The sequence below is a fragment of the Pseudolysinimonas yzui genome, from assembly GCF_014653215.1.
Taxonomy (GTDB): Bacteria; Actinomycetota; Actinomycetes; order Actinomycetales; family Microbacteriaceae; genus Pseudolysinimonas_A; species Pseudolysinimonas_A yzui.
Map to the genome: position 1 here is coordinate 55,911 of NZ_BNAI01000006.1, position 43,889 is coordinate 99,799.

Genomic DNA, 43,889 nt, shown 5'->3' on the forward strand with positions numbered 1-43,889 from the left:
CGTGGTTGCGCCACGCCCTTGAGACCTTCGGCCCGGCCCGGTGCATGTTCGGAAGCGACTGGCCGGTGCTGAACCTGGGCGGAGGGTTCGAGCTCTGGAAAGGTATGATGTTTGACGTGCTCGATGGCTTCAGCGGGGATGAGGCGGCGCACGTGTGGAGCGGCACCGCGGAGGCGATCTACCTCTCGCGGACCCGACGGGATGCGCCGTGATCCTCGCCCAACTCGGTGAACCCGGCGCTCAGATCCCGGTCGTGCAGGTGGCGGGCACCAGCTTCGATCTGCGACCGATCGCCCCGGCCATCGATCGGTCCTTCTTCGCCGCCGACGGCATCCGCGCCGTGTCAGACGCGCTCGCCCAGGGCACTCTCATCGAGCTGCCGGGTGCCGCCAAGCTGCGGGTCGGCCCGCCGGTGCAACCCGGAAAGATCGTCTGCATCGGGCTGAACTACCGCGGCCACGTCGCCGAGACGGGCGCCGAGCTGCCGCCCGAGCCCGTCGTCTTCCTGAAGGACCCGACGACGGTGGTGGGCCCGTTCGACGACGTGCGCATTCCGCGCGGGTCGGTGAAGACCGACTGGGAGGTCGAGCTCGGCGTGGTGCTGGCGGGCGAGGCCCGCTACCTCGACTCCCCGGCGGAGGCCGAGGCCCTGGTCGCCGGCTACGTCGTCTCGCACGACGTGTCGGAGCGCGAGTTCCAGCTCGAACGCGGCGGCCAGTGGGACAAGGGCAAGAGCTGCGAGACCTTCAACCCGCTGGGCCCGCACCTGGTGACCGCCGACGAGGTGGCCGACCCGCGCGCCCTCGACCTGCGGCTGTGGGTCAACGGCGCGCAGATGCAGGCCGGCAACACTTCCGACATGATCTTCGACGTGCCGTACCTGGTCTGGTATCTGAGCCAGTTCATGGTGCTGCACCCGGGCGACCTCATCAACACCGGCACCCCGTCCGGGGTCGCGCTCGGCCGACCCGACCAGCCCTACCTGGTGGCGGGGGATGTCGTCGAGCTCGAGATCGACGGACTGGGCCGGGCCCGCCAGACCCTGGTGGCGGCATGAGCGAGCGGGACCTCGACGGGCTCGTCGCGGTCGTCACCGGGGGAGCCGCCGGGATCGGCCTGGAGACCGCCCGCACCCTCGCCGCCCGGGGGGCGACGGTGGGCGTCTTCGACCTGTCGGTCGAGGGGCTGCCGACCGAGTTGCACGGCTACACCGTCGACGTGCGCGACCGGGCATCCATCGCGGCGGCGGTCGATGCGCTGACGGCGGAATGCGGCGGCATCGACATCCTCGTCAACAACGCGGGCATCGCCGCGGTCGGCACGGTCGAAGAGAACGACGACGCCGACTGGGCGCGCGTGCTCGACGTCAACGTCACCGGAATCGCCCGGGTCACCACCGCCGCGCTGCCCTGGCTGCGCCGGTCGGCCCACGCCGCAGTGGTCAACGTCTGCTCCATCGCCGCTCTCAACGGCTTGCCGCGTCGGGCGCTGTACTCGGCATCCAAGGGCGCCGTGTTGTCGCTCACCTTCGCGATGGCTACCGACCACGTCGGCGAGGGCATCCGAGTGAACGCGGTGAGTCCCGGCACGGTGGCGACCGAGTTCGTCGACCGGCTGCTGCAGACCTTCGACGACCCCGTGGCCGAACGCGCCGCGATGGATGCCCGCCAGGCCATCGGGCGGATGGTCACCCCGCGTGAGGTGGCCGACGCGATCGCGTTCCTCGCGAGTCCGCGGTCGAGCGCGACCACCGGCACCGCGCTCGAAGTGGACGGCGGGGTGACGCACCTACGGGTGCGGAACTGAGGCATCGCGCCGATAATGGGGCATGGCGCTCGCCGAACATCCCCTCCTCGACCGCATCCGTGAGTCGGTGATCGGCGACGACCAGGTGATGCCCGGCCCGTTCGGCCCGCGCCGCATGACGTACGCCGACTACACGGCGAGCGGCCGGTCGCTGACGTTCATCGAAGACTTCATCCGCGACGAGGTGCTGCCGCGTTACGCGAACACCCACACCGAGTCCTCCGGCACGGGGTTGCAGACGACGCGACTGCGTGAGGATGCCCGCGCCGCCATCCGCCGCAGCGTGCACGGCACCGACGACACCGTCGTGATCTTCACCGGCAGCGGGTCGACGGCCGCGATCGACAAGCTGGTCGGCATCCTCGGGTTGCGCATCCCGGCCGACCTCGACCGCCGCTACGGGCTGAGCGCGACCATCCCGAAGGAGCAGCGGCCGGTCGTCTTCATCGGACCGTTCGAGCATCACAGCAACGAGCTGCCGTGGCGCGAGAGCATTGCCGACGTCGTCACCATCCCCGAAGACGGAGACGGGCACGTCGACATCCATGCCCTGGAAGAAGCCCTCGCGACGTACGCCGACCGCCCGCTGAAGATCGGCTCGTTCAGCGCCGCGAGCAACGTGACCGGCATCATCACCGACACGTCGCTCGTCACTCGCACCCTGCACGAGCACGGCGCCCTCGCCCTCTGGGACTTCGCGGCCGCCGCCCCGTACGTCGACATCGACGTCACGGCCGGCGACTTCGACGCCGTGTTCCTCTCGCCGCACAAGTTCATCGGCGGGCCGGGAACCCCGGGGGTGCTGATCGCGCACCGCCGTATCCTCACCAACTCGGTGCCCGACGTCGTCGGCGGCGGCACCGTCGCCTACGTGAACCCGCTCGAGCATCGCTACCTCACCGACCCCGCGCACCGCGAGGAGGGTGGCACGCCGGCGATCATCGAGTCGATCCGCGCGGGTCTGGTGTTCCAGCTGAAGGATGCCGTCGGCGTCGGCACCATCCGTGCGGTCGAAGACGAGTTCCTGACCCGCGCGGTGGAGTCGTGGCACCGCCACCCCAATATCCAGATCCTCGGCAACCCCGACGCCGAGCGACTCTCGATCATCTCGTTCGTCGTGAAACGTCCGGGCGGCAAGTACCTGCACCACAACGCGGTCGTCGCGATCCTCAACGACCTGTTCGGCATCCAGTCGCGGGGCGGATGCTCGTGCGCCGGCCCGTACGGGCACCGGCTGCTCGGCATCGACATCGAGCGTTCCCACGAGTACGAGCGCGAGATCGCCCGCGGCTGCGAAGGCATCAAGCCCGGCTGGGTGCGGGTGAACTTCAACTACTTCATCAGCGAAACCGTGTTCCGCTACATCGTGGAGGCCGTGGAACTCGTCGCCGACTACGGCTGGAAGCTCGTGCCGCACTACCGGTTCTCGCTCGAGTCGGGACTCTGGCGCCACGAGAACGGCCCGGTCGAGCCGCCGCTGCGGCTCACCGACGTGGGCTACGACGCCGACGGCCGGATGACCTACCCGCGGCACGACGACACGGCCCCGGAGTCGGTGCTCGCCGACTACCTCGACGAGGCGCGGGCGCTGTTCGCGTCACTGCCGGATGTCGACACGGTTCCGCAGGCGACGGATGCCGTGCTCGGCGACGATCTCGAACGGTTGCGGTGGTTCGACCTGCCGGCGGTGTCGCTGCCGTGAGCACTCCCCAGCTCACGCCGAAGGATTCGGTGCGCACCTGGTTGAAGCACCCCGTCGGCGGACCGCTGATCCGGGATGCCCTCGCCGAGGCGGGCGTCGACGAGAAGGTGCTCGCGCCGGTCGGGTTCTTCTCGCTGGAACGCGTCGTCGCGATGGCCGGTGACCGCATCCCGGAGGGCGTCATCGACGAACTCGTGCGACGCGCCAACGGCGACTGACGGCGATCTGCCGCCGCCGCCACCGCTTCGAGCAGCTCGAAGATCGCGTGCTGCTCGTCGCACGACGCAATCCGACGTTGCCTCGACTCCCGTCGAGTTAGTGCGGATTTTCGTTGTTTGCGCAACCCGGGCGATCGTTCTATCCGCAAGTTTCCGCAAGTGATGCGCATTAATTCCCTGATTTCTTGCGGCTGATTTCGAAGAAAACCTAAACTCCACGCAGCAGTACTCGTGACGATCACGAATACCTCACTACAACGAAGTCAGAGAGGACACAGCAATGAACCGACGAAAGACAGCGGCGATCGCCGGGGTCGCGGCCTTGGGCCTCGGCCTCGCGGCATGCGCGGGAGGAGGCTCGACGGGGTCGTCGGGCGGCGACGAGAACACCGTCACCTTCCGTTCCTGGAGCCCCATCGAGCAGACCACCCAGCAGATGGTCGACGCCTTCGAAACGGCCAACCCGGGAACCACGATCGAGGCCACGATCTTCAACTACCCGGAATACCTGGTCGACCTTCAGACCCGGGCGAGTTCCAACACGTTCCCCGACATCGTCGGCCTGCAGCCGGGTGCGCTCACCCAGCAGTACCGCTCCAACCTGATGCCGCTGCAGGACTGCGCCGCATCGGTCTGGGGAGAAGATTGGCAGAGCAAGTTCTATCCGATCGGGATCGAGCAGGCCCGCGCAGGCAACCCCGAGGGCGACGAGAACTTCTACTCGCTGCCGATCCTCGTGCAGACGGTCAACCTGTGGGCCAACACGGAACTGTTCGACGCGGCCGGGGCCACCATCCCGACCACCTGGGACGAGCTCAAGGCCACGGTCGGGCAGCTCTCGGGCGGCGACTACGCGCCGTTCATGCTTCCCGCCAAGGACGGCTGGCTGCGCAACGCGGTGTTCCTGCAGATCGTCAACAACGTGAACCCCGGCCTGGTCTACCAGGCGGAGAGCGGCGAAGACTCGTGGACGAACCCCGACATCGTCACCGCCCTTGAGTACTGGGGGAAGCTCTTCACCGACGGCATCGCTCAGGAGGGCGCCATCGGCTTGGATGCCTACCCGAGCGGTGCGAACCAGTTCGAGGCGGGCAACGCGGCGATGATCCCGCTGGGCGCGTGGTGGATTCAGCAGTCTGATCCCACCAAGGACCAGTCAGAGATCCCGCCGCTCTCGCAGGGCATGGCCGGCTTCGAGCCGTTCCTGTTCCCGACCATCCCCGGTGGGGCCGACGAGTCGCAGTTCGTCGGCGGCATCGACGTCGCGCTCGGCATCTCCAAGGACGCAGCCAACCCCGACCTCGCCTGCAAGGTGCTGACGGACTGGATCGCCGGTGAAGGCGGACAGAAGCTCGTCGACACCATGAACGACGTGCCCGCGGTGGCCGGCCTCGAGCCGTCGACCTTCACGAGCGACAAGCAGGAGGCGATCTGGAACACGTTCGTCAACGACTGGCTGCCGCAGGTGAAGTACTCGCGCTACTTCGACGACCCCAAGGTCGACCAGGCCGTAGCGGATGCCCTCGCGGCGGTCGCCACGGGAGCGCAGACCCCTGAAGAGGCCGCCGCGGCGATTCAAGCCGTCTCTGACGAGGTCAACGGATAACACAACCCTGCGAGGGGATGCCTCGGCCCGCTTACAGCCGAGGCATCCCGTCAGGTGGATTCCCATGAGAACCAAGCTCAGACAGAACACGACAGGACTCCTGTTCCTGCTCCCCGCCCTCACCCTCTTCGCGGTCTTCGTCGTCTACCCGATCGTCTACAACATCCAGGCGAGCACCCTCGAGTGGGACGGCGTGAACCCGGGAACGTTCATCGGCCTGGACAACTACGTTCGGCTGTTCCAGGACCCGACGTTCCTCATCACCCTCCGCAACTCGGCGTACTGGATCCCGCTCACCATCGTGCCGCAGGCGCTCATCGGCCTCCTGCTGGCCCTCGCCCTCAACCGCGGGATCTTCGCCAGCACCTTTTACCGCGCGCTGTTCTTCATCCCGGCGATCCTCTCGCCCGTCGTGGTGGGGATCGTCTGGCAGCGGGTCATGGATCCGTTCAACGGCGTCTTCGCCTCGGTGGGCAAGGCGACGGGGCTCGACTGGCTGGGAGGCAGCTTCCTGGCCGACCCCGACACCGCGATCTTCGCGGTCATCGTCGTCAACATCTGGATGTGGACCGGCTTCTCGATGCTGTTCTACCTGGCTGGTCTGCAACTCATCGATACCAGCGTGCTGGAGGCCGCCCGGATCGACGGTGCGAACTCCTTTCAGACCACCTGGCGCATCACCTTTCCCCTGCTCAAGTCGACCCACCTCTCGCTGCTCCTGCTGGGAATCATCGGCTCCCTGAAGACCTTCGAGCTCGTCTACGTGCTCACCCAAGGTGGACCGGCGCACGCCTCGGAGATGCTGCCGACGTACGCGTTCCAGCAGGCGTTCCAGTTGCAGAGCGTCGGGTACGCCTCCACGATTAGCGTCGTGCTCATCGTCATCGCGGTCGCCAGTTCGCTCTCGATGGTGCGGGTGTTCGGCGCGGGCTTCATCTCGGGAGACGAGAAATGACCACGTCGACCCGCCGCCGCTCCCGCACTCCGGGACGCTGGCTCCACGCGATCCTGATCCCGGTAGCCGCAGTGTGGATGATCCCCGTGGTGATGGTCGTCGGGCTCTCGCTGATGCCGCCGTCGAATCCCACGACGACCTTCTTCGGCATCCTGCCGGCGCAGCCGTCTTTCTCCAACTACCTGACGGTGTGGCAGCAGAACCCGATCCTCCAGCACCTGGGAAACAGCCTGCTCATCGCGGTGCCGTCGGTCGTGATCGTCATCGTCGTCGGTTCGATGGCGGCCTTCGCGCTCGCGCGGCTGCGGGTGCCGCTGCGTGGCCTGATCTTCGGCGCGCTCATCCTCGCCTTGGTGTTGCCGATGTCGGGAATCGTCGTCGCGACCTTCAAGATCCTGCAGGCGATCGGTCTCTATGACTCGCTGCTCGGGTTGGTGCTGGTCTACTCGGCGCTGGGCCTGCCGTTCGCGATCATCATCATCCGCACCTCGTTCCTGGCGATTCCCTACGAGACGTACGAGGCGGCCGTCACTGACGGCGCCAACGCCTGGCAGATCTTCTGGCAGGTCTACTTCCCTCTCGCACGTCCTGCGCTCGCGGTGGTCGTCATCTGGCAGGTCATGATGTCGTGGAACGACTTCCTCCTGCCGCTCGTGACACTCAGCAGCACCGAGCTCAAACCGCTCACCCTGGTGCCGCTCGCCTATCGCGGCATCTTCCTGAGCCAGCCGGGAGCGCTGTTCGCGATCCTCGTGCTGATCTCCATTCCCGTCGTGCTGGTGTTCCTGCTCGTGCAGCGCTATCTCGTCAACGGACTGGCCGGGGCGATCAAATGAGCCTGCTGGGGATCGACCTGGGCACGAGCGGAGTCCGGGCGGCGTGTTACGACAGGCAGGGCAGGATGCTCGCGACGACGTCGCTGCCGACCTCCCTCGTTCATGGCCGCGATGGCATCGTGACCACCGATGCCGAAGCCGTGGCGACTGCGGCCGAGTCCGCGATCAGACAGGTGATCGCTCATCCGGCCGTGCTGAACGACCCCGTGGAAGCGGTGTCGTTCAGCGTGCAGGGTGAGGCGGTTGTCCCGATCGACCGCGAGGGTAGAGCTCTCGCACGAAGCCCCGTGAGCATGGATCGCCGAGGGATGCAAGCGGCATCCGATCTCGGCGATCGACTTGGTCGCGAACGGGTGCAGGTCATCACGGGGCAACCGCTTCATCCCATGTTCTCCGTCTACAAGATCGCCGCGGGCGGCCCGGGGTGGTCGGGAGACGAGGTCGCGGGCTACCGCTGCCTCGACGGATTCCTCGCCGAGCGGCTCGGCGCGGGCCCCGTGATCGACTACTCGATGGCGGCTCGGACGGGTGCCTTCGACGTGACGACCCGCACCTGGTCGGAGGAGATCATCGCTGCCGTTGCCGGGAGGGCCCCCTGGCTCACCATGGCGTCGCTGCCGAATCCCGTTCCGGCGGGGAGCCCGATCGGCGCCATCTCGGCGACCGCAGCGGAACGCACCGGCCTCGCCGTCGGTACCGTGATCGTCGCGGGCGTGCACGACCAAGCCGCGTCGTTCCTGGGGGCAGGCGGGCGCGCCGGCGACTCGTCGGTGTTCGCCCTCGGCACGAGCGACTGCCTGACGGTTGCGACCGTCGCTCGTCCGGCCGGGCTGGAGACGACCGGCTTCGCGAGCTACCCGCTCACCGACGAACTGTGGGTCACGCTCGCCGGCACGGCCGCGGGCGGGTGGGCGCTGGAATGGTTCGCCGACCTCGTCGATCAACCTCTCGAGCAGCTGTTTGCGCATCCGTCCGAAACGCCGCCGAGGCTGCTCGTGCTTCCCTACTTCACCGGATCGGGAACCCTCGACAACGACACCGAGGCGCGCGGCGTCATCGCGGGCCTCACCCTCACCACCGATCACCCGCAACTTGCCCGCGCGTTCCTCGAGGCGACGGGCTTCGAGCTGGCGAAGATCCTCGCGGCCTTCGCCGCCGCCGGAATTCCGGTGGGCGCCGTGCGCGCCGTCGGAAGCGGGGCGGCGAACCGCATCGCCCTCGACATCCGGGCCGACGCGGCGGGCATCGACCTGAGCCCGGTCTCCGGCAGCGCGGCGGCTCGCGGCGCCGCCCTGATCGCCGGTGTCGGCCTGGGCGTCTACTCCGGCCTCACCGCACTTCCCGCAGTTCCCGACGCCGATCAGATGACGGCGTCCGCCCCCGACCCCCGGCATCGCGCGTGGTACGACCGCCAGCGCGCGGCGTTCCGAGAGCTCTACCTGACGCTCAGACCCCTTCACCAATCGCTTTCGCACAATGAGGAGACATCACCATGACCGCGTTCGACATGAAAAAGGCGAGGCAGGAGATCCTGGACTATTGCCTGCGATCCATGGAGTACGGACTGAACTTCAACACGCAGGGCAACATCAGTCTTCGGGTCCCCGATGAAGTCAATCGCTTCCTCATCACCCCGACCGATCTCGAGTACGACCGCATGACGGCCGACGACATCGTGCTCGTCGACGAAAACGCCACGGTCATCGACGGCCCGCATGAACCCTCGTCGGAGGTGACGGTGCATCTGGCCGTCTACCGCCGTCGTCCCGACGTCACGGCGATCGTGCACACCGAGCCGGTCTTCGCCAACGTCTGGGGCGTGATCGGCGAACCCATCACGGGCACGCTCGTCAACATGGTGATCTACACCAAGGGCGATGTGCCGATCATGCCGTTCGCCCTCAGCAACAACACCGCTTTCGGCGACGCCATGTGCGACGTCATGGGTGACAAGAACGCGGTCGTCTGGGCCAACCACGGCCTGCTCACCGTGGGAGACAACCTTCGGGATGCCTTCAAGACCTCGGTCGCCGTGGAGTCGGCGGCGCGCGTGCTGCTGCACGCCCGATCCGTCACCGACAAGCCGATCGTGCTCGACTTCGAGACGCTCGGCATCACAACCTCGCTCTGAGCCCACCTCCTTCGAAAGGTCTTCTCTCGTGTCACTCCACACCCTTGCAGCCACCCTCTCGCGGGCGGAGGAGGGCGGCTATGCGGTCGGTGCCTTCAACGTGTCCGACCTCAACCAGGCGGTCGCCGTACTCGACGCGGCGAGGGCGGAACGGTCGCCGGTGATCGTGCAGGCGATCGCCGGCTTCCACCCGTACGCCGACGAGGGCTGGTGGTGGGATCGCCTCCGCGAGCTCATCATCAGCTACCACGAAGTCGAGGTGACGTTGCACCTCGACCACGGTCGCACTTTCGACGACTGCGCCCGGGCGATCGAGCACGGGTTCACCAGCGTGATGATCGATGCGAGCCGTGACGTCGTGACCGACGAGCCGGCGTCGTACGAAGCCAATGTGGAACTGACCCGCTCCGTCGTGGAACTGGCCCATCCGCGTGGGGTCAGCGTCGAAGGCGAGCTGGGGACCATCGGCGGAGCCGAGGGGGGCGTCTCGGGTGTGGTCGAGGACATCGTGCTCGCCGACCCCGCGCTGGCGGCGGACTTCGTCGAGCGCACCGGCGTCGACGCGCTGGCCGTCGCGGTCGGGACGAGCCACGGCTCCGTCAAGTTCACGACCGACGAGGGCGGTCAGACTCTGCGGATCGACCTGATCCGGGAGATCAAGGAAAGGCTGCCGAGTACCTTCCTGGTGCTGCACGGCAGTTCCTCGATCCCTCCGGAGGCGGTGGCCACGATCAACCGGTTCGGCGGGATTCTTCCCGAGTCGTATGGGATCGCGACCACCCAGAAGCAGGAGGGCATCGGGTCGGGCATCCGGAAGGTCAATCAGGGCACGGACTCGCATCTGACCTGGACGGCGGCTCTCCGCGAGTTCTTGGCAGCCCGACCCAGTGAGGTCGAACCCAGCGCGGTCATCGGTGTGACGATGGCGGCGATGCGGGATATCGTCGCCCAGCGGATGCGCGAGTTCGGCTCGGCGGGGCGTGCGGCCTAGTCGTCCCACACCTAGTCGCTCAGCAGCACCTCCAGGCCCGCATCCCGCAACTCCTCCAGCCGCGGGTCGTCGGGGGCGGCGCCGGTCACCAGGGTGTCGATGTCGGAGAGCGGCACGACCCGGCTCAGCTGGACGACCCCGATCTTGGAGCTGTCGGCGACGACGACGGCGCGGGTCGCGGTCGCCAGCATCCGGCGCTTCATGTCGGCCTCGGGCAGGTTGACGTTGGTGACGCCGGCGACGGCATCGATCCCGTTGCAGCCCACGAACGCGATCTGCGCGCGGATGCGGTCGAGCACGGCATCCGCCATCGGGTCGACGAGTGAGTGCTGCATCGGGCGGAGCGTGCCGCCCGTCACGATGACGGTGAACCGGGGGATGGAGGCTTCGAACTCGAGGGCGATGTTGAGCGCATTGGTGATGACGACGACGTTCTCGAGCTCCTCACGAGTGATGAGAGCTCTCGCGATGGCGGTCGTCGTCGTGCCGACGTCGAGGATCACCGCCTCGTTCGACTTCACGAGTGCGGCCGCCGCTCGCCCGATGCGACGTTTCTCCTCCCAGGACGTGCGGAGCGACTGCTCGAACGGCAACTCCAGCGCAGCGGAGTGGAGGCCGGCGATCGCGCCGCCGTGAACCCGTTGGATCGCGTGGCTCTCGGCGAGGGCGTCGAGATCGGCGCGGACGGTGACTTCGGAGACGTGGAAATGGGTAGCGAGCTGAGCGACCTTCGCGAAGCCGCGTTGCTCGATCATGGAGAGGATCTGCGCCCTGCGTGCCGCCGACGGGGGCGACCCTCCTGGCTCGATCACTCCGTGATCTTCGAATGATTGCGTTTTCTTGTCAAGCCGAAACGTTCGTCAGGTCGGAACGCGGCGGGAACTCCCACGCACGACGAGCTCGGTCGAGAGCACCAGGTCGCGAGCCGGCCCCGCCTCCGCGCCGGTCACGCGCGAGAGCAGAAGGCGAGCCGCGTGCACCCCGATCTCATAGGCGGGCTGGGCGACGACCGAGATCGGGGGGTCGATGAACGGCGCCCAGGGGGCGTCGTCGAACATGATGAGGCCGACATCCTGTCCGATGCGAAGGCCGCGGGCCCGCAGCTCGGCGATGACGCCGAGCGCCAGCTGGGTGTTCGCGGCGAAGAACGAGTCGGGAGGCTCGGCGCCGTCGATCAGGGCGCTCGCGCCCGCAGCCCCGTCGGCCTGGCTGAACTGCCCGTGGACGAATCGCTCGGCGATGCCGAGTCCCGAGTCGGCGAGCGCGAGACGGTAGCCGTGCAGCCGGTCGAGCGCGGTCGCGGCATCGGCGGGACCGGTGACGCACGCCGGTCGACGCCACCCTTCGTCGAGCAGGTGGCGGGTCGCTGCGCGGGCTCCGTCGACCGACTGCACCATCACGGAGTCGACGGGTTCGGCGAGCGGTCGGTCGACCACGACGAGCGGCACGTCGGCGGCGCGCAGGCGCGACACGTCCGTGGTTCCGCTGTGGGGTGAGAGGATCACGCCGGCCACCTGGCCGATCTCTACGGCCCGCAGGTAGCGACTCTCCTTCGCGGCATCCTCGTCGGCGTTGCAGAGGATGACGGAGTACCCGCTGTTCTCTGCGACGTCCTCCACGCCCCGCGCGATCGCGGTGTAGAACGGGTTGGCGACGTCGCTGATGATGAGGGCGAGCATGTCGGTCTTGCGACGACGCAGTCCTCGGGCGATGGCGTTGCCCCGATAGCCGAGTTTCTCGGCCGCGATGTGAACGCGCTGGGCGTACTCGGGGTTGACGGTCGCGAGCCCGTTGAGGGCACGGGACACGGTGGCCACCGAAACTCCTGCCTCCCGTGCGACGTCGCTGATCTTGACCATTGTCGACAGCCTACTGACGGTGATCGGTTGCGTGAGTAATCGATTTCTGGTTCGATGGCGACTACCGGTCAAAGGAGCTCGTCGATGCCCACGCCTTACCTTCTTCCCCACATCGCCCCCCGCCCGCAGGCGGTCCCCCAGACGGCGTGGCTGATCTCGAGTGGCGATCTCCGCGAGGCCCCCAACCGTTCGGGATGGGCCACGCAGGTGAAGATGGAAGACGCGCTCGCCCGGGCGTTCGGCGACCTCGGCTGGAAGATCCAGCGCGCCAACCCCGTCGAACCGGCCACCGGGCACGGCTTCATCTCCAGCCAGAGGATGGGCCTCGAGGTCTTCCGGGCAATCCCTGCCGAGGCGCCGCTCATCGTGGCCGAGTCGGTGTGGCAGTACAGCCACCACGTGCTGGCGGGACTGCGCACCCACCGCGGCCCCATCCTCACGGTCGCGAACTTCGAAGGCGACGCGCCGGGTCTGGTCGGGCTGCTCGGGCTCAACGCCGGCCTGACCAAGATGGGCACGCCGTACTCGACCATCTGGAGCGTCGACTTCACCGACCCGTGGTTCCTCGACGGGATCCGCAGCTGGGTCGAAACCGGCACGATCGTGCACGACGCCTCGCACGTGCACGCACTGCCAGCGCTGCCCGACTCGCCGGAGCGGCAGCTCGGCGACGCGATCGCCCACCAGCTCGTCACCGACAAGGCCATCTTCGGCGTGTTCGACGAAGGTTGCATGGGCATGTACAACGCGATCATCGACGACGAGTTGATGAACGCGCTCGGCATCTACAAGGAACGCCTCTCGCAATCCGCCCTCTGGGCCGAGATGCTGCGCACGCCCGACGACGAGGCGCGGGCGGTGGTCGACTGGCTCACCGGTCGGGGCATGACCTTCGCCTTCGGGTCCGACGAGGCGACCGAACTGACCGAGGGGCAGGTGCTGCTGCAGGCGAAGATGTACATCGCGCTGCTGCGCATCGCCGACGATTACGGGGTCGACGCCCTCGGCATCCAGTACCAGCAGGGGCTCAAAGACATCTGCCCGGCGTCGGACCTCCCGGAGGGCCTCATCAACAACGTCGATCGGCCGCCGGTGACGAGTCGCGACGGGTCTCGTGTGCTCTGGGAAGGGCGAGCGCTCCCGCTCGCCAACGAGGCGGATGAGGGGGTCGCGATCGACGCGCTCGTCACCAACCGCGTGTGGGAGGCGATGGGCCTCGACCCGGCCACGACGCTCCACGACGTGCGGTGGGGAGAGGAGTACGACGGAGAATTCGTCTGGGTCTTCGAGATCTCCGGATCGGTGCCGCCCTCGCACTTCGCGGACGGGTACGCCGGTGCGCGCGGATGGCGCCAGAATCCGATGTACTTCCCGCTGGGCGGCTCCACGATCAAGGGAGTCTCGAAGGCCGGAGAGATCGTCTGGTCGCGGGTCTACATCGAACGCGGAACGCTGCACCTCGACATCGGACGGGGCCGGGCGATCGACCTCCCCGCAGAGGAGACGGAGCGCCGGTGGCAGGCGACCAACCCCGAATGGCCGATCATGCACGCCGTGCTGAGCGGGGTCACCCGCGACCAGTTCATGGCCCGGCACAAGGCCAACCACGCCCAGCTCGTGTACGCGCCCGACGCCGAGACCGCCGCCCGTGCGTTGACGGCGAAAGCAGCCGCCTTCGCCGCTCTGGGGGTCACCGTGCACCTCATCGGCGACACGGGTGTCTGACGCAGTACTCGGAGTCGACGTCGGCACCTCGAGCACCAAAGGCGTGCTCGTCGGACTCGACGGGGTCGTGATCGCGAGCGCGATCCGGGAACACGAGGTGTGGCGCCCGAACCCCGGGTGGGCCGAGATGCCGGCCGAGCTGTGGTGGCAGGAGTTGACGTCGATCGCGCGAGAACTCACCGGCGAGCACCGGGTACGCGCCGTCGGCGTCAGCGGGATGGGTCCGTGCGTCGTGCTGACCGACGCGGAGGGCATCCCGCTCCGGCCGGCCATCCTCTACGGAGTCGATACGCGCGCGATCGAGCAGATCGCGCGCATGACCGCCGAACTGGGTGACGATCAGATCGTCGCCCGCGGCGGGTCGACGCTCTCCACTCAAGCGGCCGGCCCGAAGATCGCGTGGGTCGCCGAGAACGAACCCGACGTGTTCGCGCGTGCCCGGCGGCTTTTCATGCCCGCGAGCTTCCTCGCCTTCCGGCTGACCGGCGAGTACGTGCTCGATCACCAGTCGGCGAGCCAGTGCAATCCGCTGTACGACTCGGCGGCACTCGCTTGGTACCGGCCCTGGTCCGATCGGGTCATGGGCGGCATCCCGTTGCCTCGGCTCGTCTGGGCCGACACGGTCGTGGGCGGCGTCACGGCGCGGGCCGCCGCGGCGACCGGCCTGCCCGAAGGCATCCCCGTGGTCGCGGGAACGATCGACGCGTGGACGGAGGCGGTCAGCGTCGGCGCCCAGAACCCGGGCGACCTGATGTTGATGTACGGAACCACGATGTTCTTGGTCAACACGGTGGCCGAGCGGGCCTCGGCTCCGGGTCTCTGGGGAACGGTCGGTGCATTCGAGGGCACCTACAGCCTCGCCGGCGGCATGGCGACCTCTGGGGCGATCACCGGCTGGCTGCGCGAGCTGTTCGGCCGGCCCGACTACCCGTCGCTGTTGGCGGAGGCTGCCGCGTCGGCACCCGGCGCGAACGGCGTGCTGATGCTGCCCTACTTCGCGGGCGAGCGCACGCCGATCGCCGACCCCGACGCGCGCGGCATGATCGTCGGGCTGACCCTCTCGCACACCCGCGGTGACCTCTACCGGGCGGCGCTCGAAGCGACGGCGCTGGGAGTGCGGCACAACATCGAGGCGTTCCGGGCAGGCGGTGGGACGATCGACCGGGTCGTCGCCGTGGGCGGCGGAACCCAGGGCGACTTGTGGACCCAGATCGTCTCGGACGTCACGGGCCTCACGCAGGTGGTCTGCGCGACGACCATCGGCGCGAGCTTCGGCGCCGCGTACCTGGCGGCCTCCTCGATCGCCGACGTGCACATCGATGCGTGGAATCCGGTGGAGCGGATCGTGCGACCGCGCGCGGAGCTGCGCGACGTCTACGCCGAGCGCTACGAGCTCTACCGTCGCCTCTACCCGGCGACGATGTCGATCGCCCATGCCCTTGCTCTGAACCCGACCGCACCCTGAGGGGCGTGAGTTCGACCCCCGTCGCCCAGCTTCGTCCGAGCGGGCTTAGCGTGGAGGGGTGCGCACGCTCAGTTACAACCTCGAGAAGCACAAGGCCGCGGGAGAGCTGGTCGCCCTCACCGAGCGGTACGACCTCGACATCCTCTGCCTGCAGGAGGCGCTGACGACGGCGCTGCCCTCCGAGCTCGGGCCGCTGCACCTCGCCGATTCGACGCACCGCAACCGGCTGGGTCTGGCGATCTACCACCGCCGCGACCGCTTCGAGTCGCTGGAGACCAAGGCGTTCGCGCTCAAGAAGGGGTGGCACGACCGCATCGCGTCGCCGGCGCACGAGCGGCTGCTGGCGGCGCGGCTTCGGGATGTCGAGCACGACCGCGAGTTGCTCGTCGCCTCCTTCCACGCGTCGCCCCTCACGGCGCTCAACTCGCTGCGCCGACACCAGATCGCGTCAGCTCACCGGCTGCTCCGCGAACTCGGACCGGGCCTGCCCACCCTCATGGTGGGCGACTACAACTACCCCCTCGGCAAGGCGAAGCTCGGCACGCGGATGCTCAAGGGCGGCTATGACCTCACCCTGAGCGACTCGCGCACCTACACCCGCTACAAGGTCGTGCGCGGGCACTTCGACTTCGCGACCTCAGCCGGCATGGAGATCGAGAGCGTCGAGACCCTGCCGCGCGGCGGGTCGGATCACCTGCCGATCGTCGTGACCTCCAGCTACCGGGTCCCGGCAGCCTGAGGGCACGGTGCCCGAACTCGAGTCGCCGTGCCGGGTCTGCGGATCGCGTGACGGCATCCGCACCTCGGCGGGGCAGGAGTGCGCGGTGTGCGGCTGGCCGGTCGGGGAGTACATCGATCCCGGGCTGCCGCTGCCGCGCGTCGACGTCGTCTACTACCTGCGGCTCGGGGAGCGGGTGAAGATCGGCACGACGTTCAACCCGAGGCAGCGGTTCGCCGCCCTCCTCCACGAGGAGGTGCTCGCGTTCGAGCCGGGTGACCGCGCGGTGGAGAAGCGCCGGCACGTCGAGTTCGCCGACGACCGGCTCGGCACCTCGGAATGGTTCGCGCTCACCCCGCGGCTGCGCGCCCACATCGAGGCGCTCGCCGACGGGCGCGACCCGTGGCACACGCATGCCCGCTGGCTGAGCGAAGCGCTCCGCCGACGCGGGGTCAGTTGAGCGGCGGGGTGTCCTCAGGGATGACGCCGGTGCCGTAGAGGTCGGTGCCGAGGTCGCGCAGGGCCCGCAGCGCGACGCGCTGGGGGAGCGGGCCATACGAGATGCGGGCAACGCCGAGCGCCTCGTACTCGGCGGCGGGCAGAGCCGTGGGCACCCCGATCACCGAGACCTTGCCGCGGCCGATGCCGGCGACGAGCTGCTCGACGACCTCGCGCTGGTGTCCGCCGGGCACGAACACCAGGGCGGCGCCGTTGTCGAGGAACGCCTTCCCGCGCGCGATGGCTTCGGCGATCTTCTGGTCGCGCGGGATGTCGCCGCTGCGCGGCGTGAGGGCATCGGTGCGGGCGTTGAGCTGGAACGCGACGCCCTCCTTCTCGGCGGCGGCGGTGATCGCGGCGACCCGCGCGACCGCCTCGTCGAACGGGCGCATCCGGTCTTCGACGTTCGCCCCGACGATGCCGAACCCGATCGCGCGGCGGATCGTCTCCGCCGGGTCCTCGTAGCCGTCGTCGAGGTCGGCGGTCACCGGCAGGTCGACGGCTTCGGCGATGATGCGCGCGCCGTCGAGCGCGATGTCGAGGGGCATCCCGCCGTCGGTGAACCCGCGGCTCGCCGCGATCGAGTGCCCGGCGGTCGCGATCGCCTTCGTGCCGGGCAGGTCGGCGATCACCTTCGCGCTGACCGCATCCCACACGTTGACGACCCGCAGGATCTCGGGTGCTTCGTGCAGCGCCTTGAGCGCCAGGGCCTTCTCGTTCGTACTCATCCCCCGAGGCTAGCTCGGCTGCCTTCGCGGAATCGTCAGGTGCGCAGTACCGAGCCGCCTGCGCGCTTGCGCGATACGGCGTCGACGGTCGCCGCGAGGATGAGCACCCCGCCGGTGACCGCGTAGTTGACGCCGGCCGGCAGGTTAAGCAGGCCGAGGCCGTTGGTGATGACGGCGATCACCAGTGCACCGACAGCGGCATGGATGAGGCGGCCGCGCCCGCCGAACAGGCTCACCCCGCCGACCACAGCTGCGGCGACACCCGACAGCACGAGGTCGCGACCGGCAGTGGCATCCACCGACCCCACCTTCGAGATCGAGAACAGCCCCGCCACGACCGCAAGGCTCGAGCAGACCATGAACGCGGTCCAGCGGATGAACACGATCTTGACACCGGCGCGGCGTGCGGCCTCGGCGTTGCCGCCGATCGCGTAGATGTAGCGGCCGTACTTGGTGCGGTCGAGCACGAAGGTGCCCGCCCACAGGATCGCGAGCACGAACGGCACGACGATCGGCACGCCCTGCACCACGTTGCCGCCGACGGTCTCGCCGTTGAGCACCGTGCCGGCCTGGCCGCGGTTCTCGTTGAGCCGGAACACCGCGAAACCCCCGATCAGGAGGATCGCGGCGAGCTTCGCGAAGACAAGGGTGACCGTGCGGTTGGGAACCCCCGCGCGGGCGCGGCGGGCGCGGTCCCAGAACGACGTGGTCGCCGAGACGATGAGCACGACGGCGAGCAGCACCCAGCCGGCCCAGACCGGGAGGTTCTTGTTCTGGATCGCGATGATCTCGGGGATCTGCACCCGGTAGAGGCCGCCCGAACCGATCACGATGAGCTGCACCCCTTGGAGCCCGAGGAAGAGGCCGAGGGTCACGACGAACGAGGGAATGCCGACTTTCGCTACGAAGAACCCGATGAAGGTGCCGATGCCCAGGCCCACCGCGAAGGCGACCACGAGCGCCACGATCCAGTTGAGTCCCTGCACGTTGACGAGCACGATGAAGATGCACATCGAGACGCCGGCGGTGACGCCCGCCGACAGGTCGATCTCGCCGAGCAGGATGACGAACACGAGCGCCATGCCGAGCATGACGAGGGTCGCCGCCTGCGTCATCAGGTTGGCGAAGTTGCGGTCGGTCATGAAGAACGGGCTGAGGAACGAGAACATGACGCTCAGCACGATGAAGCCGCCGACGGCGGGGAGAGCGCCCATCTCGCCGCCGCGCACCCGCTGGAACCACGCGGTGATCTGGTCGCGCAGGGAGCCTTCCTGTCCGCTGCCGATGAGGTCGGTCGGCGCCGGCACGTGCCCGGTCTCGGTGCCGTCGTGCTGGTAGCTCATGCCTTGGCTCCCTCGAACGTCTTCGTTCCGGTGATGTAGCCGACGACATCGTCGCGGGTGGTCTTCGAGGTCTCGAGCTCGGCGACCATCTGGCCGAGGTAGAGCACGCTGATGTAGTCGGCCACTTCGAAGACGTCGGCGAGGTTGTGGCTGATGATGATGACCGCGACGCCCTGTTCGGCGAGGCGCTTGACGAGGTTGAGCACCTGCTCGGTCTGCGCGACGCCGAGGGCCGCGGTGGGCTCGTCGAGGATGACGACGCGGGCCTTCTTGAGCACGGCGCGGGCGATCGCGACCGTCTGCCGCTGGCCGCCGGAGAGCGACGAGACCTTCTGGCGCACCGACTTCACGGTGCGCACCGAGAGGGAGCGCAGCGTGTCCGACGCCTCCTTCTCCATGAGTCCCTCGTCGAAGGTGCCCCACTTGGTCTCCTCGCGGCCGAGGAACATGTTCTGCACGATGTCGAGGTTGTCGCTCAGCGCGAGGTCTTGATACACGACCTCGATGCCGAGGGCAGATGCCTGGCGCGGCGTGTGCAGCGCGACCTCTTCGCCGTCGAACTTCACGCTGCCGGAGTCGTACGGCTGAACGCCGGCGAGCCCCTTGATGAGCGTCGACTTGCCGGCGCCGTTGTCGCCCACGAGAGCGGTGACCTTGCCGGGATACGCCTTGAGATCGACGCCCTTGAGCACGCTCACGGGTCCGAAACTCTTGACGATCCCCGTCAACTCGATGATCGGCACATTCATGCCTGGGTTCCTTTCGAACGTCGTCGTCCGCGCTTGACGCGACCGTACACCTGAGGGGAGCGAACCGGGGCTCCGGGCTCGGCCTTTCGGCCTGGCCCGGAGCCCCGGTCCTTCACTGGATCAGTGCGTCACAGGATCAGGAGATCCCGTACTCCTCGCACTTGGCGGCGACGTCACCGGTGCACAGCTCGGCCACATCGGCGTCGCCGGCGTCGACGACATCCTTCACCTGCTCCGGCCCGACGAGCACCGGGGTGACCGCGATGTACGGCGTGCCGTCCTCGAGCTCCTGGTCGGCCTCCGGGGTCTCGCCCTTGAGCAACGCGACGGCGGTCTCGACCGCGGCGTCGGCCTCGAGCTTCACCGGCTTGTAGACCGTGGCGGTCTGCTTGCCGAGGAGGACGTTCTGCAGACCGGCGATCGAGGCGTCCTGACCCGAGACCGGAACGGTGAGGCCGTTCTTGTCGAGGATCGTGATGACGCCCGCGGCGTTGGTGTCGTTGGCAGCCCACACGGCGTCGACCACACCACCGAGCGAGGTCAGCGCCTGCTCGAAGTTGGTCGCCGACTTGTCGCCGTCCCAGATTCCCGGGGGTTCGGCGGCCGGCGTGATGCCGGCGGCTTCCATGACGCTCACGGCGCCGTCGCGGAACATGGCGGCGTTGCCGTCAGCCGGGTCGCCGCCCATGTAGACGACGACGGCGGTTGCCGGGTCTTTGCCCGCGGCTTCGAGACCGTCGACGATCGACTGCCCCTCAAGCGCGCCGACCTGGAAGTTGTCGAACGACACGTAGTAGTCGGCGCCCTCGATCGGACGGTCATAGGCGATGACCGGGATGCCTTCGCCCGATGCCTTCTCGGCGACGGCGACGGCGGCTCCCTGGTGGTCGACGAGCAGCATCACGCCGCAGCCCTGGGTGAGCTGCTGGTCGGCGATGGTGGCGTACTTGTTGGTGTCACCCTGCGCGTTCTGGATGTCGACCTCGAAGCCGGCGGCTTCGAGACCTTCCTGCAGGTACTTGCGGTCGAGCGTCTCCCAGCGGGGCGACGACGCGGCGTCGGGCAGGATGACGCAGGCGCGCGTCGCTCCAGCGTCGCCACCGCCGTCCCCGCTCGTACAGCCAGCCAATGCGATCGCCGAGATTCCGGCCATCGCGACGACGGAGATCAATGAAGCACGCTTCACGGTTCTCCCCTTCTTCATCGAAAGTGAGGTGACCCCTCGTGGTACCCCGTCGTCATCGGCGAGGTATTCCCAGTTTTGTCGCGAGGACGAACTTATTCGGTAACGCTTGGGTAACGTTCTGATTCGAGTCGATACCGCCAGAACGGGATCGCCGAGAGCAGGCACGATGCGGCGGGAACGAGGGTGATCGCCAGCCAGACGATGTTCTGTTCTTCGGGTGTCCCGATACCGCCCCCCTCGTACCCGGCGATCACGACGAAGATGCCGAACAGCAGCACCGAGAGGGCGCTCATGACCTTCGTCACGAAGGTCAGCGTCGCGAATGAGATGCCGTCGTTGCGGATTCCCGTGAGATCCTCGGCGCGGTCGACCGCATCCGCGATCATCGTCGTCTGCGACACCAGGAAGACGCCGAGCAGCAGCCCGGTGACGAAGATGAACGTCGTCAGCACGAGGAGGTTCTCAAAGCCCACGAAGTACAGCGCGACGTAGACCGCGGCGCCCGCGAAGCAGGTGAACAGGATGAGGGTGCGCCCGGCGAAGCGGCGCATCAGCAGCGGGGTCGTCAGCGATGCGGTGATCATGCCGAGGATGATGCCCGCGCCGACGATCGTGAACACCGCCTCGTCGTCATAGACGACGACGACGAACACCGCGCCACCGGCCTGCACGACGTACCGACCGGCGCCCAGAACCGAACCGGCGAGCACCGAGAGCAGCGGCTTGTTCGCGAAGAGCGCCGCGAACAGTTGCCGGAAGGTGAGCGGGTCGGTCGTGATCGCCTTCTCGCGCGGCACGAAGAACGCGAGCAGGAAGACTCCCATGCCGAACCCCGCGACCACGATCACCGCGAGCGTCCAGCCGCCGGCCGTGGTCTCGGGGCCGAAGCTGAGCAGTCGGGCGAGGTACGGCATTCCGAGGGTGGCGAGGCCGAGCGAGATCGCGCCGAACGCTCGCACGTTGCCGATCACCCGGGCGCGCGACTTCTTCTCGGGGAATGCCGACCCGATCAGCCCCCAGAGCGGCACGTCGCAGGCGGCATAGACGAGTCCCCAGATGAGGTAGCACACGGAGAAGTACCAGAGCTGCGCGGGCTCGTCGGCATCGGGCACCGCGAACAGCAGCACCGAGAAGATCGCGACGGGTGCAGCGGAGAACAGGATGAAGGGCCGCAGCTTGCCCCACCGCGTACGGGTCCTGTCGATCAGGCTGCCCACCACCGGGTCGGCGATCGCGTCGACGATGCGGGCCACGGTGAGCACGCCGGTGACGACCGCGATTCCGGTGGTGCTGAACTTCGCATACTCCACCAGGTAGAACAGCAGGAAGGTCGTCACGGTCGCGTAGACGAGGTTCTGCCCGAACGCGGCGGTCACGATCGCGACGCTCTGCGCCCGGCGGCTCGGGTCGGGGCGGGGGGCTCGGCTCGTCGTCATCGGCGCGCTCATGTCTGCTCCAGGTGGATGGTCAGGATCTCGAATGGGCCGAGTTCGAGTCGGTCGAGGTCGGCGGGATGCTGGGGTCGCTCGAGCAGGTCGGTGACCGTCGCGCGCGTGTGAGGGATGGGCGTGCTCAGGGCGGTCACGGCCGTGCGACCGAGGCTCTCGTACATCCGCACCACCACCCCGTCGCCGTTCTCGGCCGGCTTGATGGTCTCGATGATGACACCCGGGTCGCTCGTCGCCGCGAAGGAGCCCAGCGACACCCCGGGCTCGATGCGCAGCGGGTTGTTCAGCCGGTATCCGTCGCCGATGACCGACGTGAGGTCACCGGCCGCGAACGGCCGGAACGCGTAGGCGAAGGAGTGCGCGCCGCGGTCGGCGGTCTTGTCGGGGAAGGTCGGCGCGCGCAACAGGGTGAGCGACAGCAGCCCGCGCTTCGCCCGATGGCCGTACTTCGAGTCGTTGAGAACCGCGAAACCTCCCTCGGGGGTGTCGGTCGCGATCCACTTGTGTGCGCAGATCTCGAACTGCGCCGTCTCGACCGGACCGTTCTCGGTGGTCGGGCGCTCGATGTGCCCGAACTGGATCTCGCTCTTCGACGTGTCGCCGTAGTGCGTGGGCCGGAAGTCGGCGCGCAGCATCCGGTGGCTCTCGTGCCAGTCGACGCGCGTCTCGAACCGCACCAGGTCGCTGCCCGCCTCGAGGATGACGCGCTGCTCGATGCGCGACCGGCCGAACCGGAACACGTGGGTGCGCACCGCGGTCGGGCCGTCGACCGCGCTCGACACCGTCGCCGGACGCAGCACCCGTGGTCGCCGGCGGAGGTAGCCCTGGTCGATGTCCCAGGCGTCCCACGGCCACTGGTAGGGGTCGCGGTGCAGCACGAGCCGGTTGAGTCCGTCGCGGGCGTGCTCGGTTCCGGTGGCGTCGAGGCACGACACGATCTCGCCGGTCGCGCCGAACGTCAGCGTCAGCGATCCGTTGCCCAGCCGGTCGCCGTCGGCGACCAGTTCGGGGTGCGCATCGGCCGGCTCGAGGGTCGCGGCGGCGTAGGGGTCGACCCGCGCGCGGAACCACGCGTCGCCCACCCGCACATGCTCGTCGCGAGGCACCCCGGTGAGGTTCAGCGCGGCGAGCTCCTCGCCCGAGTGGGGCAACTCGCCGAGGCGCGCGTCGGCGTAGTCATCCAGCTCGGCGGCGATCCGGGTGAACTCGGCGACCGTCTCGCGGGTGACCCGGGCGATCGAGGTGCCCGGAAGGATGTCGTGGAAGTGCTGCAGCAGCACGTCGCGCCAGTGCTGCTCCAGCTCGTCGCGCGCCGGGCGGTCGGTGATCGCGGCGAGGGCCTCGGCCTCGTGCAGCTTCCGCTCGGCGATGCGGTTGTGCTTCTTGATCTCCGCGTTCGTCGTGTAGGTGCCCTGGTGGGCCTCGAGGTAGAGCTCGCCGTCGAACCGGTGCGTCACGTCGAGCGTCTCGAGTTCGCGGAAGAAGTCGTCGGCCCGGGAGTACTCGAGCTTCGGCAGGCCGCGCAGATCGTGTTCCCGACTCGTCAGCTCGAGATGGATCTCGCCCGGCCCGCCGCCGCCGTCACCCGAGCCGTAGACCAGCAGCGCCGTTCCGAGATCCCTCTCCGGGTTGCGCTTGAGCCCGAGCAGCATCCCGTCCGCTGCAGCGCGCGAGTTGTAGTCGCCCTCGGGCGGCATGTGCACGAGCACCGTCGAGCCGTCGATGCCGGCCCAGTGGAAGGTGCGGTACGGGTGGTTGTTGACCTTGTTCCACGCCAACTTGATGGTTTGAAACCAGTCCATCCCGCTCTTCCTCAGGATCTGCGGCAGCGCGCCGGAGTACCCGAAGGTGTCGGGCAGCCAGCACAGCCGCAGCTCGTCGTCGGTGAGCCCGAACTCCTGCTGCAGGAAGCGGCGTCCGACGACGGCCTGGCGCACGAGCGACTCGCCGCCGGGAAGGTTGGTGTCGGTCTCCACCCAGAACGAACCCTGCAGCTCGAGGCGTCGGGAGGCCACTGCGGCCCTCATCCGCCGGTAGAGATCGGGATGCCGCTCCTTCATCCAGAGCATCTGCTGCGGTTGCGAGGTGCCGAAGATGTACCCGGGATGGTCGTCGATCGTGGCGAGGGCTCGGCTGTAGGTGCGGGCGGCCTTGCGCTGGGTCTCCCGCAGCGGCCAGAGCCAGGCCATGTCGAGGTGCCCGTGCCCGACGGCGCTGTAGGCGAAGTCGTCGGTCGACGGGTGCGCGAGCGGCACGGCGAGCACCGCTCGAGCGCCCCGGATGTCGCCGGCCTCGAAGTCCGACCAGGCGGCGTCGAGGCTGCGGCGCAACTCGCGCGACAGCGTCGCGTCGTCGGTGGCGTGAGCGAGCAGGGTGAGGGTCAGGTAGTCGTAGTAGAGGCCGAAGGCCGCGTCATCCCGAACGGCCAGGTGCGCACCGTGGAACCTCCCGCGGCCGACCGGGTAGATGATGAAGCCGTTGTGCGCGACGTCGGCGTAGAGGTCGACGCGGCCGCTGCTGAAATCGACGTGACGCACCGGGCGGAATCTGCCGGCACTGTGCGGCAGGTCGCCCTGCTGGAACACCGTGGTGACGGCATCCACGATCTCGCCGCCGGGGGAGTAGACCAGCCCCTCGCCGCGGATGCCGAGCATCACGTACGGGCGCTCGACGCCCTCCGGCACCTCGCCGGTGAGGCGCAACCAGGCGCATTCGAGCACCCCGCCCCAGGAGTCACCGGGCCGGATCGGGCGGAACGCGCCGTGCGGGATCTCGTCGAAGGGGATCGGTTCGGCGCTCGCAACGACTTCGGCGTGCAGCGAGCCGACCTTGCGGTAGATGCCGCGCCGCATCCGCAGCAGGCGACGGAACTCGCGCGGTTGCTGCGCGGTGAACCCCAGAAGCCATTCCGCGTATCGACGCACGCCTCAAGGATGTCCTATCGCGCCTTACAGGTCGACGATCTCCACCTGGCGCAGTACGGAGGCGTCGACATCCCGCTGGATGCCGGCGAGCAGCTCGTCGGGAACCGCGGAGTCGAGGGTGAGCACCGAGAGCTGGTCGGCACCGCGCCCGCGGCGGGCCATCTGCATGCCCGCGATGTTGATGGCGGCATCCCCGAGGGCCTTCGAGTAGATCGCGACGATGCCGGGGCGGTCGGTGTACTCCATGACCACGAGGTGGCGCGCCATCGGAACTTCGAGGTCGTAGCCGTTGATCTCGGTGATCTTCTCGGCCTGCTTCGTGCCGGCGAGGGTGCCCGAGACCGAGAGGCGCGTGCCGTCGGTCGCGGTGCCGCGGATGCTGAGCACGTTGCGGTAGTCCTCGGCGACCGGGTCGGTCACGAGTCGCACGGTGATGCCGCGCTGCTCGGCGAGGAGGGGGGCGTTGACGTACGAGACGGTCTCGGTGACGGCCTGCGAGAAGACTCCCTTGAGTGCGGCGAGACGCAGCACGCCGACCTCGAGTTCGGCGATCTCGCCGCGCACCTCGACGTCGATCGACTGCAGCGGGGCGTCGGCAAGGCCGGCGAACAGCTGACCCAGGTGCTCCATGAGCGGGATGCCGGGACGCACGACCGGGTCGATGACCCCACCGGCGACGTTGACGGCATCCGGAACCAGTTCGCCGTCGAGCGCGAGCCGCACCGACTTGGCGACCGAGACGCCCGCGCGTTCCTGGGCCTCGTCCGTGGAGGCGCCGAGGTGCGGCGTCACGACGATGTTCGGGGCGGAGGTGAGCAGGTCGTCGGTCGGCGGCTCCGACGTGAAGACGTCGATGCCGGCGCCCGCGATCTCGCCGTCGCGCAGCGCCGCGGCGAGGGCTGCTTCGTCGATCAGCCCGCCGCGCGCGACGTTGATCACGAAGGCCGTCTTCTTCATGCTCTTCAGTTCGGCCGCGCCGATCATCCCCGTCGTCTCGGGGGTCTTCGGCATGTGGATGGTGACGAAGTCGCTCGTGCTCAGCAACTCGTCGAGCGGCACCAGGGTCGCCCCGATTTGCAGGGCACGCGCCTCGGTGACATACGGGTCGTAAGCGACGATCTCGACTCCGAACGCCTGCAGTCGGGCGGCGATGAGCGCACCGATGCGGCCGAGGCCGATGATGCCGACGCGCTTCTCGTACAGCTCGACGCCGGTGAACTTCGAGCGCTTCCATTCGCCGGCGGCGAGGCTGGCATGGGCGGCGGGGATGTGGCGGGCGAGCGAGAGGATGTGGCCGATCGTCAGCTCGGCGGCGCTGATGATGTTCGAGGTCGGGGCGTTCACGACCATGACTCCCGCGGTCGTCGCGGCGGCGATGTCGACGTTGTCGAGGCCGACGCCGGCCCGGGCGACGACCTTCAGGTGCGGCGCGGCGGCGATCGCTTCGGCATCGATGTGGGTGGCCGAGCGGATGAGCACGGCATGCGCGGTGGCGAGCGCCGCGAGCAGCGCCGGCCGGTCGGTTCCGTCGACGTCACGGATGTCGAAGTCGGTTCCGAGGGCGTCCACCGTTGCGGGGGAGAGTTCTTCGGCGATGAGCACGATCGGCTTGGGCACGCAGCGGTTCCTTCCGGGCGCACCGGCTCTGCGCCCCCGGCGAGCCTACCGGGGGCGCAGAGCGCGACTGTGCTCTTCGACGGCTGGCGAGCCTACCGGGGGCGCAGAGGGGCGATGCGTCAGTACGCGGCGGTGAAGCGACGCCGGCGGTGTCCCGACTTCTCGATCTCGTCCACGATCGCCAGGGCGAGGTCGGCGCCCGCGATGGTGGAGACGCCGTCGGCATCCTTCAGCAGCACGTCGCCGCCGAGGCGGTAGGTGCCCTGCGACGGGGTGCCGAGCCACGAGCCGAAGTCGGCGGGCGGGCTCACGTAGAACCAGTCGAGGCTCTCCGGGGATGCCTTCAGGGTCGCGAGTGCGGCGATCCCGGTCTCGACCTCCGGCAGAACGTCGGCGGGGATGTGCTCCTTCGAGACGTCGAACAGGGTCGGGCCGCCCTCTTCGGTGTGCAGCGACGACGCGCCGCCGACGAAGCCGAAGCGGGTCGGCGTGCCGGCGAGACGCGCGATGAGCGTGTCGACCGCACCCTCGAGCTTGCCGGCCATGTCGCCCCGCGGGGAGATCGCCGAGATGACGACATCCCGACCCGGCAGAACCGCGTCGAGGGTCGCATCGTCGAGGGCCGATCCGACGACGTACTCGACGCCGTCGACGCGCGTCTCGGGTTCCGACCGGCTGACCGACGTGACCTCGTGCCCGCGCTTCGCCGCCTCCGCGACGATCGCAGCGCCCGCGTACCCGGTGCCGCCCAGAATCGTGATGCGTGCCATGTAGTGCTCCTTTACTCTCTTCCAGTAACTGGGTTACCATACGTCAGGTAAAGGGAGTGCGGAAGTAGGCACTTCGAGGTAAGGAAGGGACGTCGCGGTGAGCCTCAGACCCTGGGACCCCTATGAACAGGACTGCCCCTCGCGCCGCCTGCTCGACCGCATCGGCGATCGCTGGACGGTGCTCATCGTCGTCGCCCTCGACCCGGGCCCCCAGCGCTTCTCGGCGCTCGCCGCGCGCGTCGGCGGCATCTCGCAGAAGATGCTGACGCAGACGCTGAGGTCACTCGAGCGCGATGGGTTCGTCACCCGGACCCTCTACCCCGAGATCCCCCCGCGCGTCGAGTACGAGCTCACGACCCTCGGCCGGTCGCTGCTCGGGCCGTTGCGGGCGCTCGAAGAGTGGGCCGTCGAGAACATGTCCGAGGTCGTCGTGCATCAGGGCGAGTATCAGGCGACGCACTGACTGCGCTTAAACGGGAATGTCCCGGGACCGTGGGTCCCGGGACATCCGGTGCTGGGGCCGTGAGCGGCGAAGGCTCTCATCGCTGGGGCACCAGGGTGTGACGGGCGCGATCCCAGTCGAGTTCGCGCGCGTGGCGGGCTCGGGCCGTCTCGACGTGGCGCACGAGGTCTTCGCGCGACAGCGCATAGCTGCGGCGGCCGTAGGTGATGAGCAACAGGCCGAGGCGCAGCGCCAGCTTGTCGAGGGCGTTCGGCCGACGCGACGTGAGTCGCGGGGCCTCGGCCTCGACCCGCGGCTGCGGGCGTTCGGAGTGTTGCGGCGGATGGGTGGACAGTATCTGAGACAAGGTGGTTCCTCACAGGCGTGATCGATTGCCGCTCGTGGCGGCGCACTTCGGGGTTGCGACCACATCGCGCCTCGGATGGAGGCGGACGAGTCGTGAACGGGACGTTGATCCGCGAGCAGTCAGCAAAGACTGTGGATCAGGGCTTCATCAGCATCGCCACCGTTGAATCGGCGGCGGCTGCCCTGAGAAGAGGGGCCGGTTAGCCGAGACGACAGGTGAGGATGCCGACGAAGCCGGCGGTGCGGTCGGGGGTCATCCCCGTCTGTGCTGCGTTCATGATCAGCCGGCCTCCTTTCGTCTATCGGCGTTGCGCGGAACCGCGCGTCGCCAACCATAGCGGGGCGTCGCGACGACGATCAAGGGCCACGCCCGAGGATGCGGCCCGAACTCGGTATCGGATCGGTAACGACCGCCGCCGCGGGGCGACGGTCAGGGCGCCGGGGCCTTCTCGGGCTCGGGCACGATCCGCATGCCGGCCGTCGTGTTGGCTGACTCGATCAGCTCGTCGAGCCATTCGCGGTTGATCTCGTGGGTCTCGGAGCCGAAGTCGAAGCGCAGGGTGGATGCCGCATTGACCCAGACCGTCGAGCGTCCGCCCTTCGGCGCGTCGAGCGTCAGGGCGAAGCTCTCGTTGCGGCGCAGTTTCGCCAACACCACCAGCTCGACGTGCGCAAGCGTGCGGTCGTCGAGTTCGAATGTCGCCGGGGGCGAACCGTAGTGCAGCGATCCCATTGACGTCGATCCTATGTGTCGGCTTCGGCAGGCTGTGTAGCCTGACGAGGTGGCGATTGTGAACCGGCTGACGGTCGATGGGCGTGACTACTTCCTGCCTGAGCCGGTGACCGAACTGCGCGCGCAGATCCTCGCGGCGGTTCAGGCCGGCGGCGGCTACGTCAACATTCCGCCGTTGCGCGGCGGACCGGGGATCGACATCCTGTTCTCCCCCGGCACCGCGGTGGCCTGGTCGCAGATCGATGTCGGCGGCGACACCGATTCAGGCGAGCAGGATCCGGGCGCGCACCCGTCGAACGACGACCAGTACGGCATCTAGCCCGCTACGCCGCCCCGAGCAGCAGCGGTTCGACGTCCGCGACCGGCAGCGGCGGCGAGAAGAAGTAGCCCTGGGCGCGGTCGCATCCCCAGTGGATGACGCGCTCGAACTGCTCCTGCGTCTCGACCCCTTCGGCGACGACAACCGCGTTGCGCTCCCGGGCGATCGCGATGCAGGTTCCCACCAGGCCGTCGATCGACCGGCGCAGATCGTGCACGAGCGACTTGTCGATCTTCACCTCGGTGAGCGGCAGACGTCGCACGAGTTGCAGCGAGGCCGCGCCGGTGCCGAAGTCGTCGATCGAGACCCCCACGCCGCCGTCGATGAGCGTCTCGAGGGCGAAGACCTCGGCACGGGAGTACGAGATCGCCGGCGACTCGGTCACCTCGACCGTCAGCGATCGGTAGGGCAGATCGAGTTCGGCCAGACGGCGCAACAGCCGCTCGGCGAACTGGATGCTGAGTTCGCTCGGCGAGGTGTTGATCGACATCCCGACGTGTGCCCCGCGACGGTTCCAGTCGACGGCCTGCCGGCCCGATTCCTCGAGCATGAACCGGCCGACCGCAGAGATCAGGCCGTGGTGCTCGGCCACATCGATGAAGCGCGCCGGCAGCAGCAGGCCCTGCAGCGGGTGATTCCACCGGCAGAGCGCCTCGAGCGCGACGATTCGTCCGGTCGCCAGGTCGTACTGCGGCTGGTAGTAGGCGGTGAGCTCGCCCGCGACGAAGGCGTGGCGCAGTTGCCCCGCCAATTCGGCCTCGGCCGCAAGACGCGACCCGTCGCCCATGCTCACTCCTCCAGGCTCGCCCTCAGGCGAGATGGGGTCAACGCTGGGCGGGCGGTCCATCGCCGACGTATACTACGCGCGGCCCGACGGCGAACGGCGCCCCCGTGCGGGTGTCACTCCCGATTCGCTCGGGCTATCGTCGGGTCATGGGGACTCTGACCTACGACTCGAAGCTCGCGGTTTCACTCGATGATCGTGTGCTGGCCCACCTCCAGGTCGTCATCTGGTCGAAGCTCCGGCGCGGCGAGCACTTCTCGTTCACCTGGACCGAGCCGTCGCGCAGTGGGTTCGGCCGCACGTCGATCTGGCTGGCACCGTCGATCCCGCTGACCTTCGAGTACTTCGGTGGCCGGCAGCCCCGGCTCAACGCCCAGTGGGTGCAGGTGCTCACCAAGTCGGCCAATTCGCCCGGGGGTCTAGTGCTGACGCCCGAGCCGCCGGAGAAGGACGCCCCGACCGGGTAGCCCGCGCTCGCAGGCCTGTCAAGACCCCCCGGCCACGAGCGGGGTTCGCTTAGCGTCGGGATGGTGTCCCTTCACCAGCCCGCAACCGAGCGCCGGTCGACGGTCCGTTGGATCAGTCCCGAACCCGGCGTCTGGGTGGCGACCCGTCGAGGCGAGCACGCCGGCACCGTCGAACGGCGCAACGGCTCGTATCACGCGACGAACGGTCGCGGCCGGGAGCTCGGGTCGTTCGACGATCTCGACTCTGCGCTCAACGTCGTCGACGGCACCGAGAGCAGCTCCCGCGTTACGCGCCCGCGCGGAGTGGTGATGGTGGCGCTGTGGGTGATCATCGGCGGGTCGGCGCTCGGCGCCCTCCTGCTCGGTGTCGCGCTGTTCCGCGGCTAGCCCGCCGAACGGTTCTCTTTGCGCCAGACGATCTTGAGCGCCGACCAGTCGGTGTCGAGTGCCGCGACCTTCACGTCGACGAGCCCGCGCAGCAGCGCCGTGTCGCGCACCAGGTTCTCGTCGACGTCGCTCACGTGCCCCGCCGCCTTGCGCGGCCACGCGATCCACAGCGCCCCGGCCGGGAAGATCCGGCGCTCCTGTTGTTCGATCGTGCGGCGCACCTGCTCGGCCGTCCCGACGAAGGCGACCACGACATCCGCATCGCCGTCGCGCCGCTGCGCCGGGTCGGGGTCGACCTCGAAGGCCCAGTCGTGGGGGGCGCCGACGACGTCCCAGGTGACGCCCGGCTTCAGGCCGAGCTTCGTCGCCTGCGGAGTTCCGGAGTAGCCGGCCGACGCGTTCACAGGTCGAGTATGGCGCGCGGGCGGCAGGTGCGGGATGCTGAGCCGAAGTCTTCTTCCGGGGGTGCGTCAACCTGATGGGCCCTCGCCCGCGTCGAGGAACTGTGAGCGCTGCCGTGGCCGAGAGGATCCAGGTCGACCTGGATGCCTTCGTCACGCACGAGTACCCCAAGGTCGTCGCGGCGGTCGGGCTGATCACCGGCAACCGGCAGGATGCCGCCGACGCCGTGCAGGATGCGATCGTCGGCTTTCTCGCGAAGCCCCCGGCCCGCGAGATCACCAACGTCGCCGCCTGGATCACCGTCGTCGCCAGCAACCGGGCGCGTGACCTGCAGCGCTCCCGCGGAGCCGAGTCGCGCGCCTACGCGAAGGTCGGCACCGACGACGAGAGCTACGACTCGGCGCTCGCCGGGCTCGACATCGACGTGCTGAAGGCACTCGAAGAGCTGCCGCGGCAACAGAAAGAGGTGTGCGTGCTGCACTACCTCCTCGACCAATCGGTGGAACAGGTCGCCGAAGGTCTCGGAGTGAGCACCGGCACGATCAAGACCCAGCTGCACCGTGCCCGCAAGGCGCTCGCGGCGCGACTGAGGAAGGAGGATCACCATGGCTGAGTTCGACGGACTCGACAGCCGCCTGCGCGACGCGTTCGCGAAAGCGGCGGAGCAGGGTGACTCCACCGGGGTCGCCGACGCCATCCGTTCGCGGATCGCCGCCGGTGACCCCGGTACTTCCGTCGCGGGCGGGACTGCCCCCGGCTGGGGCGGCGGCGTGTTCGGCTGGCTGCCGTGGCTCGGCCTCGTCGTGCTCGCCGGCATCGGCGGCTCGGCACTCGGCGCGTCGGGGGTGATCGCGAGCGAGACACGCGAGGTCGTCGCCGGCTACACCGCGGTGCTCGATGACTCCGCCCCCGCGGCCTCGTGCCCCGGCGGGCCCGTCATCGGGGAACTCTTCGCCGGCGACCGCGTGCTCGCCGTCGCCCGGTCGGACGACAGCGCCTACCTCGGTGTGCGCGACCCCAACGACTTCGCCCGCACCCTGTGGTTCGACCGGGCCGTCGTCGTGATCGATGCGGGGCAGGCGGATGTCGACAGCCTCCCCGTCGAGGCGTGCCCCGTTGTGACCGTCGAGGTCGTGGCACCCACCCCCGAGCCGACGATCGGACCGATCCCGATCCCGGTGCCGGGACCCGCGCCGGTGCCCGGACCAAGCGACACAACCGCGCCGAAGATCAATACCGCCACGGGGACCCCGAACCCGTTGTACAACCTCAACCCATTGCTCCTTCGGGTGACAGCCGGCGACGGCGTCGGAGTCGTTGGAGTGAACGTTTCCTGGTCGGGTCAATTCACCGGTAGCTCCGAGATGAGCCTCGTGAAGTCGGAATGGCGGTACACGTTCACGCCGCCCGATCCCAATAGCGGTGACATCCACTTCACCTTCCGGGCGAGGGACGCGGCAGGCAACGTCAGCGCTCCCGTGACCATCACCATCGACCATCAGTACTTCGGGTGATCTCATGACCGTTCCCAAGTGGTTGATTCCCCTCCTCGCCGTGATCGCGGCGGTGGCGGTCGGTGTGGCGGCGACGCTGATCGGGCTGCGGTTCGCCCCGGTCGAGACGGTCACGGCATCACCGGTGACCGAGATCGTGCCCGTGCTCAGCCCGATCGCGGAAGGCGAGGATGCTCCGGCCGGCCCCGACGACGAGGGGGAGCCCGACGCGCCGGTCGTCGTGAGCGAGGCCGCCGCCGAGCGCGAGGTCACGGTGCCGGCAGCTCCGTCGGGCGACGAGGCCGTCGACCCGTCGCTGTCGTTCTACCTCGACGAGTTGATGGCGTGGCCCGACGCCCTGCTCGGGCTCATCAACTTCGGCGGCGACGAGCGTTCCGACGGCGACGACCCGTGCGCGCCGCGCGACGGGGAGCCTCCCGTCACCTGCCCCGACGGATTGCGCAGCACGATCCTCAGCGACACCGCGCTGCGCGACTTCGCCGCGGGCGGTCAGGCGTTCCCGCCGACGTATGAGGAGTACCTCGAGAACGGCAACCCGTACGGCGGGTCGCTCTGGTGCGACGGGCTCACCGCGGGTGAGGGCGAGGTGCCGTTCGGCATCCTGGCCACCGCACCGGGCACCTTCACGGTGCGCTACTGGCCCACCGAGAACCCCGGCGCCGAGCGCGAGACGGTCGTGACGACCACCGCCGAACAACTCGCCCTCTGGGAGGAGCAGGTCGCGCTGCCCGACGGCTGGCCGATCGTGCAGCAGTGCTTCGTGATCGACGGTATCGAGCCCGACACCGCGTACACCGCCGTCGTCACCGGCATCGACACGTTCCTACGGATCGCCCCCGCCCACACGGTGCGCTTCCACTCCGAGGGTGCCCCCGTGCATCCGGGGCTTCAGGTCAACCCCGTCGGCGACAACCTGCTCTTCGTGTCGGGGCTCTACCCGACCGACGAGACCCTCGACATCCGCGCCTACCTCGTGCCGGCCGACGCGGCCCCCGCCTGCACCGCCCCCGCGGGTGCGACGCAACTGACCCCGCTCACCACGGTCGATGTCGTCGCCGAGCGTGACGAGGTGAACGCCGTCAACGCCCTGCCCGACTTCCAGCGCAAGGCCGTGCGCACCTTCGTGATCCCCGAGGGCGCCACCGCGATCGTCTGCGGCCGCTGGTTCCCGGCGGGCGGAGCGCCCAGCTGGGAGTCGAGCCAGCCGAACTTCGAGTCGTCGGCCGTCGTGCAGGCCGCCGACCGCGTGCTGCCGAGCGTGTCGTTGTTCGACGTCGCGCGGTTCGACGACGCCGTGGAGAGCATGGACGTGCGGGTGGCCTCGGCCGAGGGCATCGAGTGCTGGAACTGGACCTGGACGCGTGAGCGCGACGGCGACCTGCCCGTCGAGCTCTGCGACGCATCGCTCTTCGCCGGCGGGGGAGTCGCATCCGACGGCGAGCACCTCTGGGCGCGCGGCTTCCGCGGCGACCTCACCGTCACCGTGACCACTCAGCTCGACACGGGCGAGACCTCGGAGACGAGCTACCTGCTGCCCGCGGCCGATGACGGATGCCGGGGGGTGTGCGAGCCGCCGGCCCGGCAGTGGTTCCGCGTCGCGCTCGAGGACGTCACGCAAGGCACCGGCCTGTGCGGCTCGTTCTTCGGGTCGGACTGCACGCCGCCGAGCCGCGAGGTCGCGGCGGGCACGGCGACGTTCTTCGTCGACTGGGAGCAGGGGCTCAGCAACGGCCGCACCGACTGGAACATCACCCCGACCGTCGACCTGCCGCGCGACTACGTGCAGCCCGACGTGCCCCAGCTCGACAACGACGAGTACTGGACCTTCACCGAGCCGAGCCTCAGCATCCCGTGGTCGGCCGCAACGCTCGATGTCGTCGTCGACCGCCCGGTCGACTACACGCTGCGGTTCCTCGGCGGTGGCGGGGTTGCGACCCGCTGCGACAACGGCAGCCTCGCCGAGGTCAGCGGTTCGAGCATCTCGGCTGGGGGGCGCGACACGATCCGGCTGCAGATGGGAGGCCTGTGCCTCGGCGCCCAGTACCTGGTGGAGGTGGAGCTCGTCGACGCCGAGGGTCGCCGCACCATCTGGGGTCTCGACCGCGCCGGATCCTGGTGGGGTGGCACCGCCCTCGTGATCGCACCCGCCCTACGCGCCGAGATCTTCTACGACGTTCTCGCTCAGCACTCCAGTCGCAGCTACCTGCGGGTGTTCGAGCTGGAGATCAACGGAGCGTCGACCGGCGCCGAAGAGACCCGCAGCGGTCGCTGCCTCGACGACGGCCTCATCTTCAGCTCGGGAAGCTACGAGCGCGACCTCTACAACGTCAACAGCGTGACCCTGTCGATCCTCGTCGGCGAGGCGACCCGCTGGGGCGATGCGGAGGCGTGGGGAGCGGACTGCCTGAGCGTGCCGACCGACGACGCCGCGCGCACCGCGACCGCCGACGTGGACCTGCACCAGTTGTTCTCGCCGGAGGGCGTCGTGGTGAGTGTTCCCGAGCTCTACAGCGCGACGGTCACCCTGCGCGCCCGCCTGCTCGACTGACCCCGCCCGGTCAGGTCTGACAGCGCGGGCACCAGGTGACGACCCGCTCCTGACCTTCGAGATGGCCGAGTTCACCGCCGAGCAGCCGTGTGCCGCAGCGCCGGCACGGTCGACCGCGGCGGCCGTAGACCCAGGTGGTGCTGCCGGCGCGCAGGTTGCCCGTCGTGGAGCGGATCCAGCGGTCCTTGTTGGCCTGCAGCATCCGTTTGGCGAGATCGACCACGCCGAGCAGGTCGCGGGTCTCGCCGACGGCACGCGTCGGCAGCACGCCGCGCAGGAAGCAGATCTCGTTCGCGTACACGTTGCCGACGCCCGCGAGGTTGCGCTGGTCGAGCAGGGCGACGTAGATCGGCGCTTCGGGGCGTTCCGCCAGCCGGCGCACCGCCTCGGCGGCATCCCAGTCGGGTCCGAGCAGATCGGGGCCCAGGTAGCCCACGACATCCTCTTCGTCTGCCGTTCGGATCACCTCGAGCAGACCGAGCTCGAACCCCACCGCCTGCACGCCCGGTGCGTCGAGCACGACGCGGGCGAGGTGGGCCGGTCGCGCCCACTTCTCGCCCGGGGCGTACACCCGCCACGCGCCCTCCATCTTCAGATGCGAATGGATGCTGAACTCGCCGACCCGATGGAACAGGTGCTTGCCGCGGGCCACCACGTCGTGCACCGTCTCGCCGGCCAGGTCGACCGTCGCGTACCTCGGCACCCGGAAGTCGGTCCTCTGCAGCACCCGCCCCGCGAGGGCTGCGTGCTGTTCCTTCGCGGTCTTCCAGACGGTGTCGCCCTCGGGCATGCGGCCTCCCTTGTCTTGAGGCTACGCGGAGCCGCAGACTGACGGCCTTGACGCCTAACGATGCGAGGCATAGTATTCCGAGGTATGACGACGCAAGCGCTCAAAGGGCACCTCGACCTTCTCGTGCTCGCCGTCCTCGCGCGTGGACCTCGGCACGGTTACGCCATCATCGAGGGCCTGCGCGAAGCCAGCGACGAGGTGTTCGATCTGGCCGAAGGCACGGTCTACCCCGTGCTGCACCGCCTCGAGCGGGATGGGGCGCTCGCGAGCGAGTGGACCGAGGCGAACGGGCGCCGCCGACGGCAGTACCGCATCACCACGGCGGGCATCGCTCGCCTCGAACGAGAACAGGCGAGCTGGCGGCAGTTCTCCAGCGCAGTCGCGGCGGTTCTGGGAATCCGGTCATGGCCCAGCCCGGCCTGATCGGCGAGTACCTCGGCATCGTCGAGGGTCAGCTCGCTCACCGGCCCGACGTTCGCGAGATCCTCGACGAGATGGCCGACCACCTCTTCGAGTCGGTGGAACGCGCGCAGGCCGGAGGCATGACCCGGCTCGCGGCCGAACGTTCCGCGCTCGACCGATTCGGCGATCCCCGCCTCACGGCAACCCTCCTGGCATCCGTTCCGACGAAAGGATTCGACATGAAGGCAACACTCGCCACGGTCACCGGCGCGCTCGCCGCGCTGGCCTGGGTCGGCGCGATGGCGACATTCGCGCAAGGCTTCTCCGAGACGATGATCACCCAGACGCAGCTCGGGTACCTCTTCGCCGCCGGGTTCCTCGGCCTCGCCGTCGGTCTCACCGGCGCCAACATGGTCATCATGAACATCACGATCGCCGGGGGCCTCGATCGGCTGGGTGCGATCAACTTGTTCGCAGCCATCGTGGCCACGCTGTTCGCCGCGGTGATGCCCTGGGTCGTCGTCGTGTGGGGGCCCGCCCTGGCGGTCTGTCTCGCGATCACCATCGCCCGAACCGGGAGAGACCCGCTCACCGGAGGAATCGTTGCGGTCACCCTGTTCGGCGTCGCCCCGGTGTTGCTGTGCCTCGTGGCGGTCGCTTTCCTCTTCTACGAGGGGAGTGGCTTGACCGCCGGCGAAGCGGCGCGAGAGCGTGCGGACCTCGTCGAACTCGTCGCCTTCCAGGTCATCGCGGCCGTCATCGTGCTCGGCATGAGCGTGCTCACGCGCCGGCGGGCCAGAAGCAGCGGCGCGTCGCCGGCGACGGTCGCCGCCGCCTGACGATCCGGGTCTCGGCAGGGGGGTTCAGCAAGAGCCCCACATGCCGAGACTCGCGTCGGCGGCCGCGTGCTCTGCGGCGAGCAGCTCGCCGAAGTGCAGGTCGTTCGGGGCGACGCGGATCGCTTCGGCGAACCCGCCCTCGACGAGAGCCAGGTTGATGAACGTGCCGTCGTCGTTCCACAGGTAGAGCAGCAGCCGGTCGTAGTCGTCGAACGGGTCGACGTCCGCGTCGACGCGCAGCGTGCTGCCGACCGGGGCGAGGCGCAGCAGCTCGGCCTCGGCTTCGTCGCCGAAGCACTCGTACACCGGGTAGACCTCGGGGGTGTCGATGCCGACGAGCCGCACGTTCTCGACCGCGCCGGTGTCGTCGCGCAGCCGCAGGGTGTCGCCGTCGGTGATGTCGACGACGGTCATCTCCTGGGCGTCTGACGGTACCGGGATGCCGTTGTCGACCGCCGGGATGCCGGGGTCGGCATCCGGGGTGGCGGCCGGCTGTTGCTGGGTGGCGACGATCCAGACCGCGAGGGCGACGAGGGCGATCACGACCAGGAGGACGATGACGCGCTTCATTCGAGGGCGCTTCGGATGTCGGTGTGCCCGAAGTCGTCGCCCTTGTAGAGGAGTGGCTCACCGGTCGCTTTCGCAAGCGCGTAGGAGAAGCAGTCGCCGAAGTTGAGTCTTGCCGCGTGCCCGCTTCCACGGCCGTAGCGCCGATGAGCCGTGCGAGCGAGATGGGCGTGTTCGGCGGTCACGGCTTCGACTTCGATCGCGCTCCCGTCCAGGAGGGCGTCAAGACGCTCATGGGTGCCGGGCGGCAGAGACCGGTCGATGACAATCGACGTCTCGACCAAGGTCGCCGCTGAGATGCGGGTGACGGCGGAGCCGGCGACCAGAGTCGCGAACGCGTCGGCCTCCGGTTCGTCGTTGATGATGGCCATGATCGCCGAGGTGTCGATGATCACTTGGGCAGGCCCGTCTCCTCGTCGTAGAGCTCGTTGGGATCCATGAACCCTTCGGGCGCGAGGTCTCTGATCTCCTTCGCGAGCCGCAGGATGCGCTCCGCCTTGCGTTCCACGCCCGCCTCGCGTCGCAGCTCCGCGATGCGGCGCTCGACGGCCTCGGTCACGGCATCCGTCTGGCTCACCCCCCGCAGGGTAGCCAGCTCGCGAACGAGCGCGTGCGTGCGCTCGTTCTTGATGTTCAGACTCACGGCGGGATTCTACCGTGGAGGGGTAGCTTTCTACCCTCGGAGCCTGAGGCCTTGCGGGGTGGGCGCGAAGCCGGCGGCGACCAGGGCGTTGCCGAACGGCGTGCCGAGCGAGAACTCGCCGTCGATCTTCTCGACCCGCAGGCGCCCGCCCGCGCGTCGCACGGTCGCCGCGAGCGATTCGGCGGCCGCGGTGAGTCGCTGTTCGTCGGCGGTGAAGGTGAGCACCGTCTTGCCGCCGCGTTCGACGTAGATCTCGAGGGCGCCGTCCACCAGCACCACGAGTGCGCCCGCCTTGCGTCCGGGGCGGTGGCCCTCGACCGTCGGCCAGCCGAGGGCTGCGCCGTACGGGTTCGCCGGGTCGGTGGCGGTGAGGGTCACGGCGACCGGGGCGGCGCCCTCTTCGGGGTCGGCGGCGAAGGTGCGCAGCCGGTCGACGGTGGCGGGGGTGGCGAACTGCGCCGCCCCGAGCCCCTCGATGAAGTAGCCGCGCCGGGTGCGGCCGGTCTCTTCGAGCCCGGCGAGCACCTTGTAGGCGAGCGCGAAACCGCCGGCGATCCCCTCGGAGACGACGGCCCCGCGGGTGACGACGCCGTGCCGTTCGAGCAGGGTCTCGGCGAGAGCGGCGGAACGGATGGTGGGGTTCGGCTCCGGTGGCGGAAGCAGCGACCAGCGGCCCGCGACGGTCGGCGGCGCGGACAGCGCGAGCGCCGAGAACACGCGCGCGGGAGCACGGCGAGCCCGGCTGCGCGGCGTCGCGCGCGGGCGAGTGGTCGTCGCGCCGAGGCGCGCCCGCAGCGGGGCGAGGGTGTCGTTGCCGACGAGGCCCGCCCACACCAGATCCCACAGCGCCGCCGCGAGGTCCTTGTCGTCGACCGGCTCGGTGAGGCTCACGGCCGTCGACAGCTGTCGGAAGAAGAACGCACCGCCGCCGGCGAGGGCGTCGATCACCCGGCCGTGCAGGTCGCCTTGCTCCGTCAGGTTCGGCTCGAACAGCGTGAGCGGGGCGGCATCCGCGAGATGCAGGGCGACCCAGCCGTCGCCGCCGGCCAGCTCGCCCCGCCCCGACCACAGCACCTCACCGGATGTCGTCAGCTCGTCGAGCATCGCGGGGGTGTAGTCGCGTACCCGGCTCGGCAGCACCATGCTCTCCCAGGTGCTCGCCGGCAGGGCCACGCCCGACAGCTGGTCGATCGCGGCGACGAGCCCGTCGATGCCGCGCAGGTCGCCGAAGCGATGCCAGGTGGGCAGGAACCGGCCGAGCGCGCGCTGCGGCACCGGCTCGACTTCGGAGCGCAGGGCGGCGAGACTCCGGCGGCGCAGGCGGCGCAGGATCTCGGCATCCACCCACTCCACCCCGGTCGCGCCGGGCCGGAACTCGCCCTCGACCACCCGGCGGTCGGCGGCGAACCGCCGCAGCACGTCGGTGACGACGGCGACGCCGAGCCCGAGGCGGTCGGCGGCGTCCTGCGCGGTGAACGGCCCGTGGGTGCGCACGTACCGCGACACCAGGTCACCCACGGGATCGTCGACCGGGTCGAGGAACGCCGTCGGCACCCCGATCGGCAGCGGCACCCCCAACGCGTCGCGCAACCTGCTGGCATCCTCGACGACCGCCCAGCGCTGTTCGCCCGCGATCGTCGCGCGAATCACCCGGTTGCTGCGCGCAAGTTCGTCGAGCAGCTCGCCGGGTCTCGACACGCGATCCTGCGGATCGCTACTCGACCACCGAAGGGCGAGCTCCTCGGTCGACAACGGGCCGAGGATCCTCAACAGGTCGACGAGGCCCTCGGGATCCTTGGCGTGGCGGTCGGGGGCGAGGCGCTGGAGTTCGAGTTCGGTCTGCTCGATCACCTTCGGGTCGAGCAGTTCCCGTAGCTCCGCGCGACCGAGTAGTTCGGCGAGCAGGGTCGGGTCGAGCGACAGGGCGGCGGCGCGGCGTTCGGCGAGCGGCGAATCGCCTTCGTACATGAACGCGGCGACGTAGCCGAACAGCAGGGTGCGCGCGAACGGCGAGGGGGATGTCGTCTCGACTTCGACCATGCGCACGGCGCGGTTCTGGATGTCCCTCGTCAGCTCCGCGAGGGCGGGCAGGTCGTAGACATCCTGAAGCACCTCGCGCACCGTCTCGAGGATGATCGGGAACGACGGGTACTTGCGGGCGACATCCAGCAGCTGGGCGCTGCGTTGGCGTTGCTGCCAGAGCGGGTTGCGGCGGCCCGGGTTGTAGCGCGGCAGCAGCAGGGCGCGCGCCGCGTTCTCACGGAAGCGCGACGCGAACAGCGCCGATCCGCCGACCTCGAGCGTGACCAGCTCTTCGAGCTCGTCCTTCTCGAACAGGAACAGGTCGGCCCCGGGCGGGTCGGCATCCGTCTCGGGCAGCCGCACGACGATGCCGTCGTCGCCGGCCATCGCCGAGCCCTCGACGCCGAGGCGCTCGCGGATGCGCGCCGAGATCGCGAGCGCCCACGGGGCGTGCACCGGCATCCCGTAGGGCGAGTGCAGCACGACGCGCCAGTCGCCGAGCTCGTCGCGGAACCGTTCGACGAGCAGGGTCGTGTCGGTCGGCACCGCACCGGTCGCCTGCTTCTGCTCTTCGACGAATCGGAGGAGGTTCTGCACGGCCCACTCGTCGAGGCCACTGTCGCGCAGGCGGCCTTCGATGCCCTTCGGTTTCGCCGCGAGGTCTTTCGTGAAGGCCCCGATCGCCTTGCCGAGTTCGGCGGGGCGCCCGAGCCCGTCGCCCTTCCAGAACGGCACCCGCCCGGGCTGTCCGAACGCCGGGGTCACCAGCACCCGGTCGGAGGTGATCTCTTCGATGCGCCAGCTCGTCGCGCCGAGGGCGACGACATCCCCCACCCGCGACTCGTAGACCATCTCCTCGTCGAGTTCGCCGACCCGTCGGGCGCCGTCTTCGGTGCCGACGATGAAGACGCCGAACATGCCGCGGTCGGGGATCGTGCCGCCGCTCGTCACCGCGAGACGCTGCGCCCCGGGCCGCCCGGCGATCGTGCCGGCCACCCGATCCCAGACGATGCGTGGGCGCAGTTCGGCGAACTCGTCACTCGGGTAGCGCCCGGCGAGCAGGTCGAGCGTCGCCTCGTACGCGCTGCGGGGGAGCGTGGCGAAGGGGGCCGACCGCCGCACCGTCTCGAACCACTCCTCCACCTCGAGGGGGTCGAGGGCGACCGCCGCGACCGTCTGCTGGGCGAGGATGTCGAGCGGATTCTGCGGAACCGCGATCGCCTCGATGAGCCCGGTGCGCATCCGCTCGCTTACCACCGTCGTGCCGAGCAGGTCGGCGCGGTGCTTCGGGAACAGCACGCCCTTGCTGATCTCGCCCACCTGGTGCCCGGCCCGGCCGACACGCTGCAACCCGCTCGCGACGGAGGGCGGGGTCTCAACCTGGATGACGAGGTCGACGGCACCCATATCGATGCCGAGTTCGAGCGACGACGTCGCCACGACGCAGCGCAGCCGGCCCGACTTCAGCGCATCCTCGATCTCGGCGCGCTGCTCCTTACTCACACTCCCGTGGTGCGCGCGGGCGAGCAACGGCTCGGCGCCCGACGCCGCGCCGGACTGCCCCATGACCTGCGCGGGCACCCCTTTCGCTGGTCGAGTAGCCGCCGAAGGCGGCGTGTCGAGACCCCCACCCCCAGCCGGCACCAGCATCTCGGCGTAGATCTCGTTCATGGATGCCGTGATGCGTTCCGCGAGGCGTCGCGAGTTGACGAACACGATCGTCGACCGGTGGGCGAGCACCTGTTCGACGACGGCCTGGTCGACGTGCGGCCAGATCGATCCGGCCGACTGCAGCCCGGTCTCTTCGGGTTCGCCGGGGCCGGGAGCCACGGCGTCGGTGGTTCTCACGCCCAGCTCGGTCATGTCTTCCACCGGCACGATGACGCGCAGGTCGAACGTCTTCGCCGCCGGCGGCTGCACGATCGTGACGGGCGCCATCCCGCCGAGGAACCGCGCCACCTCTTCAATGGGCCGCACCGTCGCGCTCAACCCGATGCGTTGTGCAGGCTTCTCGAGCAGGGCATCCAGTCGTTCCAGCGTCACCGCGAGATGCGCGCCGCGTTTCGATGCCGCCACCGCGTGGATCTCGTCGACGATCACCGTCTCGACCCCGGCGAGGGTCTCACGGGCGGCGCTCGTGAGCATCAGGTACAACGACTCGGGTGTCGTGATGAGGATGTCGGGGGGCTCGCGCTGCAGCAGGCGTCGGTCGGCGGATGTGGTGTCACCCGACCGCACCCCGACGCTCACGGGAGGCACCTCCTGCCCGAGCCGCCGGCCGGTCGCCGAGATGCCGACGAGCGGGCTGCGCAGGTTGCGCTCGACATCCACGCCGAGGGCCTTCAGCGGCGAGATGTACAGCACCCGCGTGCGGCGCTTCGGGTCGACGGGCTTCGGGGTCGCGGCGAGCCGATCGAGCGACCAGAGGAAGGCGCTGAGCGTCTTCCCGGATCCGGTCGGGGCGACGACGAGCGCGTGCCGGCCCGACGCGATCGCCTCCCACGCGCCCTCCTGCGCCGGCGTCGGCTCGGGGAACGCGCCCGCGAACCACTCCCGCGTGGCGGGGGTGAAGCGCTCGAGCGCGGCGTGCATCCTCACATCCTCGTCGGAACCGCCGTCAACCGCCCGGGCCGGTCAGCCGAACTCGACGTCGAGGAACGCGACGACGTCGTGCAGCATCGCGTCGGAGACGGCGTGCCCGAGACCCTCGTAGATGCGCTCGGTGAGACGCGAGTGTTCCGGCAGCCAGTCGGCGGTGTCGGCGAACCGCCACGCCGGAATGACGTCGTCGGCGGTGCCCCGACCGGAGAACACCGGGGGGCGGCGGGCAGCCATCGCCTCGTCGCCCGGGTCGTCCTCGGGGTGACGCGCGCTCGCGAGCATCACGAGTGCATCGGCCACTCCGGGGTGACGGCGCAGCACCTGAAGTCCGACGCATCCGCCCTGCGAGAAACCGAGGATGCCGACCCGCGACGCCTTGCCCGAGATCCCCTCGATCCACTCGGCGACGTCGTCGGCGGCCCGGTCGACGTCGGCGCGCTCGATCCCGTCCTCGAGCGGGAACCAGGAGTAGCCGATCCCCATCGGGTGCGGCAGGGGGGCCCGCAGCGACGCGATCACGAAGTTCAACGGAAGGTAGGGCGCGAGCTGGAAGAGGTCGCCCTCGTGGCTGCCGTAGCCGTGCAACAGGATCAGGTGCGGCCGCCCTGCCCGTTCCCGATCCGGGCTGCTCCACATCACGTGTTCCGAGTCGATCGGCATCCGTTTCTCCTATGTCAAGCTGCGGCCGCGAGGGGGGCGGTCGCGGAGGCTTGGTCGGTGGTCAGGTGGTTGTAGACGATGCGGGCGAGGCGTCGTTTGAGGCAGCGCAATGCTTCGGCTGTGGACAT

44 protein-coding genes (1 of these 44 only partly in view) are annotated in these 43,889 nt (G+C 69.2%); 24 read left to right on the plus strand and 20 right to left on the minus strand.

Annotated elements, in window-relative coordinates:
• From IE173_RS12615 to IE173_RS12665, 11 genes are all read left to right on the plus strand, one after another.
• On the plus strand, positions 1-212 hold the final stretch of the coding sequence (locus IE173_RS12615; RefSeq protein ID WP_191283859.1) for an amidohydrolase family protein. The gene continues 652 nt to the left of window position 1, outside the view; 212 of the gene's 864 nt are visible here — the last part of the coding sequence; its start codon lies off the left edge, out of view; it ends in the stop codon at positions 210-212.
• Entirely contained in the window at positions 209-1,057 is an 849-nt protein-coding gene (locus tag IE173_RS12620; RefSeq protein WP_191283860.1) for a fumarylacetoacetate hydrolase family protein, read from the plus strand. The genes IE173_RS12615 and IE173_RS12620 overlap by 4 nt, the downstream gene beginning before the upstream one ends.
• On the plus strand, positions 1,054-1,806 hold the full coding sequence (locus IE173_RS12625) for an SDR family NAD(P)-dependent oxidoreductase (protein WP_191283862.1): 753 nt from the start codon (positions 1,054-1,056) through the stop codon (positions 1,804-1,806). The genes IE173_RS12620 and IE173_RS12625 overlap by 4 nt, the downstream gene beginning before the upstream one ends.
• 22 nt (positions 1,807-1,828) lie before the next feature.
• Complete coding sequence (locus tag IE173_RS12630) at positions 1,829-3,508, plus strand: aminotransferase class V-fold PLP-dependent enzyme (protein ID WP_191283864.1); 1,680 nt, start codon at positions 1,829-1,831, stop codon at positions 3,506-3,508.
• On the plus strand, positions 3,505-3,726 hold the full coding sequence (locus IE173_RS12635; protein ID WP_191283865.1) for a hypothetical protein: 222 nt from the start codon (positions 3,505-3,507) through the stop codon (positions 3,724-3,726). Before IE173_RS12630 ends, IE173_RS12635 begins: the two co-directional genes overlap by 4 nt.
• A 280-nt stretch (positions 3,727-4,006) precedes the next feature.
• Positions 4,007-5,332 carry an ABC transporter substrate-binding protein gene (locus IE173_RS12640; RefSeq protein WP_191283867.1) on the plus strand — a complete coding sequence of 442 codons (1,326 nt, stop codon included), beginning with the start codon at positions 4,007-4,009 and terminating at the stop codon, positions 5,330-5,332.
• 64 nt (positions 5,333-5,396) lie between these two features.
• On the plus strand, positions 5,397-6,287 hold the full coding sequence (locus IE173_RS12645) for a carbohydrate ABC transporter permease (RefSeq protein WP_191283868.1): 891 nt from the start codon (positions 5,397-5,399) through the stop codon (positions 6,285-6,287).
• Positions 6,284-7,123 carry a carbohydrate ABC transporter permease gene (locus tag IE173_RS12650; protein WP_191283870.1) on the plus strand — a complete coding sequence of 280 codons (840 nt, stop codon included), beginning with the start codon at positions 6,284-6,286 and terminating at the stop codon, positions 7,121-7,123. Before IE173_RS12645 ends, IE173_RS12650 begins: the two co-directional genes overlap by 4 nt.
• Positions 7,120-8,619 (plus strand): FGGY-family carbohydrate kinase, encoded by a 1,500-nt coding sequence (locus IE173_RS12655; RefSeq protein WP_191283872.1) that lies wholly within the window; start codon positions 7,120-7,122, stop codon positions 8,617-8,619. The genes IE173_RS12650 and IE173_RS12655 overlap by 4 nt, the downstream gene beginning before the upstream one ends.
• Entirely contained in the window at positions 8,616-9,254 is a 639-nt protein-coding gene (locus tag IE173_RS12660; RefSeq protein ID WP_191283873.1) for a class II aldolase/adducin family protein, read from the plus strand. The genes IE173_RS12655 and IE173_RS12660 overlap by 4 nt, the downstream gene beginning before the upstream one ends.
• Before the next feature lie 28 nt (positions 9,255-9,282).
• Positions 9,283-10,245, plus strand: coding sequence for a ketose-bisphosphate aldolase (locus IE173_RS12665; protein ID WP_191283919.1), 963 nt, complete (start codon positions 9,283-9,285; stop codon positions 10,243-10,245).
• A gap of 11 nt (positions 10,246-10,256) precedes the next feature.
• Here the strand turns inward: IE173_RS12665 and IE173_RS12670 are convergent, their stop codons facing one another.
• Together IE173_RS12670 and IE173_RS12675 are read right to left on the minus strand one after the other, a co-directional pair.
• Positions 10,257-11,057, minus strand: coding sequence for a DeoR/GlpR family DNA-binding transcription regulator (locus IE173_RS12670; RefSeq protein WP_229842096.1), 801 nt, complete (start codon positions 11,055-11,057; stop codon positions 10,257-10,259).
• Between the two features lie 48 nt (positions 11,058-11,105).
• On the minus strand, positions 11,106-12,104 hold the full coding sequence (locus IE173_RS12675) for a LacI family DNA-binding transcriptional regulator (RefSeq protein ID WP_191283875.1): 999 nt from the start codon (positions 12,102-12,104) through the stop codon (positions 11,106-11,108).
• An 84-nt stretch (positions 12,105-12,188) separates the two neighbouring features.
• Here IE173_RS12675 and IE173_RS12680 point away from each other — a divergent pair, with 84 nt between their 5' ends.
• Genes IE173_RS12680 through IE173_RS12695 form a run of 4 tightly spaced genes read left to right on the plus strand, consistent with a single transcriptional unit; the run spans position 12,189 to position 16,472 of the window.
• The gene (locus IE173_RS12680) at positions 12,189-13,829 is read left to right on the plus strand and encodes a fucose isomerase (RefSeq protein ID WP_191283876.1); all 1,641 of its coding nucleotides are present in this window, start codon (positions 12,189-12,191) and stop codon (positions 13,827-13,829) included.
• Positions 13,822-15,294, plus strand: coding sequence for an FGGY-family carbohydrate kinase (locus tag IE173_RS12685; RefSeq protein WP_191283878.1), 1,473 nt, complete (start codon positions 13,822-13,824; stop codon positions 15,292-15,294). Before IE173_RS12680 ends, IE173_RS12685 begins: the two co-directional genes overlap by 8 nt.
• Before the next feature lie 58 nt (positions 15,295-15,352).
• Positions 15,353-16,033 (plus strand): endonuclease/exonuclease/phosphatase family protein, encoded by a 681-nt coding sequence (locus IE173_RS12690; RefSeq protein WP_191283880.1) that lies wholly within the window; start codon positions 15,353-15,355, stop codon positions 16,031-16,033.
• Between the two features lie 7 nt (positions 16,034-16,040).
• Positions 16,041-16,472 (plus strand): GIY-YIG nuclease family protein, encoded by a 432-nt coding sequence (locus IE173_RS12695; protein ID WP_191283882.1) that lies wholly within the window; start codon positions 16,041-16,043, stop codon positions 16,470-16,472.
• Here the strand turns inward: IE173_RS12695 and IE173_RS12700 are convergent.
• The 8 genes from IE173_RS12700 to IE173_RS12735 all read right to left on the minus strand — a co-directional run bounded on the left by IE173_RS12700 (position 16,465) and on the right by IE173_RS12735 (position 27,275).
• The gene (locus IE173_RS12700; RefSeq protein ID WP_191283885.1) at positions 16,465-17,238 is read right to left on the minus strand and encodes an isocitrate lyase/PEP mutase family protein; all 774 of its coding nucleotides are present in this window, start codon (positions 17,236-17,238) and stop codon (positions 16,465-16,467) included. The genes IE173_RS12695 and IE173_RS12700 overlap by 8 nt on opposite strands.
• Positions 17,239-17,273: 35 nt before the next feature.
• Positions 17,274-18,581 (minus strand): sugar ABC transporter permease, encoded by a 1,308-nt coding sequence (locus IE173_RS12705; RefSeq protein ID WP_191283886.1) that lies wholly within the window; start codon positions 18,579-18,581, stop codon positions 17,274-17,276.
• Positions 18,578-19,330, minus strand: coding sequence for an ATP-binding cassette domain-containing protein (locus tag IE173_RS12710; RefSeq protein WP_191283887.1), 753 nt, complete (start codon positions 19,328-19,330; stop codon positions 18,578-18,580). Before IE173_RS12710 ends, IE173_RS12705 begins: the two co-directional genes overlap by 4 nt.
• Positions 19,331-19,466: 136 nt before the next feature.
• Positions 19,467-20,516, minus strand: a complete 1,050-nt coding sequence (locus tag IE173_RS12715; RefSeq protein ID WP_191283888.1) for a sugar ABC transporter substrate-binding protein — start codon at positions 20,514-20,516, stop codon at positions 19,467-19,469.
• A gap of 92 nt (positions 20,517-20,608) precedes the next feature.
• A complete protein-coding gene (locus IE173_RS12720) occupies positions 20,609-21,952 on the minus strand; it encodes an MFS transporter (RefSeq protein ID WP_191283889.1) in 1,344 nt (447 codons plus the stop codon).
• An 8-nt stretch (positions 21,953-21,960) separates the two neighbouring features.
• A complete protein-coding gene (locus tag IE173_RS12725) occupies positions 21,961-24,888 on the minus strand; it encodes an alpha-mannosidase (protein ID WP_191283890.1) in 2,928 nt (975 codons plus the stop codon).
• A gap of 24 nt (positions 24,889-24,912) precedes the next feature.
• Complete coding sequence (serA, locus tag IE173_RS12730) at positions 24,913-26,505, minus strand: phosphoglycerate dehydrogenase (protein WP_191283891.1); 1,593 nt, start codon at positions 26,503-26,505, stop codon at positions 24,913-24,915.
• A 119-nt stretch (positions 26,506-26,624) separates the two neighbouring features.
• Complete coding sequence (locus IE173_RS12735; RefSeq protein ID WP_191283892.1) at positions 26,625-27,275, minus strand: NAD(P)-dependent oxidoreductase; 651 nt, start codon at positions 27,273-27,275, stop codon at positions 26,625-26,627.
• Positions 27,276-27,372: 97 nt separating this feature from the next.
• On the opposite strand from IE173_RS12735, the gene IE173_RS12740 reads away from it, so the two are divergent.
• Complete coding sequence (locus tag IE173_RS12740) at positions 27,373-27,738, plus strand: winged helix-turn-helix transcriptional regulator (protein WP_191283893.1); 366 nt, start codon at positions 27,373-27,375, stop codon at positions 27,736-27,738.
• Between the two features lie 76 nt (positions 27,739-27,814).
• On the opposite strand, the gene IE173_RS12745 is transcribed toward IE173_RS12740, so the two are convergent.
• Both IE173_RS12745 and IE173_RS12750 read right to left on the minus strand, forming a co-directional pair.
• Entirely contained in the window at positions 27,815-28,084 is a 270-nt protein-coding gene (locus IE173_RS12745; RefSeq protein ID WP_191283894.1) for a hypothetical protein, read from the minus strand.
• 429 nt (positions 28,085-28,513) lie between these two features.
• Complete coding sequence (locus tag IE173_RS12750) at positions 28,514-28,816, minus strand: DUF7882 family protein (RefSeq protein WP_191283895.1); 303 nt, start codon at positions 28,814-28,816, stop codon at positions 28,514-28,516.
• 49 nt (positions 28,817-28,865) lie between these two features.
• On the opposite strand from IE173_RS12750, the gene IE173_RS12755 reads away from it, so the two are divergent.
• Entirely contained in the window at positions 28,866-29,135 is a 270-nt protein-coding gene (locus tag IE173_RS12755) for a hypothetical protein (RefSeq protein WP_191283896.1), read from the plus strand.
• A 4-nt stretch (positions 29,136-29,139) separates the two neighbouring features.
• On the opposite strand, the gene IE173_RS12760 is transcribed toward IE173_RS12755, so the two are convergent.
• Complete coding sequence (locus IE173_RS12760) at positions 29,140-29,922, minus strand: EAL domain-containing protein (protein WP_229842097.1); 783 nt, start codon at positions 29,920-29,922, stop codon at positions 29,140-29,142.
• 146 nt (positions 29,923-30,068) lie between these two features.
• Here IE173_RS12760 and IE173_RS12765 point away from each other — a divergent pair, with 146 nt between their 5' ends.
• Positions 30,069-30,386 carry a DUF7882 family protein gene (locus IE173_RS12765; RefSeq protein WP_191283898.1) on the plus strand — a complete coding sequence of 106 codons (318 nt, stop codon included), beginning with the start codon at positions 30,069-30,071 and terminating at the stop codon, positions 30,384-30,386.
• A 63-nt stretch (positions 30,387-30,449) separates the two neighbouring features.
• Positions 30,450-30,773: a hypothetical protein gene (locus IE173_RS12770; protein ID WP_191283899.1), complete on the plus strand. Its 324-nt coding sequence runs from the start codon at positions 30,450-30,452 to the stop codon at positions 30,771-30,773.
• On the opposite strand, the gene IE173_RS12775 is transcribed toward IE173_RS12770, so the two are convergent.
• Positions 30,770-31,177 carry a DUF3052 domain-containing protein gene (locus IE173_RS12775; protein ID WP_191283900.1) on the minus strand — a complete coding sequence of 136 codons (408 nt, stop codon included), beginning with the start codon at positions 31,175-31,177 and terminating at the stop codon, positions 30,770-30,772. The two genes, IE173_RS12770 and IE173_RS12775, sit on opposite strands and share 4 nt — an antisense overlap.
• Positions 31,178-31,290: 113 nt before the next feature.
• Here IE173_RS12775 and IE173_RS12780 point away from each other — a divergent pair, with 113 nt between their 5' ends.
• Genes IE173_RS12780 through IE173_RS12790 form a run of 3 tightly spaced genes read left to right on the plus strand, consistent with a single transcriptional unit; the run spans position 31,291 to position 35,237 of the window.
• Positions 31,291-31,788: an RNA polymerase sigma factor gene (locus IE173_RS12780; RefSeq protein WP_191283901.1), complete on the plus strand. Its 498-nt coding sequence runs from the start codon at positions 31,291-31,293 to the stop codon at positions 31,786-31,788.
• Entirely contained in the window at positions 31,781-32,689 is a 909-nt protein-coding gene (locus IE173_RS12785; RefSeq protein ID WP_191283902.1) for a hypothetical protein, read from the plus strand. The genes IE173_RS12780 and IE173_RS12785 overlap by 8 nt, the downstream gene beginning before the upstream one ends.
• A gap of 4 nt (positions 32,690-32,693) precedes the next feature.
• Complete coding sequence (locus IE173_RS12790; protein WP_191283903.1) at positions 32,694-35,237, plus strand: hypothetical protein; 2,544 nt, start codon at positions 32,694-32,696, stop codon at positions 35,235-35,237.
• A gap of 10 nt (positions 35,238-35,247) precedes the next feature.
• Here IE173_RS12790 and IE173_RS12795 read toward each other — a convergent pair whose 3' ends face one another.
• A complete protein-coding gene (locus tag IE173_RS12795; protein ID WP_191283904.1) occupies positions 35,248-36,027 on the minus strand; it encodes a DNA-formamidopyrimidine glycosylase family protein in 780 nt (259 codons plus the stop codon).
• An 84-nt stretch (positions 36,028-36,111) separates the two neighbouring features.
• Between IE173_RS12795 and IE173_RS12800 the strand changes: the two genes are divergently transcribed.
• Complete coding sequence (locus IE173_RS12800; protein WP_191283905.1) at positions 36,112-36,450, plus strand: PadR family transcriptional regulator; 339 nt, start codon at positions 36,112-36,114, stop codon at positions 36,448-36,450.
• Positions 36,432-37,268, plus strand: coding sequence for a permease prefix domain 1-containing protein (locus IE173_RS12805; protein ID WP_191283906.1), 837 nt, complete (start codon positions 36,432-36,434; stop codon positions 37,266-37,268). The genes IE173_RS12800 and IE173_RS12805 overlap by 19 nt, the downstream gene beginning before the upstream one ends.
• Before the next feature lie 24 nt (positions 37,269-37,292).
• Here the strand turns inward: IE173_RS12805 and IE173_RS12810 are convergent, their stop codons facing one another.
• Genes IE173_RS12810 through IE173_RS12830 form a run of 5 tightly spaced genes read right to left on the minus strand, consistent with a single transcriptional unit; the run spans position 37,293 to position 43,761 of the window.
• Entirely contained in the window at positions 37,293-37,838 is a 546-nt protein-coding gene (locus tag IE173_RS12810) for a thermonuclease family protein (protein WP_191283907.1), read from the minus strand.
• Positions 37,835-38,230 (minus strand): type II toxin-antitoxin system VapC family toxin, encoded by a 396-nt coding sequence (locus tag IE173_RS12815; RefSeq protein ID WP_191283908.1) that lies wholly within the window; start codon positions 38,228-38,230, stop codon positions 37,835-37,837. Before IE173_RS12815 ends, IE173_RS12810 begins: the two co-directional genes overlap by 4 nt.
• Entirely contained in the window at positions 38,227-38,478 is a 252-nt protein-coding gene (locus IE173_RS12820) for a type II toxin-antitoxin system VapB family antitoxin (protein WP_191283909.1), read from the minus strand. The genes IE173_RS12815 and IE173_RS12820 overlap by 4 nt, the downstream gene beginning before the upstream one ends.
• 30 nt (positions 38,479-38,508) lie before the next feature.
• Positions 38,509-43,092: an ATP-dependent helicase gene (locus tag IE173_RS12825; protein WP_191283910.1), complete on the minus strand. Its 4,584-nt coding sequence runs from the start codon at positions 43,090-43,092 to the stop codon at positions 38,509-38,511.
• Between the two features lie 42 nt (positions 43,093-43,134).
• Positions 43,135-43,761 carry an alpha/beta hydrolase gene (locus IE173_RS12830; protein ID WP_191283911.1) on the minus strand — a complete coding sequence of 209 codons (627 nt, stop codon included), beginning with the start codon at positions 43,759-43,761 and terminating at the stop codon, positions 43,135-43,137.
• Between the last annotated feature and the right edge of the window lie 128 nt (positions 43,762-43,889).

Excerpts from the sequence above, each read along its gene's own strand:
- IE173_RS12655 (WP_191283872.1), top strand. The coding sequence starts at position 7,120 with ATGAGCCTGCTGGGGATCGACCTGGGCACGAGCGGAGTCCGGGCGGCG.
- IE173_RS12700 (WP_191283885.1), bottom strand. The coding sequence starts at position 17,238 with ATGAGTACGAACGAGAAGGCCCTGGCGCTCAAGGCGCTGCACGAAGCA.
- IE173_RS12710 (WP_191283887.1), bottom strand. The coding sequence starts at position 19,330 with ATGAATGTGCCGATCATCGAGTTGACGGGGATCGTCAAGAGTTTCGGA.
- IE173_RS12645 (WP_191283868.1), top strand. The coding sequence starts at position 5,397 with ATGAGAACCAAGCTCAGACAGAACACGACAGGACTCCTGTTCCTGCTC.
- IE173_RS12650 (WP_191283870.1), top strand. The coding sequence starts at position 6,284 with ATGACCACGTCGACCCGCCGCCGCTCCCGCACTCCGGGACGCTGGCTC.
- IE173_RS12680 (WP_191283876.1), top strand. The coding sequence starts at position 12,189 with ATGCCCACGCCTTACCTTCTTCCCCACATCGCCCCCCGCCCGCAGGCG.
- IE173_RS12660 (WP_191283873.1), top strand. The coding sequence starts at position 8,616 with ATGACCGCGTTCGACATGAAAAAGGCGAGGCAGGAGATCCTGGACTAT.
- IE173_RS12830 (WP_191283911.1), bottom strand. The coding sequence starts at position 43,761 with ATGCCGATCGACTCGGAACACGTGATGTGGAGCAGCCCGGATCGGGAA.
- IE173_RS12625 (WP_191283862.1), top strand. The coding sequence starts at position 1,054 with ATGAGCGAGCGGGACCTCGACGGGCTCGTCGCGGTCGTCACCGGGGGA.
- IE173_RS12640 (WP_191283867.1), top strand. The coding sequence starts at position 4,007 with ATGAACCGACGAAAGACAGCGGCGATCGCCGGGGTCGCGGCCTTGGGC.
- IE173_RS12630 (WP_191283864.1), top strand. The coding sequence starts at position 1,829 with ATGGCGCTCGCCGAACATCCCCTCCTCGACCGCATCCGTGAGTCGGTG.
- IE173_RS12765 (WP_191283898.1), top strand. The coding sequence starts at position 30,069 with ATGGGGACTCTGACCTACGACTCGAAGCTCGCGGTTTCACTCGATGAT.
- IE173_RS12760 (WP_229842097.1), bottom strand. The coding sequence starts at position 29,922 with ATGGGCGACGGGTCGCGTCTTGCGGCCGAGGCCGAATTGGCGGGGCAA.
- IE173_RS12825 (WP_191283910.1), bottom strand. The coding sequence starts at position 43,092 with ATGCACGCCGCGCTCGAGCGCTTCACCCCCGCCACGCGGGAGTGGTTC.
- IE173_RS12750 (WP_191283895.1), bottom strand. The coding sequence starts at position 28,816 with ATGGGATCGCTGCACTACGGTTCGCCCCCGGCGACATTCGAACTCGAC.
- IE173_RS12810 (WP_191283907.1), bottom strand. The coding sequence starts at position 37,838 with ATGAAGCGCGTCATCGTCCTCCTGGTCGTGATCGCCCTCGTCGCCCTC.
- IE173_RS12795 (WP_191283904.1), bottom strand. The coding sequence starts at position 36,027 with ATGCCCGAGGGCGACACCGTCTGGAAGACCGCGAAGGAACAGCACGCA.
- IE173_RS12790 (WP_191283903.1), top strand. The coding sequence starts at position 32,694 with ATGACCGTTCCCAAGTGGTTGATTCCCCTCCTCGCCGTGATCGCGGCG.
- IE173_RS12705 (WP_191283886.1), bottom strand. The coding sequence starts at position 18,581 with ATGAGCTACCAGCACGACGGCACCGAGACCGGGCACGTGCCGGCGCCG.
- IE173_RS12785 (WP_191283902.1), top strand. The coding sequence starts at position 31,781 with ATGGCTGAGTTCGACGGACTCGACAGCCGCCTGCGCGACGCGTTCGCG.
- IE173_RS12805 (WP_191283906.1), top strand. The coding sequence starts at position 36,432 with ATGGCCCAGCCCGGCCTGATCGGCGAGTACCTCGGCATCGTCGAGGGT.
- IE173_RS12720 (WP_191283889.1), bottom strand. The coding sequence starts at position 21,952 with ATGACGACGAGCCGAGCCCCCCGCCCCGACCCGAGCCGCCGGGCGCAG.
- IE173_RS12735 (WP_191283892.1), bottom strand. The coding sequence starts at position 27,275 with ATGGCACGCATCACGATTCTGGGCGGCACCGGGTACGCGGGCGCTGCG.
- IE173_RS12675 (WP_191283875.1), bottom strand. The coding sequence starts at position 12,104 with ATGGTCAAGATCAGCGACGTCGCACGGGAGGCAGGAGTTTCGGTGGCC.
- IE173_RS12800 (WP_191283905.1), top strand. The coding sequence starts at position 36,112 with ATGACGACGCAAGCGCTCAAAGGGCACCTCGACCTTCTCGTGCTCGCC.